Origin of the sequence: Corynebacterium sp. HMSC069E04 (genome assembly GCF_001813175.1) — a bacterium.
GTDB lineage: Bacteria > Actinomycetota > Actinomycetes > Mycobacteriales > Mycobacteriaceae > Corynebacterium > Corynebacterium aurimucosum.
In genome coordinates, this window is sequence record NZ_KV811624.1 from 55,818 (window position 1) to 112,204 (window position 56,387).

General features: G+C 59.8%; 51 protein-coding genes and 3 pseudogenes (2 of these 54 cut by a window edge). 28 read left to right on the forward strand and 26 right to left on the reverse strand.

Going from position 1 to position 56,387, the window contains the following annotated elements; all coding sequences use genetic code 11:
* The 3 genes in view from murJ to HMPREF2896_RS00310 are tightly spaced (at most 8 nt apart) and all read right to left on the reverse strand, a layout consistent with a single transcriptional unit that may run on beyond the window.
* Window positions 1-2,896, reverse strand: the 5' portion of a protein-coding gene (gene murJ / locus HMPREF2896_RS00300; RefSeq protein ID WP_070716779.1) for a murein biosynthesis integral membrane protein MurJ. It extends 347 nt beyond the left edge of the window; only the first 2,896 of its 3,243 coding nucleotides appear in the window; its start codon is at window positions 2,894-2,896; its stop codon lies off the left edge, out of view.
* A gap of 8 nt (window positions 2,897-2,904) precedes the next feature.
* The gene (locus tag HMPREF2896_RS00305; RefSeq protein ID WP_070716781.1) at window positions 2,905-5,046 is read right to left on the reverse strand and encodes a DUF6049 family protein; all 2,142 of its coding nucleotides are present in this window, start codon (window positions 5,044-5,046) and stop codon (window positions 2,905-2,907) included.
* A complete protein-coding gene (locus tag HMPREF2896_RS00310; protein ID WP_070645164.1) occupies window positions 5,043-5,645 on the reverse strand; it encodes an NUDIX hydrolase in 603 nt (200 codons plus the stop codon). Before HMPREF2896_RS00310 ends, HMPREF2896_RS00305 begins: the two co-directional genes overlap by 4 nt.
* Window positions 5,646-5,673: 28 nt before the next feature.
* Between HMPREF2896_RS00310 and HMPREF2896_RS00315 the strand changes: the two genes are divergently transcribed.
* From HMPREF2896_RS00315 to HMPREF2896_RS00330, 4 genes are read left to right on the forward strand one after another with little or no spacing between them, the layout of a single operon-like run.
* Window positions 5,674-7,107, forward strand: a complete 1,434-nt coding sequence (locus tag HMPREF2896_RS00315) for a CCA tRNA nucleotidyltransferase (protein ID WP_070716787.1) — start codon at window positions 5,674-5,676, stop codon at window positions 7,105-7,107.
* A gap of 2 nt (window positions 7,108-7,109) precedes the next feature.
* Window positions 7,110-7,709 carry a YqgE/AlgH family protein gene (locus tag HMPREF2896_RS00320; RefSeq protein ID WP_070444555.1) on the forward strand — a complete coding sequence of 200 codons (600 nt, stop codon included), beginning with the start codon at window positions 7,110-7,112 and terminating at the stop codon, window positions 7,707-7,709.
* A gap of 35 nt (window positions 7,710-7,744) precedes the next feature.
* The gene (locus HMPREF2896_RS00325) at window positions 7,745-8,461 is read left to right on the forward strand and encodes an AzlC family ABC transporter permease (protein WP_070716792.1); all 717 of its coding nucleotides are present in this window, start codon (window positions 7,745-7,747) and stop codon (window positions 8,459-8,461) included.
* Window positions 8,446-8,778 carry a branched-chain amino acid transporter permease gene (locus HMPREF2896_RS00330; RefSeq protein WP_070645173.1) on the forward strand — a complete coding sequence of 111 codons (333 nt, stop codon included), beginning with the start codon at window positions 8,446-8,448 and terminating at the stop codon, window positions 8,776-8,778. The genes HMPREF2896_RS00325 and HMPREF2896_RS00330 overlap by 16 nt, the downstream gene beginning before the upstream one ends.
* On the opposite strand, the gene HMPREF2896_RS00335 is transcribed toward HMPREF2896_RS00330, so the two are convergent.
* The 5 genes from HMPREF2896_RS00335 to HMPREF2896_RS00355 all read right to left on the reverse strand — a co-directional run bounded on the left by HMPREF2896_RS00335 (window position 8,775) and on the right by HMPREF2896_RS00355 (window position 11,461).
* Complete coding sequence (locus tag HMPREF2896_RS00335) at window positions 8,775-9,083, reverse strand: hypothetical protein (protein WP_070716794.1); 309 nt, start codon at window positions 9,081-9,083, stop codon at window positions 8,775-8,777. The two genes, HMPREF2896_RS00330 and HMPREF2896_RS00335, sit on opposite strands and share 4 nt — an antisense overlap.
* 6 nt (window positions 9,084-9,089) lie before the next feature.
* Entirely contained in the window at window positions 9,090-10,049 is a 960-nt protein-coding gene (locus tag HMPREF2896_RS00340; protein ID WP_070444563.1) for a bile acid:sodium symporter family protein, read from the reverse strand.
* Between the two features lie 75 nt (window positions 10,050-10,124).
* Window positions 10,125-10,496: a Rieske (2Fe-2S) protein gene (locus HMPREF2896_RS00345; RefSeq protein WP_070645176.1), complete on the reverse strand. Its 372-nt coding sequence runs from the start codon at window positions 10,494-10,496 to the stop codon at window positions 10,125-10,127.
* A 51-nt stretch (window positions 10,497-10,547) separates the two neighbouring features.
* Window positions 10,548-10,772 (reverse strand): hypothetical protein, encoded by a 225-nt coding sequence (locus tag HMPREF2896_RS00350; RefSeq protein WP_070711375.1) that lies wholly within the window; start codon window positions 10,770-10,772, stop codon window positions 10,548-10,550.
* Between the two features lie 224 nt (window positions 10,773-10,996).
* Window positions 10,997-11,461: an SdpI family protein gene (locus HMPREF2896_RS00355; RefSeq protein WP_070444569.1), complete on the reverse strand. Its 465-nt coding sequence runs from the start codon at window positions 11,459-11,461 to the stop codon at window positions 10,997-10,999.
* 157 nt (window positions 11,462-11,618) lie between these two features.
* On the opposite strand from HMPREF2896_RS00355, the gene HMPREF2896_RS00360 reads away from it, so the two are divergent.
* Together HMPREF2896_RS00360 and HMPREF2896_RS00365 are read left to right on the forward strand one after the other, a co-directional pair.
* Window positions 11,619-12,854, forward strand: a complete 1,236-nt coding sequence (locus HMPREF2896_RS00360) for a dicarboxylate/amino acid:cation symporter (RefSeq protein WP_070716797.1) — start codon at window positions 11,619-11,621, stop codon at window positions 12,852-12,854.
* A 347-nt stretch (window positions 12,855-13,201) separates the two neighbouring features.
* The gene (locus HMPREF2896_RS00365) at window positions 13,202-14,407 is read left to right on the forward strand and encodes an HNH endonuclease signature motif containing protein (RefSeq protein ID WP_246823940.1); all 1,206 of its coding nucleotides are present in this window, start codon (window positions 13,202-13,204) and stop codon (window positions 14,405-14,407) included.
* A gap of 291 nt (window positions 14,408-14,698) precedes the next feature.
* On the opposite strand, the gene trpA is transcribed toward HMPREF2896_RS00365, so the two are convergent.
* The 6 genes from trpA to HMPREF2896_RS00395 are packed head-to-tail and all read right to left on the reverse strand — an operon-like array spanning window position 14,699 to window position 21,326.
* Window positions 14,699-15,529 (reverse strand): tryptophan synthase subunit alpha, encoded by an 831-nt coding sequence (trpA, locus tag HMPREF2896_RS00370; RefSeq protein WP_070716803.1) that lies wholly within the window; start codon window positions 15,527-15,529, stop codon window positions 14,699-14,701.
* Entirely contained in the window at window positions 15,529-16,743 is a 1,215-nt protein-coding gene (gene trpB / locus HMPREF2896_RS00375) for a tryptophan synthase subunit beta (protein WP_070716806.1), read from the reverse strand. Before trpB ends, trpA begins: the two co-directional genes overlap by 1 nt.
* Window positions 16,744-16,788: 45 nt before the next feature.
* Window positions 16,789-18,171 carry a bifunctional indole-3-glycerol-phosphate synthase TrpC/phosphoribosylanthranilate isomerase TrpF gene (gene trpCF, locus HMPREF2896_RS00380; RefSeq protein ID WP_070716809.1) on the reverse strand — a complete coding sequence of 461 codons (1,383 nt, stop codon included), beginning with the start codon at window positions 18,169-18,171 and terminating at the stop codon, window positions 16,789-16,791.
* Window positions 18,149-19,186 (reverse strand): anthranilate phosphoribosyltransferase, encoded by a 1,038-nt coding sequence (gene trpD / locus HMPREF2896_RS00385; protein ID WP_070716811.1) that lies wholly within the window; start codon window positions 19,184-19,186, stop codon window positions 18,149-18,151. The genes trpCF and trpD overlap by 23 nt, the downstream gene beginning before the upstream one ends.
* Window positions 19,186-19,830 carry an anthranilate synthase component II gene (locus HMPREF2896_RS00390; protein ID WP_070716815.1) on the reverse strand — a complete coding sequence of 215 codons (645 nt, stop codon included), beginning with the start codon at window positions 19,828-19,830 and terminating at the stop codon, window positions 19,186-19,188. Before HMPREF2896_RS00390 ends, trpD begins: the two co-directional genes overlap by 1 nt.
* A complete protein-coding gene (locus tag HMPREF2896_RS00395) occupies window positions 19,827-21,326 on the reverse strand; it encodes an anthranilate synthase component 1 (RefSeq protein WP_070716818.1) in 1,500 nt (499 codons plus the stop codon). The genes HMPREF2896_RS00390 and HMPREF2896_RS00395 overlap by 4 nt, the downstream gene beginning before the upstream one ends.
* 432 nt (window positions 21,327-21,758) lie before the next feature.
* Between HMPREF2896_RS00395 and HMPREF2896_RS00400 the strand changes: the two genes are divergently transcribed.
* From HMPREF2896_RS00400 to HMPREF2896_RS00410, 3 genes are read left to right on the forward strand one after another with little or no spacing between them, the layout of a single operon-like run.
* Window positions 21,759-22,742, forward strand: coding sequence for an ABC transporter substrate-binding protein (locus HMPREF2896_RS00400; RefSeq protein WP_070716821.1), 984 nt, complete (start codon window positions 21,759-21,761; stop codon window positions 22,740-22,742).
* Complete coding sequence (locus HMPREF2896_RS00405) at window positions 22,739-23,596, forward strand: ABC transporter permease (RefSeq protein ID WP_070716824.1); 858 nt, start codon at window positions 22,739-22,741, stop codon at window positions 23,594-23,596. The genes HMPREF2896_RS00400 and HMPREF2896_RS00405 overlap by 4 nt, the downstream gene beginning before the upstream one ends.
* 3 nt (window positions 23,597-23,599) lie before the next feature.
* The gene (locus HMPREF2896_RS00410) at window positions 23,600-24,388 is read left to right on the forward strand and encodes an ABC transporter ATP-binding protein (RefSeq protein ID WP_070444589.1); all 789 of its coding nucleotides are present in this window, start codon (window positions 23,600-23,602) and stop codon (window positions 24,386-24,388) included.
* Between the two features lie 172 nt (window positions 24,389-24,560).
* Here HMPREF2896_RS00410 and HMPREF2896_RS00415 read toward each other — a convergent pair whose 3' ends face one another.
* Window positions 24,561-26,411 (reverse strand): FAD-binding monooxygenase, encoded by a 1,851-nt coding sequence (locus HMPREF2896_RS00415; RefSeq protein WP_070444591.1) that lies wholly within the window; start codon window positions 26,409-26,411, stop codon window positions 24,561-24,563.
* Between the two features lie 223 nt (window positions 26,412-26,634).
* Window positions 26,635-27,998 (reverse strand): annotated as a pseudogene (locus HMPREF2896_RS00420) (MFS transporter).
* Window positions 27,999-28,122: 124 nt separating this feature from the next.
* Here HMPREF2896_RS00420 and HMPREF2896_RS00425 point away from each other — a divergent pair.
* From HMPREF2896_RS00425 to HMPREF2896_RS00465, 9 genes are all read left to right on the forward strand, one after another.
* Complete coding sequence (locus tag HMPREF2896_RS00425; protein ID WP_070444595.1) at window positions 28,123-29,598, forward strand: fumarylacetoacetate hydrolase family protein; 1,476 nt, start codon at window positions 28,123-28,125, stop codon at window positions 29,596-29,598.
* Window positions 29,595-30,257, forward strand: coding sequence for a GntR family transcriptional regulator (locus HMPREF2896_RS00430; protein WP_070716827.1), 663 nt, complete (start codon window positions 29,595-29,597; stop codon window positions 30,255-30,257). The genes HMPREF2896_RS00425 and HMPREF2896_RS00430 overlap by 4 nt, the downstream gene beginning before the upstream one ends.
* Before the next feature lie 16 nt (window positions 30,258-30,273).
* Window positions 30,274-31,788 (forward strand): 5-carboxymethyl-2-hydroxymuconate semialdehyde dehydrogenase, encoded by a 1,515-nt coding sequence (gene hpaE / locus HMPREF2896_RS00435; protein WP_070444599.1) that lies wholly within the window; start codon window positions 30,274-30,276, stop codon window positions 31,786-31,788.
* 49 nt (window positions 31,789-31,837) lie between these two features.
* Complete coding sequence (gene hpaD / locus HMPREF2896_RS00440) at window positions 31,838-32,914, forward strand: 3,4-dihydroxyphenylacetate 2,3-dioxygenase (protein ID WP_070444601.1); 1,077 nt, start codon at window positions 31,838-31,840, stop codon at window positions 32,912-32,914.
* Between the two features lie 160 nt (window positions 32,915-33,074).
* The gene (gene hpaH / locus HMPREF2896_RS00445) at window positions 33,075-33,860 is read left to right on the forward strand and encodes a 2-oxo-hept-4-ene-1,7-dioate hydratase (protein WP_070444603.1); all 786 of its coding nucleotides are present in this window, start codon (window positions 33,075-33,077) and stop codon (window positions 33,858-33,860) included.
* Complete coding sequence (locus HMPREF2896_RS00450; protein WP_070645208.1) at window positions 33,845-34,630, forward strand: HpcH/HpaI aldolase family protein; 786 nt, start codon at window positions 33,845-33,847, stop codon at window positions 34,628-34,630. Before hpaH ends, HMPREF2896_RS00450 begins: the two co-directional genes overlap by 16 nt.
* 9 nt (window positions 34,631-34,639) lie before the next feature.
* Complete coding sequence (locus HMPREF2896_RS00455) at window positions 34,640-36,127, forward strand: NAD-dependent succinate-semialdehyde dehydrogenase (RefSeq protein ID WP_070444607.1); 1,488 nt, start codon at window positions 34,640-34,642, stop codon at window positions 36,125-36,127.
* A 264-nt stretch (window positions 36,128-36,391) separates the two neighbouring features.
* Window positions 36,392-37,879: an APC family permease gene (locus HMPREF2896_RS00460; protein WP_256375575.1), complete on the forward strand. Its 1,488-nt coding sequence runs from the start codon at window positions 36,392-36,394 to the stop codon at window positions 37,877-37,879.
* 18 nt (window positions 37,880-37,897) lie between these two features.
* Complete coding sequence (locus tag HMPREF2896_RS00465) at window positions 37,898-39,229, forward strand: flavin monoamine oxidase family protein (protein ID WP_070716832.1); 1,332 nt, start codon at window positions 37,898-37,900, stop codon at window positions 39,227-39,229.
* Here the strand turns inward: HMPREF2896_RS00465 and HMPREF2896_RS00470 are convergent.
* Window positions 39,226-40,146, reverse strand: coding sequence for an AraC-like ligand-binding domain-containing protein (locus HMPREF2896_RS00470; protein ID WP_070716837.1), 921 nt, complete (start codon window positions 40,144-40,146; stop codon window positions 39,226-39,228). The genes HMPREF2896_RS00465 and HMPREF2896_RS00470 overlap by 4 nt on opposite strands.
* Window positions 40,147-40,297: 151 nt before the next feature.
* On the opposite strand from HMPREF2896_RS00470, the gene HMPREF2896_RS00475 reads away from it, so the two are divergent.
* The 3 genes from HMPREF2896_RS00475 to HMPREF2896_RS00485 are packed head-to-tail and all read left to right on the forward strand — an operon-like array spanning window position 40,298 to window position 42,793.
* Window positions 40,298-41,707, forward strand: a complete 1,410-nt coding sequence (locus tag HMPREF2896_RS00475; RefSeq protein WP_070716839.1) for an aldehyde dehydrogenase family protein — start codon at window positions 40,298-40,300, stop codon at window positions 41,705-41,707.
* Window positions 41,708-41,737: 30 nt separating this feature from the next.
* Window positions 41,738-42,001: a hypothetical protein gene (locus HMPREF2896_RS00480; protein WP_070716843.1), complete on the forward strand. Its 264-nt coding sequence runs from the start codon at window positions 41,738-41,740 to the stop codon at window positions 41,999-42,001.
* Between the two features lie 3 nt (window positions 42,002-42,004).
* Window positions 42,005-42,793, forward strand: a complete 789-nt coding sequence (locus tag HMPREF2896_RS00485; protein ID WP_070716845.1) for a zeta toxin family protein — start codon at window positions 42,005-42,007, stop codon at window positions 42,791-42,793.
* Window positions 42,794-42,947: 154 nt separating this feature from the next.
* Here the strand turns inward: HMPREF2896_RS00485 and HMPREF2896_RS00490 are convergent, their stop codons facing one another.
* The gene (locus HMPREF2896_RS00490; protein WP_070716848.1) at window positions 42,948-44,840 is read right to left on the reverse strand and encodes a heavy metal translocating P-type ATPase; all 1,893 of its coding nucleotides are present in this window, start codon (window positions 44,838-44,840) and stop codon (window positions 42,948-42,950) included.
* Window positions 44,837-45,196 carry a Cd(II)/Pb(II)-sensing metalloregulatory transcriptional regulator CmtR gene (locus HMPREF2896_RS00495; protein WP_070716849.1) on the reverse strand — a complete coding sequence of 120 codons (360 nt, stop codon included), beginning with the start codon at window positions 45,194-45,196 and terminating at the stop codon, window positions 44,837-44,839. Before HMPREF2896_RS00495 ends, HMPREF2896_RS00490 begins: the two co-directional genes overlap by 4 nt.
* A 199-nt stretch (window positions 45,197-45,395) precedes the next feature.
* Between HMPREF2896_RS00495 and HMPREF2896_RS13000 the strand changes: the two are divergent.
* Both HMPREF2896_RS13000 and HMPREF2896_RS00500 read left to right on the forward strand, forming a co-directional pair.
* Window positions 45,396-45,591, forward strand: a pseudogene (locus HMPREF2896_RS13000) (type II toxin-antitoxin system RelE/ParE family toxin).
* A gap of 34 nt (window positions 45,592-45,625) precedes the next feature.
* Entirely contained in the window at window positions 45,626-45,886 is a 261-nt protein-coding gene (locus HMPREF2896_RS00500; RefSeq protein WP_070596475.1) for a HigA family addiction module antitoxin, read from the forward strand.
* 54 nt (window positions 45,887-45,940) lie between these two features.
* On the opposite strand, the gene arfB is transcribed toward HMPREF2896_RS00500, so the two are convergent.
* The 6 genes from arfB to HMPREF2896_RS00525 all read right to left on the reverse strand — a co-directional run bounded on the left by arfB (window position 45,941) and on the right by HMPREF2896_RS00525 (window position 51,488).
* A complete protein-coding gene (gene arfB, locus HMPREF2896_RS00505; RefSeq protein ID WP_070716852.1) occupies window positions 45,941-46,384 on the reverse strand; it encodes an alternative ribosome rescue aminoacyl-tRNA hydrolase ArfB in 444 nt (147 codons plus the stop codon).
* A 31-nt stretch (window positions 46,385-46,415) separates the two neighbouring features.
* The gene (locus tag HMPREF2896_RS00510) at window positions 46,416-47,006 is read right to left on the reverse strand and encodes a putative glycolipid-binding domain-containing protein (protein WP_210388725.1); all 591 of its coding nucleotides are present in this window, start codon (window positions 47,004-47,006) and stop codon (window positions 46,416-46,418) included.
* Window positions 46,934-47,218, reverse strand: coding sequence for a Fic family protein (locus tag HMPREF2896_RS13160; protein ID WP_308607912.1), 285 nt, complete (start codon window positions 47,216-47,218; stop codon window positions 46,934-46,936). The genes HMPREF2896_RS00510 and HMPREF2896_RS13160 overlap by 73 nt, the downstream gene beginning before the upstream one ends.
* A gap of 259 nt (window positions 47,219-47,477) precedes the next feature.
* On the reverse strand, window positions 47,478-47,669 hold the full coding sequence (locus HMPREF2896_RS13010; RefSeq protein ID WP_246821810.1) for a hypothetical protein: 192 nt from the start codon (window positions 47,667-47,669) through the stop codon (window positions 47,478-47,480).
* 610 nt (window positions 47,670-48,279) lie between these two features.
* On the reverse strand, window positions 48,280-48,930 hold the full coding sequence (locus tag HMPREF2896_RS00520; RefSeq protein WP_070644803.1) for an MOSC domain-containing protein: 651 nt from the start codon (window positions 48,928-48,930) through the stop codon (window positions 48,280-48,282).
* A 29-nt stretch (window positions 48,931-48,959) separates the two neighbouring features.
* Window positions 48,960-51,488, reverse strand: coding sequence for a hypothetical protein (locus HMPREF2896_RS00525; protein WP_246821794.1), 2,529 nt, complete (start codon window positions 51,486-51,488; stop codon window positions 48,960-48,962).
* A 115-nt stretch (window positions 51,489-51,603) separates the two neighbouring features.
* On the opposite strand from HMPREF2896_RS00525, the gene HMPREF2896_RS00530 reads away from it, so the two are divergent.
* Together HMPREF2896_RS00530 and HMPREF2896_RS00535 are read left to right on the forward strand one after the other, a co-directional pair.
* On the forward strand, window positions 51,604-52,320 hold the full coding sequence (locus tag HMPREF2896_RS00530) for a helix-turn-helix domain-containing protein (protein ID WP_070644799.1): 717 nt from the start codon (window positions 51,604-51,606) through the stop codon (window positions 52,318-52,320).
* A 24-nt stretch (window positions 52,321-52,344) separates the two neighbouring features.
* Window positions 52,345-52,851: a Fic family protein gene (locus HMPREF2896_RS00535; RefSeq protein ID WP_246823944.1), complete on the forward strand. Its 507-nt coding sequence runs from the start codon at window positions 52,345-52,347 to the stop codon at window positions 52,849-52,851.
* 458 nt (window positions 52,852-53,309) lie between these two features.
* Here HMPREF2896_RS00535 and HMPREF2896_RS00540 read toward each other — a convergent pair whose 3' ends face one another.
* Window positions 53,310-53,918, reverse strand: a complete 609-nt coding sequence (locus HMPREF2896_RS00540) for a CueP family metal-binding protein (RefSeq protein WP_070716854.1) — start codon at window positions 53,916-53,918, stop codon at window positions 53,310-53,312.
* A 153-nt stretch (window positions 53,919-54,071) separates the two neighbouring features.
* Between HMPREF2896_RS00540 and HMPREF2896_RS00545 the strand changes: the two are divergent.
* The 3 genes and pseudogenes from HMPREF2896_RS00545 to HMPREF2896_RS00555 all read left to right on the forward strand — a co-directional run.
* A pseudogene (locus HMPREF2896_RS00545) lies at window positions 54,072-54,296 on the forward strand (alkylphosphonate utilization protein); the annotation flags it as partial.
* A gap of 93 nt (window positions 54,297-54,389) precedes the next feature.
* On the forward strand, window positions 54,390-55,961 hold the full coding sequence (locus HMPREF2896_RS00550) for a type I restriction-modification system subunit M (RefSeq protein ID WP_070716859.1): 1,572 nt from the start codon (window positions 54,390-54,392) through the stop codon (window positions 55,959-55,961).
* A gap of 1 nt (window position 55,962) precedes the next feature.
* Window positions 55,963-56,387: the 5' end (the start) of a restriction endonuclease subunit S gene (locus HMPREF2896_RS00555; protein ID WP_070716861.1), read on the forward strand. The gene runs 679 nt beyond the window's last position; only the first 425 of its 1,104 coding nucleotides appear in the window; its start codon is at window positions 55,963-55,965; the stop codon falls past the right edge of the window.

Here is a 56,387-nt window from a genome sequence, read left to right on the forward strand (position 1 = left end):
CCTCCGGAACGGAGGTGGTCTTTACGTCTTTCAGGATCACCGGCGGCACGTTGGGGAAGGTCGTTTCCGTCGTGGATTCGCTCTTCGTCACCACGGGGGAAGTTTTCTCATTACCTACCTGGGAGAGAATCCACACGCTGAGTGCGGCCATCGCCACGACGAAGAGGGTAGCCAGCACACCGAGCACGATGATCCCGGAGCCAGAATAACCGCGGCCGCCGAAGCCCGGTGCAGGGCTCGGGTCCTCCTTGCGCGGGGTCTCCTCCACCGGTACCTGGAGGGTTTCCTCGCCGTCCTCGCCGTCGCCGGCGAAGGCCGCCAAGCGGTGGGCGATGTCCTCGAGATCGGAGTCCTGGCCCTCTTCGGCGTCGGCAGCGATCTCCTGTAGCACCTCCGGTGTTGGGCTAGTGGAGTCCACCAGGAGAGAGATTGCGGAGGCCAACGCCGAGCGGTCAGTTTCCTCATCGTTGCTGTGCAGCACCGCGGGGAAGGCCAGCGTGGCAATACCTTCGGTAGAGATGCGGATGCGGTTGCGGTTTTCAATGCCCAGCACGAGGTCCGCCGCATGGGCCGCGGCTGTGGTGCGCACCAGCGGTACCAAGGCGTGGGCCACGGCGCGCGGATCGAGGTCCTCATCCTCCGACACTGTCTTCAACGAGGTGCCCTCTACCCAGTCCGCCACGACGAGGCAGCCCTGGCGGTAGGACAGGATATCGATGTTCTCCGCCACGGCATCCAGTTCCATCTCCGCTAGGCGGCGCGTGGCGCGGGAGACCTCGGCGGAGCGGCGGGCGGCCACGGCCGGGGTCGCCGGCGCCATCGGGGCTTCGCCTGTGGTGTCCACGAAGGTCAGCGACACCACGCGGCCGGTGGCCTGCTCGCGCGCCTTCCAGAAGCGGGTACCCGCGGCAGAGCCATAGTCTTTGAGGAGGCGGAAGCGGCCATCGGAGACCGGCGCACCCGGCACCAGGCGCGGACCACGGACGATACCGGCAGACATCGGCGGCGGCACCGGCGAAGAGTTGAAGGCGTCCACGCTGAAGATGGGCTGGAACTCCAGCTGCTCCGGGGCTTCGACCTCGATAGCCTCTGCATGCTCGATCTTGATGAAGCGGGACATGCCCGGAATGCGCTGCAGCTGGCGGCCCAGGTTGATGACTTCCGGCAGGCCCGAACGCGAGAGCACGATGCCGGTCACGATCACGAAGACCAGGCCCACGACGGCGAGCTTGAGCAGGTACACAAACGGCGGAACCTCGGCCGGGAGCACGAAGTTGATGCCGTAGTTGAAGGCGTAAGCAACGACTAGGCCAACGATGGAGGCCAGCACCGACCACACGGTGGTCGCGATAACCGCGCGGCCGCCCAGGCTACCCAGCTTGCGCTTGAGCAGGAAGCCGCCGATCACCGCGCCGGCCACGAAGCCGAAGCCGTTGGCAGTACCCAGCAGGATGACCACGCGCTCCGGGGAGTCCGCAACGTGTGGGGCCAACAGGGAGAGCACCACCTTGGTCAGCGTGATGCCGGCGATGATGAAGGTGGGTGTCCACGCTTCCTCGCGGGCGTAGAACACGCGCAGGTGCAGCAACACGAGGGCGTAGGGGATGAGGGTAAAGGCGGAGAAGCTCAGTGTGAGGCCGAGCAGCTCGGCCGCGTCGGCGTCGAAGGCTCCGTACTGGAAGAGGCCGCGGGCAATCGGGATACCGAAGCCCGTCATGAAGATGACGATCGGAATCAGGGCGATAAACGTTAGCTTCGTGCCGAGCGTGAGATCCCGAACCACGGCCTTGACGTCACCGTCCGCGGCGTTGCGGGACAGACGCGGCATAATTGCGGTGAGTAGCGTGACGCCGATGACGCCATAGGGCACCTGTAGAAGCAGCCAGGCCTGCTGGTAGGTAAAGGGCGCGCCTTCATCCGCATGCGCAGCCACGCGGGAGGTGATGACGTAACCCAACTGGGAAATCGCCACATAGGCCACAATTGCCATGGCCATCCCACCGAATTGCTTGAGGCGGTCATCCAGGCCCCACAGCGGCTTGAGGTTAATGCCTGCCTTCTTGAGATAAGGGAAGAGGATGAGGCATTGCACGACCACGCCCGCCGTGGTGCCTAGGGCTAGGAGCAGCACGTGCCTGTCCGTGATCGGCGAGGGTGCATCGGGATGCAGACTGCCCGGCACCAGCTGGTAGGCCACGAGCACCGAAATCGAGATGATGTTATTGACCACCGGTGCCCACGCGCCCGGCCCAAAAATATTCTTGGTGTTGAGCACCGCTTGGAAGAGCGCGAAGAGTCCGTAGAAGAAGATCTGTGGCAGCAGCAAGTAGGCAAAGGAGGTCGCCTGCACGGCATTGACCTCGCCGTCTTCCGGCAGCATCATGCGCGTTAACTGCGGGGCAAAAATACAGGAAAGCACCGTGATCGTGGCCAACAGGGAGAAGGCCAGTGTGAAGAGGCGCCGGACAAAGTCCTCGCCGCGGTCGGCATCTTCCTTTTCCGCGCGCACCAGCACCGGAACCACGAGTGAGGTCAGCACCGCACCCAGCACAATCTCCGTGATGAGGTTGGGCAGCTGGTTCGCCGTGGTAAAGGCGGAGGAAATCGCCGGGCCAAGCGACGAGCCGATGAGCACGTTGCGAATGAATCCCGTGATGCGGGAAATCAACGTGGCGATAGCCATGGAACCGGTGGCGCGGACGACGGCGCCGTCGGAGTTCTTTTCGCCGCCGGACTCACTCGGGGCCGAGGCAGACTTGCCCTTCAGTCCCGAACGGTCCTCGAGTTCGTCGTCGACAGCAACGACGCCGCTCGGCGCGCGCTTTTCCGGGACCGGTGCCGGCGGCGAGGGCGTGACAATGCGGCGACGGGCACCAGACATAGGTTCATGTGTCATAGAGAAAACTATCCGTGAGACTTCTTTTTCTTCCGCTTACCCAGACGGAACAGGGCAGCTAGGACGAGGGCGAGCGCGGCGATCGCGCCGACTCCATAGACGCTAACGATACCGGCACGCGTCTGCACCGTGATGTCGATGGGATCCGAAATGAGGTGCTCAGATGGTGTTGCAAGCCACAGGCGCAGCGACGTCTGGTCAGCGTTGCTAGGCAGGTCAGCGGTCATGGACACGGTAATGGATCCCTTGGCCGGGATGTGAATCATGTTCTGCGTGTTCAACGTGGCGCCGTCGGGGGCGTCATAAGCCAGGTGTGCGTCGACAGGCAGTGGCAGGCCGTTTTCCGCCACGATGAGCAGCGGCGATGACTCTGAGACGCGGGTATACACGTTGCCCGGTGGGATGAGGGATACGGAGGCGCGCAGCTCGCGAAGCATATCCGCGTTCTTCTCTAGGCGGGAGCGGCTTTGCTTCACCGAAGTCGGAAAGCCGTGCAGGCTGGAGCGGCCGGTCGCGCTGAGCGCCGTGAGCAGATCGTGGCGCAGAGGTGCCGTGAAGTCGTAGCGCGTCATGGCAATACCGGGGTCGTTGACCATGATGGACATCAACTCGTCGGTATAGCGCGCCTGCTGTGTTACCTGTGTGATCTCGGCGTCGTGAAAGGCTGAAGGGTCCGGGTAGGGGCTGCCGGGACTCCCACCGCCCTCCTCCACCTCTAGCGCGGTAACGGGGCGGGGTTCGAGGCGCCCAGAATCGAGGAGCCGCTGCGCTGCTTCCATCACCGCACGTGCGGCGGCAGGGTCCTGGTAATTCGGCAGCTTGGCCACGGTCTCCTCTTGCGCAGACGCCACGCTTATCGACGCCCCCGCCGTCAGTGCCCTCGCCTGTTCCGAATCGATCGAAAAGTCGTAGCGCAGCTCCGGGTTGGAGTACCCGGTGGTCTGCGGCTTCGATCCGGTTTGGGCCAAGAGTGCGCCGAGGGAGGCATCAAAAGTGGCGGCCTTGCCTACCCACTCGGAATTATCCGCCACCAACAGCGGAACGGACATCGCATGCTCGCTCGTCCCAGAGGCCGGCGCGGTGAGCTGCGTGCTGAGCGGGACGCCGAGGATGCGCTCGATGGTGTCTGCGCCCTGCTCTACGGCCTCGTGGGTGAGCCACTCATTGCCCACTTTGGCCACCGCATCGGTGTCTGCGTTGGCCCACGGCATGAGCATGCGGCAGTCGACCTGTTTGAGTTTCTCCAGCCATGCGGCGGCGTCCCGGGAACCCGCGCCGGGCGTGCCGCGATCGGAATCGGCGCTGTTAAACCAGGAATCACGCAGGCGAGTGGGGTGTTTGGCGGTAGAGGGGCGCGTCTCGTTGACGGTGTAGCCGGCGGACATGCGGTTGGCGGCGTCGACAAGCGCGGGGTCCAAAGCCATGCAGCCGGAACCGTGCAGATCATGCTGCAGGTAGGCGTCGAGCAGTTGATCGAGCCGCCCGCCCGGGGAGAGCTGTCCAGCTAGCTGCTCGCTTTCTAAGATGAGCTCCTCGCCACCGGTATCCCCCGGCACCACGTCTACCTCGGCGGTGACAGGATAGACCAGCGAAAAGGAATGCTCGCTCTCGTCTTCGGGAGCCGATTCTTCTCCTTGGAAATCCAGGATTGTCCGCTCCTCCGCGAAACTGGCCGCCTGGCCGTCGCGGGTGCCGGTGAGCGTGAACAGGAGCGGGTAGGCGCCAGGTTCCGTGATGGCCAGCGTGGAGTCTTTGCCCAATGCGGTGGGAACCTCCACGGTCAGCTCGCGGCTCTCCCCCGGTTCAAGCTTTCCCGCGCCGAGTGTCGCCCCATAATAAGGAAAGGATCCCGCAGCGAGCTCTTGGCGTGCCTGGGTGGTGGAGTTCACGGCAGTGCTGCGCCGGGAGGTTATCTGCAAATCATCAACGGCGCTCTCGGTTGGGTTATGGACGCGCAATTGTAGCTCGAGCGTCTCCCCTACCCGCGCCTCCGTTGCGCTAAGTAGGCTGAGCTCCAGCTCGTCGGGACCGCGGGAGCCGAGCCAATAGTGGGAGTCAGTAATCCCAGTGTCGGGAGTTTGTGCCTGGGCCACGGGGACGGCGCAGCCCACCGCCAGCGCCGCGATGGCCGCCGCTGCGCGCCACCTCACCGTGGGGTCGCCTTTCCTGCGGCAGCTTCCTTTCGCGCGAGATCCGGGAGGAGGTCGTGGGCAATGCGAGCCAGCTTGCGCTCGTCCGCATAGGCCAAGTGCTCGATGAGCTCGGAGACCGGGATCCAGGACACTTCCGTGACCTCCGGGTCTTCGTCATTCATGATGCCGTCCACAAAACGCAAAAGGTGGTGGTGCACTGTTTTGTGAATGCGCACCCCATCGGAGACGAACCAATAATCAATCATGCCGAGGTCCGCGAAGACCTTACCGTGGATTCCCGTTTCTTCCCAGACCTCGCGCTCGGCGGTGAGCTCCTTGGCTTCGCCATTTTCCACATGCCCCTTCGGCATGGACCACAGCAGGCGCCCGCGGCGGTCCAACCTGCCGATGAGCGCCACATAGATCTGGGACAGGTCCACGTTGCCGTTTTCGTCGACGGCTTCCGCCAATCCGGACACGACAAGTCCGCCGGCGGAGGTCTCATCCCGCGTGGTCATGCGGTTGGTGGACGTGCGCTGGGGGCGTCCCGTGCGGTGGTTCCGGTGGCCCGCGCCCCGCCGGCGGCGGCGTTTGGACCCTGGCGTGTTCTTAGTCATCCCTGCTAATCGTAGTAGACTTCGATCCGTGAATTTTCAGGACACTCAGCTAATCGGCGTTCTTGCCCGCGCTGACGCTACCGTCAGCCGGCTCAGTGGCCTCTTAAGCGGTCTGGTGGAGCGCTTTGCGCTTCACGACGCCCCCCTCTATCTCGTCGGCGGCTCCGTCCGCGATGCCTTACTTGGCCGTTTGGGCAACGATCTCGACTTCACCACTCCGGCTCGGCCCGACGTGGTCTATTCCATTCTTGAAGAGTGGGCGGAGACCGTGTGGGATACCGGCATTGACTTCGGTACGGTCTCGGCGGCTTATAAGGGCCAGCAGATTGAGATTACGACTTTCCGTTCCGATAGCTATGACGGGCAGTCCCGCAACCCCGAGGTCATGTACGGCGATACCCTCGAGGGCGATCTCGTGCGCCGCGATTTCAAGGTCAACGCCATGGCCATCGAGCTGCGCCCGGACGGCACCCGTGAATTCCACGATCCGATGGGCGGACTCGCGGACCTAGCGAACCGCATCCTCGATACCCCGGATGCGCCGGAGATTTCTTTCCACGATGATCCCCTGCGCATGCTTCGTGCTGCGCGGTTTGCGGCGCAGTTGGAGTTTGACGTCGCCCAGCGCGTGCGCGATGCCATGATCGACATGGCCTCTGAAATCCAGCGCATCACCGTAGAGCGCGTGCAGGTGGAGCTCAATAAGCTCATCTGCGGTGTCGCGCCGTGGAAGGGCATTGACTTGCTCGTTGACTCCGGTATTGCGGATTATGTTTTTCCGGAGATCCCGGCGTTGCGCATGGCCCCCGACGAGCACGCGCAGCACAAGGACGTGTACGCGCACTCGCTGACAGTACTGCGCCAGGCCATGGAGCAGGAAGAGGACGGTCCCGACCTGATTCTGCGGTGGGCGGCGCTGCTCCATGACATTGGCAAGCCGGATACCCGCGACACCACCGACGGCAAGGTCACCTTCCACCATCACGAGGTAGTAGGCGCGAAGCTCACCCGCAAGCGCCTGCGCAAGCTGAAGTTCCCCAAGGCTACGACCGAGGACATCGGCCAGCTGGTCTACCTGCACATGCGCTTCCACGGTTTCGGCGATGGCCAGTGGACCGATTCTGCTGTGCGCCGCTACGTCACCGATGCCGGTGATCTACTCCCGCGTCTGCACAAGCTTGTGCGCGCAGACTGCACTACCCGCAATGAGCGCAAGGCCCGCCGCCTCCAACGCACATATGACCAGCTGGAGGAACGCATCGCGGATATCGCGGCCAAGGAAGACTTGGCGCGCGTGCGCCCAGATCTCGATGGCAACGAGATCATGGAGATCCTCGGCCTTGAACCTGGTCCCGAGGTAGGCAAGGCCTGGTCTTATCTCAAGGAGCTGCGCCTCGAGGAAGGCCCGCTGGAGCGCGAGGTTGCTATTGCGAAGCTGCGCGAGTGGTGGAATTCTAGATAGGGATGTACGCAGACAGACTTTTCAACGCCCTCGAGCGCAACGATCCCGCCCCTGGCCAGCTCCTTGTGGCAGCTCCCGACGTCCTCGCGCCCCATTACAATCGCTCCGTCATCCTTATCACCGAGCAGCATGCCGGGCGTACCTATGGTGTGGACCTGACTAAGCGCTCCGAAGTCGCTGTTTTCAATGTCATGCCGGAGTGGCTACCAGTGGTGGCTAAGCCGCAGGCCCTCTACATCGGCGGTCCGCACAATCAGCAGGCGGCCATTGGTGTGGCGCTGACGAAACAGGGCGTGACCATTGAGGAGCAGCCGGCGCTGAGCCGCCTCGCCCCGCGCGTGGCTCTCGTAGATTTGCGGGTCGGTCCGGATGCCGTCACCGAATTAGTAGAGGGTATGCGTCTTTTCGCCGGTCACTTCGAGTGGGGTCCTGGCGAATTGGATGAGGAAATTGACCGCGGTGAGTGGTACGTGGCCCCTGCCCTGCCCCAGGACGTGGTCTCCTCGGGGTCAACGGATACGTGGTCGGATGTCATGCGCAGGCAGGCCATGCCCCTTCCGTTGTTCGCCACTTTCCCGCGCTATATCGATGAAGATAATTAGCGCTCGTCCTTTTCTTCTGCGCTAACATCTCTGCCATGCGTGCGGAGATCATCAAGGCAATACGGACCTGCATGCCCATCGCCGTCGGGGTGGTGCCGTTGGGCCTCGCCTTCGGCGTGCTCATGGTCCAGACCGGTTTTGACTGGTGGTGGACCCCTATCTTTTCCATCATTATTTACGCTGGCTCGATGGAATTCCTCGCCATTTCCATGGTTACCGGCGGCGTGACGCCCGCCGTAGCCGCGCTGACGGGTTTCATGGTCAACTTCCGGCACATCTTCTACGGGCTGACCTTTCCGCGCGATGAGATTTCGAGCCGCCTCGGCCGCGCTTATTCGACGTACGCGCTTACCGACGAATCCTATGCCGTGCTCTCGGCCCTCCCCCGTAACTCGCGTCCAAGTGGCGTGTTTGTTTTTAGCGTGCAGCTGTACTGCCAAGTCCTATGGGTCGGTTCCGGGATCATTGGTGCGGTGGCAGGCCAGGCCATTCCTCCTTCGGTGAAGGGGTTGGCGTTTGCCCTAGTTGCCCTGTTTATTGTGCTCGCGATTGATTCTTTTCAGAACAACAAGGATTACTCCCTTCCCCTGTCAGCGGCGGCCCTGGGAATCCTCGCCAGCTTTCTATTTCCCGGTCAGCTGCTCATGGTGGCGCTGAGTGCCTACTTTGTGGTCTTGGTGGTGCGCTACTTCTCTCCGCGTATCGACAATGCGCTGATTCTGCGGAGGGAGCCGACATGCCAGACGGAGTAACCCTCGGTAGCATTTTCGCCGTTTTGATCCCCGTCGGGATAGTCACCGTCCTCTTGCGTTGGCTGCCCTTCGGGTTCGTCAAAGCGCTTAAAGGAAGCCAGTTCATCAGCATGTTGGGATTCACCATGCCCGTGGGTGTGATGACGGTGCTTGTGGTCTATACCTTGTTTGGTCAGATCCAGGACACGGGGAGCCTTATCGCTCCCCTCGTCGGCGCAGTGGTTACCGCCGTATTGCACCTGTGGCGCCGGAACTCAGGCTTGTCCATCTTCGGGGGCACGGCCGTGTACATGGTGTTAGTGAACCTGGTGCTCTAAAAGTCCCCGTACAGGGCGATGGCCTCGGTCCACAGGGAGTGGAACTGGAAGGCGTCGATAAGCTCGGCGTCGATGTCGGGGTACTTGTCGTAGGTATCGGGGTGTGGGACCACGCTCTGTGGGATGTTGGCGTCACCCACTGAGGCGGTTGGTGTGGCGGCACCGACGATGGCGTCATTCGGTGCGAGGGCAATCATGCGCAGCATGGTGCAGGCCTCGCCGTTAATTTCCTCCAGCTCCGCGATGTGAATGGCAGTGCCGACCTCAGGAACAGTCATGGTGGTGCGAACATAATGCTTTTTCATGTGCTCTCACTCTACCCGCGCATAGCGAGCCGCCATAGACGCGCAGATCATCAACTGCACCTGGTGGTAGATCATGAGCGGGAGGATGAGCAGTCCCAAGGAGGTACCACCGGAGGCAAAAATAACCGAGGCCATGGGAAGGCCTGTGGCCAGGGATTTCTTCGAACCACAGAATTGGATAGTGATGATGTCTTCCCTGCTGAATCCCAACTTTTTACTCACGACCTTGGTCAACCACAGCATGAAGAAAACGAATGCGGTGGAGAACACAATCTGAAAAAGAATTTGCCATATGCTAATCGTCGCCCAGATCCCGTCGATCATTCCTTTCGAAAAGGCCGCATACACCACCATGGCAATGGAGCCACGGTCCACCACTTTCGTGGCCTTGCTCGCTGCGAGTTGTCCTACCCATTTTCTGGTGAGCTGGCCGAGCACGAAAGGTAGGAGCAAAAGGACAGAAATCTCAAGGAAAACTGAGCTATCGATATGGATGCCGTCTCCCGCGCCCATGAGTGCCATGACCAGCAATGGCGTAAGCAGAACTCCAGCGAGGTTTGATGCAGACGCAGAGACGATTGCTCCAGGAACATTTCCTCGGGCGATTGAGGTAAAGGCTACCGATGATTGCACCGTGGACGGTACGAGCGTGAGGTAGAGGATTCCCAAGTAAAGATCGTTTGGAATGAACGCGGTGAGTGGGCGGAGTGCGAGGCCGATGATTGGGTAGACCACGAAGGTAAACACCAGGATGGTGAGATGGAGCTTCCAGTGTTTGATACCGTTGATGGCTTCTCGCGTTGAGAGCCGCGCGCCGTAAAGAAAGAAGAGAAGGGCGATCGCGATATTCGTGAGGACATCGAAGCCGTCTGCAAAGCTTCCGCGTGCGGGAAAAACGATAGCGATTGCGACGGCGAAGAGGATGAGGATGATGAGGGGGTCGAGTCTTTTAAGGCGCTCAATCATAGAAGAGAGTCTAGACGCCCCTCACGGTTTCACGTGAAACATCTTTTCAAGCCCCTGCGTCCCCGGGGATAGCCTCTAGGCGGAGACGTTTTTGATTGTTCCACCGTTGTTTTCTACGCCGTACTCTGTAAGCGGTTTGGGGCTGGGTCCGCCGGTAACTTCACCACTGCTGAGGTCAAAGCTGGAGTAGTGGCTAGTGCAGGTGGCAGTCATGCCTTCAATCTTCGTAATGAGGGAGCCCTGGTGTGGGCAGGTCTGCGAGTATGCCTTGAACTCCCCTTCAGTGGGTTGAGCGAAAATCACTTTGTCCACAATGATGGCTGAGCCGACGGGGATTTCTGTCGCAGCGATCTCTGCGGAAGGCTCCTTGCCGCAAGCGGCGAGGTAAGCCCCGGCAAAAGTGGTGGCGGTACCAAGCAGGAAGAGACGGCGTGAACATGTTGTCATGCTGATTACTCTATCTGATTGATGGAGTGTGTTCTGGAGGATGGTGGGCAGCTAGCTGAGTTTGCCATCCCACACGGGGAGCTCGTCTTCCCTACTGCCGCTGAAATCATAGGCACCGTAGTTTGTGCCGACATCGCTATAGATTGTTCCGGCTATGGTGTGCCCGGTGCGGTTATCGCTAGAAAGCGCATAAGTAGCCCCTGCCCCTAGAATGCTGAGGCTGAGCGCGGCGGCAGCGATGATTCGAAACGTGCGGATGTTTGTAACTTTGTTCATGGGATCCATGGTGCGCCGAAGATCGTGTCTTGTCACGGCACCGCCTCGCTCTCCCATGGTGTTGGTGCACACTTCTCAGTGTTGGCACAGGATAAAGAAAAGGGCTCCGCCAATGGTGGTGGGATTCCATGGATGGCGGAGCAACGTATTTATTTGAATGTGACGAAAATAGTGTGGTGGTTATTTGTACCGATTGATTACGTCACTGTGCTTTAAAGTAGGTGTTAATTCTTGTCCACGTTATCGGCGCGTGCCGCAGCTGCGCGGGCCGCGGAGACGTCGACAGTCGGCGCTTCTCCCCCGCACCCGCCATCGCCGCAATTGCAGGAATCACCGCAGCCTTCGTCCCCTTTGTGCGCCTGGTTCCACAGGTACGAGGCACGGGCACCCATGTTTGAACCGATGGATAGCGCGAGGATTGCCACGACGAAGGTGAGCGCGGGGATAAGCCACATCCATCCCTCCGCGCGCAATGCGATGATGCCACCGAATACTAAAGCGACGCCGCCCAAGAACCAGAACGGGCCCGCGACAGCATGGGCATTATCCCAGGCTTCTCTAGATGTGCGGATTTCCGCGAGACGTAAGCCAACGACGCTATTTCCAGGAAGCTTGCGGAGCGTGGCAAGGCCACCGACGACAATAAGTACCGCGGCCAAGATGAGGAAAATGATTCCGACTACGAGCATGCCTCTTAGTCTATCCGGCTTCCTAGCTGGCGAGAAAGCCGGTTCAAATTATTCGCATCCTGCTGTAATATACATTTCGTGTCGCTTGGTAGATATTAATGTACTTATCATCGAGCGAGAAAACCGACATGGTAGCAACCATAGAAAAGACTCAATCATGACATTCAAGAGTGTTCTCAACTCTCTGTTGTTCAAGATTATCGTCGCGATAGTTTTGGGCATCATCGTTAGCCAGTTTGCTCCGGAGTGGTTCGGAAGGGCCTTCGCCACATACAACGGCCTGTTTTCAAACTTCCTTGGCTTCTTCATCCCCGTTCTTATTCTCGCCCTTGTTGCCCCTGCAATTGCAGGCCTTGGACGGGGCGCCGGTAAGTGGCTGGGTATTACTGCAGGCATCGCTTATGGCTCAACTATTGTGGCGGGCCTTGTCGCTTATGGCCTGACCCAGGCCCTCTACCCCACTTTGCTGGGTGGACAAACGCTTAATACGGACGTCGCCGACATTGATGCCGGTGCTCTCGAACCCTATTTCACCGTCGAAATGCCTGCACCTTTTGAGGTGATGACAGCTCTATTGCTGTCCTTCTGTATCGGCGTGGCCATGACCACCGTGAAATCTGACAACCTCTACGCGCTTGCCAAAGAATTCGAGCACGTTGTCATCAAGGTGATCTGGGGCTTCGTTATCCCACTTCTGCCGTTCTACATCTTTGGCATGTTCCTTTCCCTAGGTATGAACGGGAATATCGGAACGGTGTTGGTCGCCTTCACGAAGGTTCTTCTGCTTGCAGTCGTTATGACCTTGGTTTACCTTGTGCTCCAGTACGTCATTGCAGGTGCCATTGCAGGTAAGAATCCATTCAGCGCATTGAAGAACATGGCACCGGCCTACTTTACCGCGCTGGGTACTTCTTCTTCTGCGGCTTCGATTCCGGTCACTTTGGACGCCACTTTGAAGAATGGTATTTCCAAGCCCGTTGCCGGCTTTGTCATCCCTCTCTGTGCGACCATTCATCTTTCCGGTTCGATGATAAAGCTGACGCTATACGCTTTCGCGATCGTGTTTATGGCAGATGGTATGGAAGCTGACCTGGGTAAGGCCTTGGGATTCATTCTGTTGCTTGGCATCATGATGATCGCCGCCCCCGGCGTTCCGGGTGGTGCTGTTATGGTCGCGGTCGGCTTGTTGCAGGCCAATATGGGCTTTGATGATTCGATGGTGGCATTGATGATTGCCGCCTATATTGCAATTGACTCCGTTGGTACTGCAGCAAACGTTACTGGTGATGGCGCCATTGCGATGATCGTCGATCGTTTCGCGCGGGACAAGATTGACGGCCTAGAGGCTGAGTCAGACGCTGCGGCTGCCGACGAGGAGCCCGCAACGGCATAAGTTTCACGTGAAACGCTGGATGTTTCCCCCTCCCTAGCCTGCTTTCCATCCCTGGTCTATACGTCTAGATCGCTAACTCAGACTCTGGCTCTGGGAGGGGGATTTTGTTTATTTTGGCGAAAACTTCGTGGTCTACTGATTGCGCACTTTGCCATCAAAGGCCTCGGTGAAAAAATAAAGCAACTCTTGCGGGAAACCTATAGAACATGTATTCTATAGGTGGGAGTGGGGAACGTAATTGTTCGGCTAGTTTAGGGGTGCAGCTACCCGTGGGAACCACAACAAACTCTTCAACGTCAGTACCTACTGCGTACTTTTCTCACTCAAACCCGCACGATCCAGAATGCATGGCGGGCCAACTCATGCGGAGAATAGAGTACGAGTTTTGGTCTAGTGTCCAACCGCCGCTCGATGCCGATTCAGATACTGCCTTTTTGCGTATAGGGCAAAAGACAGGAAAGTCTCCTGCGCATGTGGCGCGGAATGTCATGGGATTAATCCGTCTCAGTGAGTTGCCGAAAGTAAAGGTTCTGCAAGATGCTGAGTTCTTGCTCGATATGCAAGCCCTGGTCGCTATCGATCAGGTAATGGCAAAACTCGGGAACCCTCTCTCATCGGTGGTCGCCGAAATTGACAGTCAACTTTCGGCGTGGCTAACGCCGACTAAACCGAACCAGATCTTCCCCAGTGCTGAAAAGATTCGGCGAAAAGTGCGAGACATCGCCAAAGTCTTGGATGATTCAATCGAGTTCCGGGACAAGCGGAAAAAGAATCGCTACTCGCTTCTTACTCGGGGAGAGCGTGCGTCGATTGAGCTTGAGGTGGACAGCAAGGTCGGCGTCGTAATCCACGAGACTATTAAGCTTGCCGCCAAAGAGCATGACGTTTCAATGGCGGATGCCTTGATTCTACTCATTACGGGCAAAATTCAGCCTGAGGCGGGAAAGGTCGTCGTACATGAATACAAAGCTACTGACGTGGAGGGGGCTCCAGTCTACGTGCAGGGACATGGGTGGACCGGCGAGGGGGTTCCAGCGTCGAAAACAGTGACGCGGGACTTTAGTGAAGCTCCAGGACCGTGCGATGGCTATCAGCCTTCTGAATTTACCCGAAAGTATGTCGAGGGGCGCGATGGTACCTGTCGTGCGCCCGGATGTAATCGTCCGGCATGGACATGTCAGCTGGACCACCGGATTAACTATTCCGATGGCGGCCCAACGCATGCATCAAACTTGGTTGCTCTTTGCCAGCATCACCACAACATGAAAACAGATGGACGGGCGTTCTACATCCTGGACCCGGTTACTGGTGACGTTGTGTGGTTGTACGAGGACGGAACTTGGGCCGTAACTGAGGCAACCGGCCCGTTGGCACCAGCCTCGAAGGTGTGGGCCCGGACCATTGCGGAAGATGTGGTTGCGCACCGTCGCAAGATGCACGAAGAGGCGCAAGCTTTGAAAGTTGAGATGGACGGCGGAGAGATGGTCGAAATATTCGACAAGACGGACCCTGCGGAACGCTACTCGAATGGGTACGACGATATCCCCTTCTAAGCACTTAGCCTGCGAAAGCATCGAGAAGCTCACAGAGAATTAAGGAGTCATATGGGGAAAGTGGACTGAGGTTTATTGGCCGTCGCTTATTTCGGCACCGATAGGCTCACTGCCTGTGCACTCGGTTAGGGCACGGTTTCACGTGAAACGGCCCCTTCCATCGGGGTGCGCGGTGGCGCGCAGCGTGATGAAAGAGGCCGTCGAGAGGCGGACTGCTCTAGGTCGCTAGACATCTCACTTTTAGCTATCGTTGCCCGAAACGCTACCCGGCAAAGTGCAGATGAGGCCTGACTAGGGCTCGGTGGGCTTAGTGGCAGCTTTCATCTTCGAGACAAAGTCGGTAACTGCAGCAGCGAGCATCTCGGTGGGTCGATTATCTTCGTCAAGGTGTGCGTCAACGATCTTTGTTAACGCGGATCCTGTAATCGCGCCGGCTGCACCGGCGTCGATAGCGTCCGCGACGTGTTGGGGAGTCGAAATTCCGAAGCCGAGGAGAATCGGTGCCCCACCAAAACGCTTCACGTTGCTCACTACTTCATCGAGCCCGCGCGTCTCCGATTCCTTCTCGGTGCCGGTGACGCCGTCGCGCGAGATCGCGTAGATGTAGCCTTTGGAGTACTTCGCTACGCCCTCGAGGGTCTTCCCGGAGGCTTGTGCGGGTGCGATGAAGATGGGATCGATTCCTGCTCGGTCGGCTGCGTCGACGAAGGGGGCGCCTTCGCGAACGGGAACGTCGGGAAGCAAGATGCTATCGGCGCCGGCCTCTTGGAACTCGGCATAGAAGGTTTCTAGCCCCCGAGTGAAGGGGACGTTGCCGTAGATGAGCATGCCGATGGGCAGGTCTGGGAACTCGCTTCGAATTGTGCGGATTTGCTCGATCGCAGAATCTACCGTCGCGCCGCCTGCGAGGGCGCGGATGTGTGAGGCCTGGATCGTGGGACCGTCGGCGACCGGATCTGAGAAGGGAACGCCGAGTTCGAGCGCGTCAGCGCCACCGGCGACGGCCGCGCGAACGATGGTGAGGGCGGTTTCTGGGTCGGGATCGCTCAGCATGATGAAAGGGACAAAAGCCCCTTCATTGCGGGCAGTGAGACTGGAGAAGAGTTTCTCGTAGCGGCTCATTACTTGTCCTCCGTGATCTTGAATTCGGGGTGCGCGTCGAGGGTGCGGCGGACGTGATCGATGTCCTTGTCACCGCGCCCGGAAAGAGAAACGAGAATGGTGATGTCTTCATCTTTGCGTTTCAACGCATAGGCCAGGGCGTGCGAGGATTCGAGGGCGGGGATAATGCCCTCGCGGCGGCTGAGGAGCTGGAAGGCCTCGAGAGCTTCGGCGTCGGTGATGCCGACATATGTGGCTCGGCCGGTCTGTGCGAGGTGGGCGTGCTGTGGGCCCACGCCCGGGTAGTCGAGTCCGGCCGAAATGGAATAGGATTCCTCTACCTGTCCGTCGGCATTGCGCATGAGGTAGGAGCGGGCGCCATGGAGAATTCCGATGGTTCCGCTATTGATAGTGGCGCCATGGTGCCCGGAATCGAGTCCTTCTCCCCCAGGCTCAGCGCCGACGAGTTCGACAGATTCTTCGTCGATAAAGTCCGCGAACATGCCAATGGCGTTAGAGCCGCCACCGACACAGGCGACGACGAGATCTGGCAGCCCGCCGGTGCGCTCGATCATCTGGGCCTTGGCTTCCTCGGAAATCACTTTGTGGAACTCGCGGACGATCGTTGGGAAGGGATGCGGTCCCGCTGCGGTGCCGAGGAGGTAATGGGATTCGTGGAAGGTGGCGGTCCAGTCGCGGAGAGCTTCGTTGACTGCATCCTTGAGGGTTCCGGAGCCGGAATCCACGGGAATCACCTTGGCGCCCATGAGTTCCATGCGGTAGACGTTGGGTTGCTGCCGCTCGACGTCCTTGGCACCCATGTAGATCACACAGTCGAGGTCGAGCAGAGCGCAGGCGAGAGCGGTCGCGGTGCCATGCTGGCCCGCGCCGGTTTCGGCAATGATGCGCGTCTTGCCCATGCGCTTAGCCAAGAGTGCTTGGCCGATGACCTGGTTAGTCTTGTGAGCGCCACCGTGCACGAGGTCCTCACGCTTGAGGAAGATGCGTGCCTTTCCGCCAAGTTTGGTCGCTTCGGTGAGCGGCGTGGGGCGGCCCAGGTAGTCCCGTAGGTAGCCGGCAAGTTCCTTGCGGAAGGCCGGGTCATTCTGGGCGTCGACGAAGGCGTGCTCGAGCTGGTCGAGTGCTGGGATGAGTGATTCGGGAACAAATTGTCCGCCAAACTCACCGAAGTAGGCGGGAAGAATGGTCTCCCTGGTGTCCTGATCGTTGGTCATGATAGTCCTTTTGTCTCGGGCTGTTGCTAGGGCTCGGGTTGGGGATTAATACGTAAAGTGACGAATTATATGGAAGGCCTGAGCGATGAGTGCACTGTCTTTTCGACCGTTCACTTCGACCCCTGAATTGATGTCCAATCCGGCGGTGCCGACGCGAAGCGCCTGGGTGAGGTTCTCTGGATTCAGGCCCCCAGCAAGAAGTGACTTTGCTTTGACCTCGTCCGGGACAGTTGTCCAGTCGAAGGGGGTACCGGTTCCGCCGGTGCCGGAGTCGAGAATGAGGAGGTCGACGGCGTCGGCAAGCGCAGCGGCGAGGGCCGAGCCGTGGGGTGCGGTCATGTCGATGGCGCGCCACACCTGGCGCTCCCCTGTTACTGCGCGGACGGACTCAATGAGTTCGATCTCGGCCTCTGTGCTCCCCTGGTAAGGCGCGTGGATCTGCAAGGCGGAGATGCCATCGATGGCCAACTCCTCCCAACCGGCAGTGCGGCGTGAGACCGCGACATAGCTTAGGTCGGGTTCGTGGGCGATGATGTCGAGCGCGGTTTCACGTGAAACATTGCGCGGGGAGGCCTCCTCGAAGACGAATCCCCCGTAGACGGCACCGGCGGCACGGGCGGCCTGAGCCGCTGACCATGTCGTGAGGCCGCAGACCTTGTTCTGGCCATAGACCAGCTCACGGGCGGCCCGGTCGATATCGGGCGTGCCGGTGAGCTGGGAGCCAACGAGGAAGGCATTGGCGTGAGAACCCAGGCGGCGAACGGTCTGGTTATCGCGAATACCGGACTCCGACACGATGACCTTGCCAGACGGGACGTGGTGCGAAAGGCGCTCGGAGCGTGTGAGATCGATGCTGAGGTCGTGGAGGTTGCGGTTGTTAATTCCGATCACGTCGATGCCAAAGGCAGTGGCGCGAGCGACCTCCTCTTCGGTGATCGCCTCGGTGAGGACATCGAGCCCAAGGGAATCTGCCAGCTGCTTGAGTTCCGCGTAGGTGTCGTCATCGACGATCGACATCATGAGCAAAATGGCGTCGGCGCCAAAATAGCGCGCAGCGTAGACCTGAATGGGGTCAACGATGAAGTCCTTGCACAAGACAGGCAGGTGCGTGGATAGCGCCACAGTCTGCAGATGGTCGTAGTCGCCACCAAAACGATCCGGTTCGCACAGCGCCGAAATGGCTGAGGCGTAGCGCGAATACACGCGAGCGATGGCCCCAGGTTCATAGTGTTCCCGAATGAGCCCCAGTGATGGCGAGGCGGACTTGCACTCCATGATGAAACGGTTAGTGCCGTTGAGTGCATCGTAGAAGGAACGTTCTGAGCGCGGGAGAGCAGCTAAATCAACGTGTGCCAGGCGCTCACGGATTGCGGGCAGATGCGTGCGGCGCTTGGCGACGATCCCTTCAAGCACGGTCGGCAGAGCCATAGTTCGCCTCCTCGTGCTTCTTCAGCCATGCGGCGACGGTTCCATCCTTAATGAGTTGGTCGGCATGCGCGACGCCCTCGTGGATGGAATCGGTAGTGCCATTGAGATAGAACATTGCGCCGGCGGTGGCGGCGATCGCGTCGTGGTGGGCGGGCTTGCCGGTACCGGCGAAGACCGCCCGGAGGGCCCTTGCGTTTTCTTCACCGTTGCCGCCGGCGAGGTCGGAGAGCTCGTGGCGGGAGATGCCGAGGTCCTCCGGGGTGAGCTCGTAGTGGCTAATGGAGCCGTCGCGAAGCTCCCAGACCTGGGTGGTGCCGTGGACGGCAATCTCATCGGTACCTGCGCCGTGGACGACGAGCGCGCGCGTGCGGCCAAGATCCTTGAATACTTCAGCGATGAGCTGGCCCTGCTCGGGATTGGCGATGCCCATGATCTGGAACTCTGGGCGGCCCGGGCTGAGCAGCGGACCCATGGTGTTGAAGAGGGTTGAAATTCCGAGTCCCTTGCGTACCGGTTGCACGTGAGCAACTGCCGGGTTATACGCAGGAGCGAAGAGGAACGTGAAATTCGAGGCTTCGAGTTGGCGGACCGCGCGGTCCGGATCGAGGTCGAGCGGGATGCCGAGAGCCTCAAGGACGTCGGCGGAACCCGACTTGGAAGATACGGAACGGTTGCCGTGCTTGACCATCTTGACCCCGCCGGCGGAGGCGACGAGAGATGCGCCGGTGGTGACGTTGATGGTGTTAGTGCCATCGCCACCGGTCCCTGCGGTGTCCATGAGCCCCTTTCCGGTGACTGGGAAGGGACGCCCGGCATTGAGGAAGGCGCGCGCCGCGCCGGCGACATCGGCGAAGGTTTCGCCGCGAGTACGGATGTGGGTAAGGAGAGCGGCGATATGAATGTCGTCGTACTCCCCTACTGTCAGTGGGGTAAAGACCTCGATAGCTTGCTCGAGCGTTGGATGTGAAATGTCGAGGAATTCCTGCAGTGTCTTGAGGGCGTGGTTATTAGTCATTACTTGGCTCCTTCCATAGTGGGGAGAGAAGAAAGTTGTTTGATACAGCGTTCGATGACGATGGGTCCCGTCGGCGTGAGGACAGACTCTGGGTGGAACTGCAGGCCGAGGGCCATACCGTCGAGAGTTTCCGCCGCCATGGTGACAGGGCCGATATTGGTTTCGGTCTCCGCGAGGCTGCGCATCTGGGCGGGAATGTTCGCACAGCCTAAGGAGTGGTAGCGCGCAACGGGGACCAGGCGGCCCACGTAGTTCGGGTTATCTGGCTCGGAATCAGTAGTGAGCCCTTGGAAGAGCGGGTGCTTCGCGCCAGCGTCGGTCAGCGTCATGGGAACAGAGGAACCGTGCACCGGACCGCAGGCTTCAACCCTGCCGCCGCAATGCTCGAGCAGCGCCTGGAAGCCCAGGCAGATGCCAAGGATGGGGATGCGGCCGAGGGAGGCGTCGACAAGCTGCATCATCGATCCGGCGTCGCGGGGATGACCGGGGCCGGGCGAAAGGATGATGATGTCGGGCTGGGCGGCAAGGACCTCCTCCACCGGTACGGTGTTGCGGAAAACGGTGGTGTTGTAGCCGGCGAGCGCGTCGACGAGGTTGTAGACGAAGGAATCGTGGTTATCAATGAGGACGACGTGTGGGTTCATCGGATGACCTCCAGGGAAGCGTTGTGTGCCTGGGCGATGGCACTGAGCACCGCGTAGGCCTTGTGGACCGTTTCGTCGGCCTCGGATTGCGGGATGGAATCGCGCACGACTCCGGCGCCGGCCTGGACAACGGCCGTGCCGTCTTTGACGTAGGCGGAACGGATGACAATGCAGTTGTCCATGGATCCATCGCCGCGCAGGTATCCGATAGCACCCCCGAAGGATCCGCGGCGAGTGCCTTCGGTCTCACGGATGAGTTCCATGGCACGCAGCTTCGGTGCGCCGGTCAGCGTTCCCATGTTCATGCAGGCTCGGTAGGCGTCGAGGGCGTCGAAATCCTCGTGCAGCGTCGCGACGACGCGGGAGACCAAGTGCATCACGCGGGAATAGCGGTCCACCTGGAGCAGATCAGCGACCTGTCGGGTGCCGGGAACAGCGACGCGGGCGAGATCATTGCGGGCTAAGTCAACCAGCATGATGTGCTCCGAGACCTCTTTGGAGTCGGTGCGCATCTCGAGTTCGTTGCGGATGTCCAGCTCGTGGGTCGCACCGCGCGGGCGGGTGCCGGCGACCGGGTAGAGCTGCACCTGCCGGTCAGCGGCCGTGTACTTCAGGTTGGATTCGGGGGAAGCGCCGAAGAGCTCGTGCTCGGTGCCGCGCAGGTAGAACATATACGGCGAGGGGTTGGTCTCTCGCAGCGTGCGGTAGGCGGCAAAGGCATCCGGGCAGTCGAGGCTGAACGCGCGGGAGGGCACGACCTGATAGATATCGCCTGCATGTACGTTGTCTTGGAGGCGCTCGACGTGGCGGCGGAAAGCGGCGTCATCAATGGAAGCGCGTGCGCTGATGCTCTCACGCGGCGCGGGGGCTTCTGGAGTAATAGGTACGGTGACAACGGCCCGGTCCAGCTCTTCTTCGAGCGCGTGCTTGTCGACGCCCCATCCCTCAATCCTTGCCTTCTGCGTCAGGTGGTCCACCGTGAGGACGTGCTCGGCTACCAGAAATTCATAGTCGGGGTATTCGTTAGGGCCATCAGGAACCGGCGGCAGTGCCTCGAAGGTATCGACATAGTCGAAGGCGAATCCCCCACCAAGGAAAGGCAGCGACTCGCCGGAATAGAGCTGGCTAAACTGCAGTGTGCGCAGGATATCTGCAGTTGAGGTGGCGCGGAGGCGGGCGCGCTCATCGTGCTCGGTTGAGAGCTCGAAGCTAAAGGTGGCGCTGCCCTCACCGTTCTGGCTCATCCTGGAGCGGAAGTCCTGACGAAGTTCATCTAAGAGTAGGTGCCCGGACGGAGTTAAGGCCGTTGCGGTGACTTCCTGGCCGCGGCATACGACCTTGAGCGCTGCCTTGGTGATCGCAATGCACGTGAGGTTCTTCTTGGATTCAATGTCCGCGGATTCTAAGAGCAGGGAATCCTGCGGCGTGGCGAGGGCATAAAAGAGCGCGCTGGCGTCCGGTATGTACCTGACCTCGCGTTGGGCTGTATACGGCATCCTGTGTCTTTCTTTAACGATAGTGAGTGCTGCCGCGAGCTTCGCAAGAGAGCAAAACGCCGAAAAGCCCGCAGCTGCGGGCCTTAAATATGGGAGAAGAACGAGGCCCGCGGGTTACGCGCGCCACCACCAAAGGTTAAATGTGTTCTTCACATCATTGACTCTAACACCGATACCTTCTGCCGTACAGATAAAGGTCATTCGGGTACCCCCGTGGCCTCATGGTGGTACGGGGCCAAGGAACTGCAAGTGATATAGGAAACATGCAGCTAGAGAGTGTGATGTAACACTCTAAAACTGTAGGCCTATAGCTTTTGTAGGACTAATAGTACCCCCGCGCGGGAAAAATATTCATAAAACTGCTGCTTAAAAGGGTGAAAAGAGGATTAAATAACGGTCACTACTGTCACTCTTGAGTAGAAAAGGACCACTATGTTCTCTAAAACTGCTGCTGCTCTCTCAGCTATCGCTCTGAGCACTGTTGCCCTCGTGGGCTGCTCCTCGTCGTCGGAAAGCGCCAGCGGGGATTCCGGAGGCGGAGATTCCTACACCATCGGAATTAATCAGCTGGTTCAGCACCCCTCCCTCGACGCCGCCGCAGAAGGCTTCCAAGAAGCCTTCGAGGAGGCGGGCGTGGACGTGGATTGGGATGTTCAGAACGCCAATGGCGAGCAAGGCACCGCGGTGTCCATCTCCCAGCAGATGGCGAACGCCAACCACGATCTCTACCTAGCCATCGCTACCCCAGCCGGTCAGGCAATGAGCAAGTCCATCAAGGACAAGCCGCTTCTGTTCACCGCGGTGACGGACCCCGTCGAGGCGGAGCTCGTGGAGGCGCTGGATAAGCCGGGCAAGAACGTCACGGGTACTTCTGATGCCGCCCCTATCGAGGAGCAGGTAGAGCTCATTAGCCAGCTGGTGCCGGACGCCACATCTGTGGGCGTCGTCTACTCTTCCGCTGAGGTGAATTCCAAGGTGCAGGTAGAGCAGCTGACGGAAGCAGCCAAGCCGAAGGGTATTGAAGTGAAGTCGCAGACGGTGACCTCCGTGACGGAAATCCCCCAGGCCGTGGAGGCACTGGGTGATGTCGATGCCATCTACATTCCGACCGACAACATGGTCGTCTCTGGTATCTCTTCGCTCATCAAGGTAGCGAATGACAAGACCATCCCGGTCATCGCTGCGGACTCCGGTGCCGTCGAAGGTGGTGCTGCAGCCACCATTGGTATCGACTACAAGGAGCTGGGCCGCCAGACCGGTGAGATGGCGCTGCGGATCCTGCAGGATGACGCTGACCCGGCCGAAACTCCGGTGGAAACCGCTTCTGAATACACCTACGTGATCAACGAAGACGCAGTGAAGGCACAGGGCATTGAGGTGCCGCAGGAGATCCTAGACAAGGCTGAGACGCTGTGATTGGAGCACTCGAGCTAGGTCTCATCTATGCGGTCATGGCCGTAGGCGTCTACCTGACGTTCCGCGTCCTTGACTTCCCAGACCTGACTGTCGATGGCTCCTTCACCACCGGGGCTGCGACGGCCGGCGTGCTCATTACGAATGGGGTCAACCCCTTCGCGGCCTCGTTGGCTGGTTTCGGCACCGGATTTGTGGCCGGCTGCATCACCGGACTCCTCCATACGAAGGGCCGCATCGATGGGCTGCTTGCTGGCATCCTCACGATGATCGGTCTGTGGTCCATCAACCTGCGCATCATGGGCAGCGCTAACGTGCCGTTGCTGACGCAGGATTCGGTTTTCACTCCGCTGGATGCGGTCATGGGAACCTGGGCCGGGGTGGGGCTGCTTGCTGTGGGCGCGGTGGTGCTCTGCCTACTGATTGTGTGGTTCCTGTCTACGGACTTGGGCCTCTCGTTGCGCGCCACTGGCGACAACCAACAGATGATCACCTCCTTTGGCGTGTCGACGGATTTCACCAAGATTCTGACCTTGGCTTTGTCCAACGGCCTGGTGGGTCTGTGCGGTGCGCTCATCGCGCAATATCAAGGCTTTGCCGATATCTCGATGGGTATTGGTCTCATTCTGGTGGGTCTTGCCTCCGTCATCCTGGGGCAGGCGGTACTCCCCCAGTCGCGCCTGTGGATGGCTGTCGTGGCGGTGGCACTGGGTTCCGTGATCTACCGACTCATCATCTTCGCCGCTTTGCAGGTGGGCCTCAACCCGAATGACATGAAGCTCATCACGGCGCTGCTGGTTATTGTTGCTCTCCTGGTGCCTCGCATGACGCGGGTACGCGGCAAAAGGAAGGCCTAAATCATGCTCAACATAGACAAGATCTCAAAGACCTTCTTTCCGGGGACAGTCAACGAACGCCGTGCGCTTCGCGACGTCTCCCTGGCGCTTGCCTCCGGTGACTTCGTCACGGTTATCGGTTCAAACGGTGCGGGAAAGTCAACTCTTCTGAACTCGATTGCGGGCCGGCTCACCCCGGATTCTGGGAAAATCTCGATCGACAACAAGGATGTGACCAGCCAGCCGGAGCACAAGCGTGCGCAGAAAGTCGGACGCGTGTTCCAGGACCCCATGGCGGGTACAGCACCGAACCTGACGATTGAGGAGAACCTCTCGCTCGCTTATTTGCGCGGCAAGAAGCGCGGACTCGGTCTGGGGCTCAATTCCGCGCGCCGGGCTGTCTTTGTGGATCAGCTAGAGTCGCTCGAGCTGGGCTTGGAGGAGCGCCTTGGGACGAAGGTGGGCTTGCTCTCCGGCGGTCAACGCCAGGCGCTGTCATTGCTCATGGCCGGCTTTACTAACCCGAAGGTGATGCTTCTTGATGAGCACACGGCTGCTCTCGACCCGCAACGCGCGGAGCTGGTGACCACTTTGACGCAGCGCATCGTGGAACAAGGTCAGCTCACCACGCTGATGGTGACGCACAATATGGCACAGGCGCTGCAGGTGGGAAACCGCCTCATCATGATGCATGAGGGAGAGATCATTTACTCCGCCGACGCTGAGCAGAAGGCGAAGCTCACGGTGGAGGATCTCATGGCGGAGTTTGCGAAGATTAAGGGCGCTACGTCCGATAGGACCCTTTTGCAGTAGCGATCCTCCGTGGTTGTTTCACGTGAAACCTAGGTGTTGTGTTTGGCAGCACCTAGGTTCCTTTCTGTTCGTGGGTCTAGCACCTTTGTGAAGGTTTGACGGTGACATAAAAAGAGGGCCCAGCACAACGCTGGGCCCTCTAAGCGTAAAGCTAGTTGAACTTGAGTGGAGCTTACTTGAGCTTGATGAGCGCGGAAGAGAAGTAGTCCTCGACTGCTGATGGGTCATCGAGAGGGAGAACAGCGCCTACGTACTGGTCCGGGCGAACGATGACCACCGCTCCGTCGCGGGAAATTCCGCGGGCATCGAAGATGTCCTTGTCGCCAGGGAGAGCGTTGAAGACATTCTCCCAATTCGGAATGTTGAACTTGCCGTTGCGCGGGCGGAACAACAGTGGGGCGTCAAGAATCTCATAGTCGTGATGGTTGGTCTGCTGGTAGATAGCCTTCACGTCGAAGTAGGTATTTTCATCAGCTCCCTCCGGGGTGAACGCGGCCAGGATGGGACCGAGCTTCTCGGCCCACTCGCTCAGAGTGGAGCTCTCGCCGGCCTTGGGGGCATCGGCAAAGGCGTAGATGCGGTAGCGGCCATCGGCGGTGTGCTGGTGGCCCAGGTGCTGAGGGTAAGCATCGCAGCGGCGGAGGACCTCAAAGGACTTGAAGCGCTTGCCTACCGGGAAGCCGGTAGCAAGGTCCTGGTGCTGTGTTGTACCGACAATCAGGTTGTCTTCGTACTGCGTCATCATGCCAGCGGCGAACTCCTCTGCGGCGACGTAGTACTTCTCCACTGCCTCCGGATCATCGAGCTCTTCGGTAGGTGTGGCCATGAGGGTGGACCACTCGCGGTCGAAGTTGATGAGGTTCTGAGCAGCTGGCTGACGCTCGCCGTGGTAGGTGGTCAAGAGTTCCTTCGGGGCGCGGCCGTCGAGGACGTGGCCGAGCTTCCACCCGATATTGAAGCCATCCTGCATGGAAACGTTCATTCCCTGACCGGCCTTTGCTGAGTGGGTGTGGCAGGCGTCGCCGGTAAGGAAGACGCGCGGGTCCTCGTCGTTATCGTCGAAGGCATCGACGAGTCGGTGGCCTACCTCGTAGACGGAGTGCCAAGCAACCATCTTGACGTCGATGAAGTAGGGCGAGTAGATCTCGTTGGCCTTCTCGATGATCTTCTCAATCGGGGTGGAGCGGACCTTGTGATTGTCATCCTCGGGCACGACGCCGAGGTCGACGTAGATGCGGCAGAGGTAGCCGCCCTCACGCGGGATGTGCAGGATTGAGCCGGCCTGGGAGTGAATGGCACACTTGGTGCGCCAATCCGGGAAGTCGGTGTCAACCACGACATCCATGACACCCCATGCGTGATTGGCCTGGTCGCCCTTGAGCGAGCGGCCGATGGACTTGCGAACGCGGGACTTAGCACCATCACAGCCGACGACGTACTTGGCGCGTACGTCGCGCGGGTTGCCGTCGACATCCTCGAGGTGGACCGTTACCGGGTATTCGCCCTCCCCTACCTCAAGGGAGACGAAGTTCCAGCCGTAGTCCGGAGTGATGCGGCCCGGGGCGCGGTGCGCATAGCGAGCGAAGTAGTCCAGCACGCGGGCCTGGTTGACAATGAGGTGGGGGAATTCAGAGATGCCCTGCTCGTCGTCGATGGGGCGAGCGCCGCGGATGATCTTGGACCGATCCTGCGGATCCGGGTTCCAGAAAGACATCTCCGTGATCTCGTAGGCCTCTTCTGTAATTTCCTTGGCAAAGCCGAAGGCCTGGAAGGTCTCCACGGAACGGGACTGGATTCCATCGGCTTGGCCTAGCTCGAGGCGGTGTGGGCGGCGCTCGATGATCCGCGTATTGACGTCCGGGAACATGGCCAGCTGCGCTGCGGCGATCATGCCGGCTGGCCCGGAGCCCACAATGAGAACGTCCATTTCATCCGGAAGTTCAGCGACGCGATCGATGCCGTATCCGGCAGGCTCGTGCACGCGGGGATCTTCCGAAACGTAGCCGTTGTGGTGGAACTGCACTGTGGACTCCTTAGTTAGCGGTTGTAGTTGACGAGAACAAAGAGAGTGATGGGGGTAGCGGCTGCTCCCCCACTTCTATGTGAGCTTCGCTCGTTGAGTTGGTGACTCAGTTCAAGGCGTCAAGAGGATGTGAGCTGGGTCGTATATGAGAATCATATATGATGCGTTCCCCGCGCACAATGGCTTGTGCAGAAAGGGGAGCGCATGGGTGGAGGGGCGTCGTCTAGCGCGGGCTGAAGATGAAGTGACCCTGGGATTGCTCGGCCTCGTGCTCTGCTCCGAGGGCTATCCCCTTGCGTTCGCGCAGGATGAAGGTGCAGATGAAGCCGACGATCGAAGCGGATACGAGGTAGCCTGACACCGCAAAAGTGGTACCCGTTGCCTCGACGAGCGCGGCGGCGATCATGGGGGCGAAGGCGCCGCCCAGGACCGAGCCGAGGGCATAGGTAATGGAGACGCCGGTGGCGCGAATAGAGGCGGGGAAAGCTCGGCGTACATCGCGGACTGCGCACCGTAGGTCAGGCCCAGGCCCACGGTGAGGAAGAGGAGTGCGCCGTAGAGGAGACCGAGGCTTCCGGTATTGACCAGCGGGAAGAGGGCGGCAGCGCCGATGCCCTGCAAGATGAATCCCAGGAGGTAGGTATTTCGGCGGCCGATGTAGTCCGAGATGAAGCCGGCGAACAAGGTGGTCAAGGCCCACGAGAAGGCAGACACGGTCACGGCGTTGAGGACATCACCGCGGTCGAGTGCGACGGGGCCCTCCGGGTCGGTGGCGTAGCGCTGGATGTAGCCGCCCGTAGTCATGTATCCGACGGTGCCGTTACCCGCGAAGACGAGGGCGGCGACGAGGACGAGCGGGGTGAACTTCTTAAACAGCGTGCCAATGGGGTTGGTGGCTTCTTCCTCTTCGCGTTCCGCAATCTCCGCGAATACTGGGGACTCGTCGACGCCCATGCGGATGAGGTAGCCCACCAAGACGAGGGCAAAGGAGAGGAGGAAGGGAACGCGCCAGCCCCAGTCCATGAAGGCGTCGCCAGGCGCGATGGTGTTCATGATGGACAGCACGCCGGAGGAGAGCAGCAGGCCGGCGGGCACGCCGATCTGGGGGCCTGCGCCGTAAAGGCCGCGCTTGTCAGTCGGGGCGTGTTCCACCGCCATGAGCACCGCGGAACCCCATTCGCCACCAGCAGAGATGCCTTGGATGATGCGCAAGGTGATGAGGAGAATCGGCGCCCAGATGCCGGCGGTTTCATAGGTTGGCAGAACACCAATCAGGGTGGTCGCACCGCCCATGGCGATGAGCGTGACCATGAGGACCACGCGGCGTCCGAAGCGGTCGGCGAAGTGCCCTGCTAGGAACGCGCCAACTGGGCGGAATAGGAAGGACAAGCCAACGGTCAGGAAGGAGATGATGGTGGCCAGGCCACCTTCGAGCGGGCCGAACATGAGGTGGTTGAACACGAGTCCGGCCACCGCTGCATAGAGGAAGTAGTCGTACCACTCGATAGCGGTACCGATGGTCGTCGCGGCGACGACACGGCGGCGTTCGGCCGTCGAAATTGTCGGCGTGACAGCTGTGTGCGACATGATGTGATTCCTTTCGGCATGGGGTGTGCCATATACGGAAAAGCGTGTGAGTTGAACCACTTGCGGTGGTGCTAGGGATAATATACGATCTGGGCAAGGATTTGTTCACAATTAAGGATTCTTCATGGCTGTACCTGAGTTCTTGCCGGTAAAACCGGGCAAAATGATCGCCGTCCATGTGGCCTTTGAGTCCCGCGCGGCACAGCGCGGCCGCTGGCCCAAAACCCCGAGTTACTTCCTCAAGGCGACAAGCACGCTGGCTGAGTCGGACGGGATTGTCGAGCGTCCCGAAGGAACTGAACTGCTGGCCTTCGAAGGCGAAATCGCACTCATCATCGGCACTCCGGCCCGCAATGTCTCCCTTGAGGATGCGTGGAAGCACGTTGCCTACGTGACCGCGTCGAACGACATTGGGCTGTATGACTACAAGGTGCAGGACAAAGGTTCCAACACCCGTTCCAAGTCCCGCGATGGATACACCCCCATTGGGCCGGAGCTTATCGACGCCCAGGGGATCGACCCCAAGGGCCTACGCCTGCGTACGTGGGTCAACGGAGAAGTTGTCCAAGAGGGTACGTCCTCCGACGAAGACCTCATCTTCCCCCTCGCCCAGTTTGTGGCCGACCTTTCCCAGCACATGACACTGGAGACCGGTGACATCATCCTCACCGGCACTCCTGCTGGCTCTTCCGTCATCGAGCCTGGTGACGTCGTTGAGGTCGAAGTTGATGTGCCAGGAGGCGTGAGCTCCGGCAAGCTGAAGACCACCGTGAAGGAGGTCCCCGCCTCTTTCGATCCGCAGCTGGGCAACCTGCCCTACGTGGACGATAAGCAGCGCGAAGATGCCTACGGTGACCGCGAATCCGCCGGCCTTCCTCCTAAGGGTGAGGTCGGCCTCGATCCAGAGCTCAAGGCGGCCCTGGAGAAGGCCCCGACCGCCGGCTTGTCCGCTCAGCTGCGCAAGCGCGGCATCAACCAGTCCGTGATCGAAGGCGTGTACCCGCAGGCGAAGGGAACCAAGATGGTGGGCGTTGCCCGCACCCTGCGCTTCGTGGCCGGCCGCGAGGACCTGTTCAAGTCCCACGGTGGTGGTCTCAACGAGCAGAAGAAGGTCTTCGACACCGTCAAGGAGGGTGAGGTCATCGTCATCGAGGCCCGCCAGGAATCCGGTTCCGGAACACTCGGTGACATTTTGGCGCTGCGCGCGAAGGTCCGCGGTGCTGCCGGCGTTGTCACCGATGGCGGCGTGCGTGACTACGAGGCCGTCAAGGAGATTGGCCTGCCCGTCTTCACCCAGGGCGCGCACCCCTGCGTGCTCGGCCGCAAGCATGTCCCGTGGGACAGCGATATCGCTGTTTCTTGTGGCAACGCCACCGTGCTTCCGGGTGACATCATCGTTGGTGACGACGATGGCGTCGTGGTTATTCCTCGCGACATCGCCGCGGAAGTCGCCGAAGCTGCGCTGGCCAAGGAGCACGAGGACGAATGGGTCGCTTCCCGAGTGGAGGAAGGCGCCAGCTTGGATGGGCTCTTCCCGCCGACCGGAGCGAATAAGGAAGCCTATATCGCGTTCCGTGATGGAAAGGCGGGTGGTCAATGACGGAACCTGCACTATCAGCTGGGGAAAGCAAGTCCCAACAGGCCTATAACTGGATAAGTCACAAGATTCGTACTCGCGAGTATGAGCCCGGGTATCGCCTCGTGTTAGCAACAATCGCGGAGGAACTGGGTATCAGCGTGGTTCCCGTCCGCGAAGCCATTCGGCAATTGGAAGCGGAAGGGATGGTCACCTACGAGCGCAACGTCGGTGCCAGTGTGACCACCTACAATCGCGAGGCCTATTACGAATCCATGGACATCGTGGCCACGCTAGAAGCAAATGCCACGGCCCAATCCGCACGGTATCTCGATGCGGAGGATATTGCCCGGGCGCAGGAGATCAACCAGCGCATGCAGGAGCTCGATATCCACCACGATCCAGAAGAATTTACCCAGCTCAACAAAGAATTTCATAGCGTTCTCTTCTCCAAGTGCCCGAACGAGAGGCTAAAGAACTTGGTGGTGGACCAGTGGAAGCAATTGGAATACCACCGCGTCTCTACCTTTCGGTATGTGCCCGAAAGAGCTCAAGAGTCAACGCGCGAGCACGAGCAATTGCTCAGTCTCATCGAGGCTGGCGCGGAACCCGCCTACATAGAAAAAGTGGCCAGGCAACACCGACTGACCACTCTCAGAACCTATCGCAAGAAAAACGACTAAGGAGTCGAAATCACCCATGGCTATCAACAACGATGCTGCTAAGCCCACCGATCTCCCCGAGAAGATCCTTCACTACATCAACGGCGAGTTCGTCCCGTCGATCGACGGTGATGAATTCGAGGTCTTGGATCCGGTAACCAATAAAACCTACATCAAGGCCGCCTCCGGCAAGCCGGAAGACATTGACAAGGCTGTCGCTGCTGCGAAGGAGGCCTTCGAGAACGGCCCGTGGTCCAAGGCACTGCCGCGTGAGCGCGCCCGTGTGCTCAACAAGATTGCGGATATCGTCGAGAGCCGCGCGGACAAGCTTGCCGCGTGGGAATCCTTCGACTCCGGCCTACCCATCACTCAGGCCAACGGTCAGGCTAAGCGTGCAGCGGAGAACTTCCGCTTCTTTGCTGACCTAATCGTCGCCCAGGCTGACGACGCCTACAAGGTACCGGGCCGCCAGATCAACTACGTCAACCGCAAGCCGATTGGCGTGGCGGGCCTGATTACCCCGTGGAACACTCCGTTCATGCTGGAGTCCTGGAAGCTCGCCCCGGCCATCGCCACCGGTAACTCCGTCGTCCTGAAGCCTGCTGAGTTCACTCCCCTCTCTGCACAGCTGTGGGCGGGCATCTTCGAGGAGGCCGGCCTGCCGAAGGGTGTCTTCAACCTGGTCAACGGCTTCGGTGAGGAAGGCTATGCAGGCGACCCGCTGGTTAAGCACCCGGATGTTCCTCTGATTTCCTTTACCGGCGAGTCTCGCACCGGCCAGATCATTTTCGGCAACGCAGCTCCTCACCTCAAGGGCCTGTCGATGGAGCTGGGCGGCAAGTCCCCCGCCATCGTCTTCAGTGATGCCGATCTGGAAACCGCGATCGATGCTTGCATCTTCGGCGTCTTTTCCCTCAACGGTGAGCGTTGCACCGCTGGCTCCCGCATCCTGGTTCAGCGCGATATCTACGATGAGTTCGTGGAGCGCTACGCCGCCCAGGCTAAGCGCGTGAAGGTGGGCCTGCCCTCCGATCCGACCACCGAGGTCGGTGCCCTGGTACACCCGGAGCACTACGAGAAGGTCACCTCCTACATCGAGATCGGCAAGCAGGAGGCCACCCTGGCCGCCGGCGGTGAGCGCCCGGAAGGCTTCGAGGAAGGCAACTTTGTCCAGCCGACCGTCTTCGTTGACGTCAAGCCGGATGCACGAATCTTCCAGGAAGAGATTTTCGGCCCCGTCGTTGCTATCACCCCGTTCGATACCGACGAAGAAGCACTCGAGCTGGCAAATAACACGAAGTACGGCCTTGCCGCCTATGTCTGGACCTCGGATCTGAAGCGCGCCCACAACTTTGCCCAGAACGTTGAGGCCGGCATGGTGTGGCTCAACTCGAACAACGTCCGTGACCTGCGCACCCCGTTCGGTGGTGTCAAGGCCTCCGGCCTGGGCCACGAGGGCGGCTACCGTTCGATCGACTTCTACACCGATCAGCAGGCCGTCCACATCAACCTGGACAAGGTACACAACCCGGTCTTTGGCAAGCAGGACTAAGACGTCCACTCTCTTCTCCCCCACCACTACTTCTATCTAAGGAGCCATCATGGCTGACATTCAGGCCCCCGATATTCTGCGTTGCGCCTACATGGAGATCGTCGTTACCGATCTCGCTGCATCTCGAAAGTTCTACGTTGACACCCTCGGCCTCGTCGTGACCGAGGAAAACGAGAACGAAATCTACCTGCGCACCTACGAGGAGTTCATCCACCACAACCTCGTGCTACGCCAAGGCCCCGTCGCTGCCGTTGCTGCATTCTCCTTCCGTGTTCGTTCGCCGGAGGATCTGGACCTCGCCGAGGAGTTCTACAAGGCACGTGGTTGCGAGGTTCGCCGTAACAAGGATGGCTTCGTCAAGGGCATCGGTGACTCCGTGCGTGTGCAGGATCCGCTGGGATTCCCGTACGAGTTCTTCTACGAGGTTGAGCACGTCGAGCGTCTGGCTTGGGCATACGATGCCCACATCCCTGGCGCGCTTGTTCGCCTCGACCACTTCAACCAGATCACCCCGGACGTTCCTGCCGCCGTGAAGTACATGGAGGAGCTCGGCTTCCGCACCACCGAGGACATTCGCGATGAGGAGGGAACTGTCTACGCTGCATGGATGCGCCGCAAGCCGACGGTGCACGACACCGCCATGACCGGTGGCGATGGTCCGCGCATGCACCACATCGCTTTTGCTACCCACGAGAAGCACAACATCATCGCGATTTGTGACAAGTTGGGTGCACTGCGCGAATCCGACCGCATTGAGCGCGGCCCGGGCCGCCACGGTGTCTCCAACGCTTACTACCTCTACCTGCGTGATCCGGATGGCCACCGCGTGGAGATCTACACCCAGGATTACTACACCGGCGACCCGGATAACCCGGTCGTGACCTGGGATGTCCACGATAACCAGCGCCGTGACTGGTGGGGAACCCCGGTTGTCCCTTCCTGGTACCGCGATGGCTCCACCGTCCTCGACCTCGATGGCAACCCAGTGCCGCTGGTGGCTCGCGAGGACGAGTCCGAGCTGGAGGCAACCATTGGCGCAGACGGCTTCTCCTACACCCGTAAGGAAGATGCAGAAGAAATGCCGGAGTGGAAGCAGGGCGAGTACAAGCTGGGACACCAGCTCTAAACAGGCCTCAGCACTCAGGTTGATGAACGTGGTCCCGCGGCGTCGAGAAGAAAGCGCACATATCGCGGGACCGCGTTGTCGTTTCACGTGAAACCATCAGGTTTAACGAACCTGTTAAACAGAACAGATACGTTCTACAACACCTTAAGGAGCGAAGTACATGCTGGATGAGAAACAGCACATCGCTATTGCAGATGAACTGGCGCAAGCCGAAAAAGATCGCACCATGGTTCCGCTGCTGACCGCCCGTTTCCCGGAGATGAGCATCGAGGATTCCTACGCGGTGCAGCGCGAGTGGGTGCGCCGCGGCATTGAAGACGGGCGTCGTCTCGTCGGCCGTAAGATTGGCCTGACCTCCAAGGTTATGCAGGAAGCCACGGGAATCACCGAGCCAGATTACGGCGCCATCTTTGAAGACCAGGTCTATGAGAACGGCTCCACCATCGAGCACGCGCAGTTCTCCAATGTTCGCATTGAGGTCGAGCTGGCCTTCGTGCTCAAGGAAGAGCTGAAGGGCCCAAATTGCAGCATCTTCGACGTGCTGCGTGCAACAGAGTACGTCGTCCCTGCTCTGGAGATCCTCTCCTCCCGCATAGAGATGGAAGGCCGCACTATCGTCGACACCATTTCGGATAACGCAGCCCTCGGCGCCATGGTCTACGGCGGCAACCCGGTGGATCCCGCGGACGTCGATCTGCGCTGGGTGTCCGCACTGCTCTACCGCAACGAGTCCATCGAAGATACGGGTGTGGCGGCGGCTGTGCTGAACCACCCGGCAATGGGCGTGGCTTGGCTTGCCAACAAGCTTCACGCGCACGGCGATAACCTTGCCGCCGGCGACATTATTCTGGCCGGTTCCTTCACCAAGCCCATGTGGGTTGAACCGGGCGATACCGTCCATGCAGACTATGGAAAGTTGGGGTCCATCACATGCCGATTCCAGTAAAGTTGCCGCCTACCTTTGCAGACGTCCTAGAAAAGGCCGAGCAACCGCTCGTTGGTGCCTGGATCTGTTCCGGCTCGGAGGCCGCGGCGGAGATCATCGCCTCGGCTGGTTTTAGCTGGACGCTTATCGACGGCGAGCATTCGCCTTATGGCCTGGAGACCATTCTTTCCTTGCTCCGCGCCACAGATGCCTATGGCCTTACGCGTGTGGTTCGCGTGCCTGTGAATAACACGGCGCTGATCAAACAGTACCTTGACCTGGGTGTACAGAATCTTATGGTGCCCATGATTGATAACGCCGAGGAAGCGGAAGCGGCCGTTGCAGCCATGCACTACCCGCCCCGCGGTGTGCGCGGCGTCGGCTCGGCACTGGCCCGCTCTTCGCGCTGGAATGGCGTGGAGAACTACCTCGCCAACGCGTCGGACACGGTGAGCCTCACGGTGCAGATTGAGTCTGCGACCGCGGTGGAGAACGTGGAAGAGATCGTGGCTGTTGAAGGTGTGGACAACATCTTCGTCGGCCCCTCGGACCTGGCGGCCTCGATGGGGCTGTTGGGCCAGCAGACCCATCCGGATGTGCTCGAGGCGGTCAATCACACATTTGAAGCAGTTCGTGCTTCCGGAAAGAAGGTAGGCGTCAACGCCTTCAACCTCGAACAGGCCCAGAAATACATGGCTTCTGGCGCATCATTTGCCCTGGTTGGGGCGGATGTTCAACTTCTTTCGGGTGCGGCACGCCAACTGGCAGACAAATTCCATTTGGGAGGGTAAAAAAGAACCATGAGTGAAAACAACAAGGTCAATATTGACGAGCTGCTGGCCAAGGTTCCAACTGGCTTGCTGATTAATGGTGAGTGGGTAGACGCCTCCGATGGCTCCACTTTCGACGTGGACAACCCGGCAACCGGTGAGGTTATCGCTACCCTTGCTTCCGCTACTTCTGAGGATGCGAAGAAGGCTTTGGATGCAGCCTGCGCCGTGCAGGATGAGTGGGCACGCACGTCCACCCGCGAGCGCTCCAACCTGCTGCGCCGTGCTTTTGACCTGGTGCAGGAGCGCAAGGACGAGTTCGCTGCGCTGATGACCCTGGAGATGGGCAAGCCGCTGGCAGAGTCCTATGGTGAGGTTACTTACGGCGCTGAGTACCTACGCTGGTTCAGCGAGGAGGCCGTTCGTGACTACGGCCGTACCCTGCCGGCGCCGGAGGGCACCCTGCGCATGGTGACCCGTCGCAAGCCGGTGGGCCCGTGCTTGCTCATCACCCCGTGGAACTTCCCGCTGGCTATGGCTACCCGCAAGATTGCCCCGGCCATTGCCGCTGGTTGCACCATGGTGGTCAAGCCCGCCAAGCTCACGCCGCTGACTACTCAGTACTTCGCACAGACCATGATTGATGCCGGCGTTCCTGCCGGTGTGGTCAACGTGGTCTCCGGTAAGTCTGCTTCGGCCATCTCCGAGCCGATCATGGCGGATTCCCGCCTGCGCAAGGTTTCCTTCACCGGCTCTACCCCGGTGGGCAAGACCCTGCTCAAGGCCGCTGCCGACAACGTCCTGCGCACCTCGATGGAGCTGGGCGGCAACGCTCCGTTCATCGTCTTTGAGGACGCTGACATCGACCAGGCCGTCGAGGGCGCAATGGGCGCCAAGATGCGCAACATCGGTGAGGCCTGCACCGCGGCTAACCGCTTCATCGTCCACGAGTCCGTCGCCGATGAGTTCGCGGAGAAGTTCGCTAAGCGCATCGGTGAGCTCAAGGTGGGCAACGGCCTCGATGAGGGTGTCACTTGTGGTCCGCTCGTGGAGCAGAAGGCACTGGATAACATCACCGCGCTTGTCGACGACGCCGTGGAGAAGGGTGCCAAGGCCATCGTCGGCGGCAAGCCGGGTGAGGGCAAGGGCTACTTCTACGCCCCGACCGTTCTGACCAACGTTCCTCGTGATGCCCGCGTGGCACAGGAAGAGATCTTCGGCCCGATCGCTCCGATCCTGACCTTCTCCGATGAGAAGGAAGCGATTGAGATTGCTAATGACACCGAGTACGGCCTGGCCTCCTACGTGTTCACCGAGGACTCCGACCGTATGTGGCGCATCGGTGACGGCCTCGAGTTCGGCCTCATGGGCTTCAACGCTGGTGTCATCTCCAACGCCGCTGCCCCATTCGGTGGCGTGAAGCAGTCCGGCATGGGCCGCGAGGGCGGCGCCGAGGGCTTGGACGAGTACACCTCGCTGCAGTACATCGCTATGCGCGACCCGTACGCGAATGCATAACTAGTGCATTAATTTCGCCGCTGACAATGCTGGCATCTCCTAGGTGGGAGGTGTCAGCATTATTGTTTTCTGCATAGTATTCGTAACCCTGTTGTGTGACAGCACTCATAGTCAAATCGTGATCACGCACAAACAACTTTTTCAGTGTGCACTGGGACACAATTACTGGCTATACACCGAAAGACACCGGGTTCGTCCGGTGGATTCTCGGGCCGACATAGCTAGTAAGGAGGAGTTGGCGTGGACACATCGACACAGGCACCAGTGCTACCCGCTCGAAATGTACAGCCCGGGCACCGGGCTCCCACCGAACTTAAGGGCGGCCTGGGCGCCGGGCGCCTAGGGACAACGTCGCTAGTCTTTATGATTATCGCGGCGTCGGCACCTCTTACTGTGCTTGCGGGAGGAGTGCCGACCAACTTCGCAGTATCTGGATTGTTGGGTGTTCCCTGGGGATACCTCGTCCTTGGAATTATTCTTGTCTTTTTCGCCGTTGGTTACGGGATTATGAGTTCAAAGATTCAGAACTCTGGAGCGTTCTATGCCTACGTGTCAGAAGGACTAGGAAACCGCCAAGGAATCGCGGCCGCGATTCTGGCTTTGGTTTCTTACAATATGATGCAGGTTGGGCTGTATGGCATTTTCGGGTTCTCTCTGGCCAATCTGATCAACGGGTGGTTTGGAACAAGTATCTCGTGGTGGGTTGCCGCCTTGGCTGGTTGGCTCTTGGTGGCTGTCATGGGTGTCAGCAATGTTGATTTTTCTGCCAAAGTCCTAGGTATATTGGTAGCCCTCGAGTTCGTTGTTGTTGCTGCAGTCTCAGTTCTTTCTCTTGGCGTTGCCCCAGAGGGTATTACTGCGGAGACGGTACGCCCGAGCCAATTCTTTACCGATGGTATAGGCGTTCTCCTTGCCTTTGGAATTGCAGCCTTTATGGGGTTTGAGTCGGGTGCAATTTACTCGGAAGAAGCGCGTGATCCAGAGCGGACTGTCCCGAAAGCTACCTATATCGCCGTGGGAACGATTGCCCTTTTTTACGCCTTTTCGGCGTGGGCATTTGCTCAAGGAGTGGGGCCGTCCGTCGTCATCGATAAGGCAACTGAGCTTGGTCCCGATCTGGTCTTCGTGTGGTTGGGCGACTATTCAGCGCTTGCTGCCAACATAGCGAACTGCTTGTTTGTAACTTCGCTTATTGCTGCCCTCGTCGCATTCCATAATGCCGCAGCGCGGTACTTCTTCTCCCTTGGGCGCTCACGCGTCCTTCCCGAGAAGTTCGCGGTGTCATCGTCCAAAGGAGCACCTATAGCTGGGTCGCTCACTCAGACTTCCATTGCTTTCCTAGTTGTAGGCGGCTTTGCAATTGCCGGAAATGGCAGCGACATGGGCGAACTATTCCCAGTCCTCACGCTCTTTACGTGGTTGACCAACGCCGCGGCGTTTGGCCTAGTCTTCCTGCTCGCAGTGGTGAGTGTGTCCATCATGGTATGGCTCAACAAGCAGGAAAAAGGCTACAACCTCTTCACGCGGATCATTGCACCGCTTGTATCAGCTTGCGGACTCGTGGCTGTCTTCGCATTGGTGCTGATGAATTTCCCGCTCATGATTGGCGACACCGGTTCGGATGCCCTCGTGTGGGTGATGCCCGGAATCATTATCGCCTCCGGAATTCTGGGCCTGATTTGGGGCGAATGTCTCAAACGCAGGAAGCCGAATATCTACGCAAGTCTTCAAGACAATCTTGATCGAATCTAAATCTTCAGAAAGGTAATCATGGAAAAGAAGCATGTAATCGTCGTTGGTGCGGGATTCGCAGGTCTAACGGCAGCGCGCGAGTTGCAAACCGCGGGAATTGAGTATCACATCGTAGAGGCTCGTGACCGCATTGGTGGCCGTGCTTGGACTGACGATAGGCTCGGACGCCCGCTGGAGATTGGCGCAACCTGGGTGCACTGGCATCAGCCGCATGTCTGGTCCGAAATCACTCGTTATGGTCAGGATATTATCGCTTCGCCCGTTGTAGATACCGCATATTGGTATGCCGGTGGTGAGCTGAAGTCCGGAACGGAAGCAGAAATGGATGCCAAACTGGCGCGGCCGATGGAGAAGATCTTCGAGAAATCTCGCGAATTCTTCCCAGAACCGCACAAGCCGCTGCTTGTGCTGGATGAGAAATTCGGTGCATCTCAAGAATTGAAGGATGCTTTCCTGGCTGCAGATCAGGCTGGAGTTCTCGATGCGTTGGAGGACGGTGACTTTACCCAGGAAGAAAAGGATCTGTGCAATGCGTATTGGTCGGCTGGATACATCGGGTACCCAGAGCAGGGGTCCTCTTTGATGGCCAAGCAGTGGGCAGCCTTGTGTGATCACCGTCTTTCATTGGTGGATGAGCAAACGCTGCGATTTAAACTTGTCAATGGCATGCGGGGTATCTACGGCAACATCGCAAAGGATCTAACCGGAGAAATCCGTTTGAATACTGCGGTGACTGCGATTGAGCACGGAGAAGATTCGGCCACCGTTACGTATGCGGACGGTACCTCCGAGACGGCGGATGCTGTGATTGTTACGGTTCCGGTTGGTGCTTTGGGGAACATTAAATTCACCCCGGGTCTGCCTGAAGGCTCGCAGAAGACTATCGAGCAGAAGTGGAATTCGACTGGTTTCAAGGCTTGGATCAAGATCAAGGGTCATCACAACATCTTCGGTTACGCGCCCCAGCCTGCAGTCGTATCCGTGCTTCGTTCTGAATACTTCGAAGACGATGACACGACTATCTGTGTTGCCTTTGGCTCCGATCACGAGAAGATCGATTTGGAGAGCATTGAGGATGCTCAAAAGGTTGTCGACCAGTGGCGCCCAGATCTCGAGGTTGTTGGTGTCACCGGTCATGACTGGGTAGCAGATGAGTACTCAGGCCAGGCCTGGGCTACGTTGCGTCGAGGTCAGTTCACCGAGGGCTGGCACCACTTCCGCAGCTCGACTTCCTCGTTGCACTTCGCTGGAGCAGATTGGGCTTCCGGTTGGCGTGGAGTGGTTGTCGATGGAGCCATCGAAACCGGAATCTCTACCGCTCGCGAGGTTATCAACAAGTTGCGTGGTTAACCGCTAGCCGCCGCGCGGTACGCACTCGGTGACTTGTGGTACTCCGCTTTAAAGATGCGCGAGAGGTGCGAGGGATCGTGCAGGCCATAGCGGGCGCTGATGTGGCTGATTGATTCCTCGGAGTGCCGCGGGTCCACGAGGTCTCTGCGGATATGTTCTAGACGCCTGGTTCTGATATAGCTGCCTACGGAGAGGCCTTGTTCGGAGAACTTGGCGTGGAGGTGGCGCACGGACACAAAGAGTGCTTGGGCGATGGTGCTGGGGCCTAAGTCGGGGTCGCCCAAGTTCTTCTCGATGTAGGCGGTGGCCTGGTTGAACAGGAGCGTGCCCGCGGAAGGTTCCTCGGCCACGTCGGAGGAGAGGACCGACACCAACATAGTGAGCGCGGAGCGGACCAAGGCCGTGGCGTGCGGGCCCTTGAGCAGATCGAGGTTCTTCGCGAGCTGCTCAAAGAGGGGAACCGCCACCGCGCCCAAGCCGTGTGAGCGTGAGATGGGGTTCGCGGTGAGGCGTTGGATCTGCGCGGGTGAAATATCGAGGAAGCTCTGCGGGAAATGCACAATGAGTGTGTTTTGCTCCTCCGGATAGCGCAGAGTGTAAGGCCGTTGGGTGACATACAGCGCTAGGTCGCCAGGGTGTAGCTCACAGGTTCGCCCGTCCTGGCTCATGGTTGAGGATCCAGTGATTTGCAGGCTGAGCTTGCAAAAGGGGGCCTCGCTGGCGGCTATCTTGAAGCGATTCACGGTGTGCGGGGAGGTGCACATATCGAAGAGGGATATGTCCCCCACTTTCGTTGACCGCAGCGTGGCGTGAAAGGAAGAGGGGTTCTCAGTGTCCACGTCGAGTTGTCCAAAAGACTCGGATGACGCGGTGCGCCATGACGCGATATCGAAGTACTCAACGGCGGAAGTAGACATAAGTGGCATCATATCGTGAGAACTGGCACATTTTTGGACAAATTGTGTGCACTCAGAGTCAATAGAGTAGGTGTGGTGCAGGTAACATCCTAGGTAAAAGTTTCTTTGGGCTTTGTTCGCGGGGCCCTCGACTGCTTCACAAGGAGATCTCATGACTCAGTTCCCCACCTACGCTGATCTGCTCGACGCCATCACGGATGAAAACGGCCGTGAAATCCTCAATCCCGCCACCGGTGAGGTTGTTGGCCGCGCCCCAGAGAACACCGTCGAGGACCTCAACGCTGCAGTTGAGACCGCACGCGCAGCGCAGAAGGACTTTGCCAAGCTCAGCGACGAAGAACGTTGCGAGCTGCTCACCAAGGCAGCCGCCGCCATCGACGCTAATGCAGAGGCACTCGTTGAGCTGCTCTCCCGTGAGCAGGGCAAGCCGCTCAACGGCCCGAATGCCCGCTTCGAGGTTGGTGCTTGCTCTGGTTGGCTGAATGCTACCGCCTCCTTCGAGCACCCCAACTACACCGCCGTCGATGATGACATCACCGCCACCGTCAACTACCGCCCACTCGGCGTCGTCGGTGCTATTGGCCCGTGGAACTGGCCGATGATGATCACCATCTGGCAGATTGCACCGGCGCTGCGTATGGGCAACGCGGTCGTCGTCAAGCCCTCTGAGTACACCCCGCTCTCCGTACTGGGCCTGCTTAAGGTCGTGAACTCCGTGCTGCCGGAGGGTGTTCTCCAGGTCGTCAGCGGTGCCGGTGAGGTTGGCGCGGCGCTGACCACCCACGAGGGCGTCGACAAGATCATGTTCACCGGGTCCACCGCCACCGGCAAGAAGATCGTGGAGGCCAGCGCCGACAACCTCACCCGCCTCACGCTGGAGCTCGGCGGCAATGACGCGGGCATTGTGCTGGATGATGCCGACCCGAAGGAGATCGCCGGCGACCTCTTCTGGGGCGCGTTCATCAACACCGGCCAGACCTGTGCGGCGATGAAGCGTGTGTACGTGCCGGAGTCGCTGTACGACGCCGTCTGCGAGGCCCTCGTCGAGGTGGCCAAGGCCTCCCCGATGGGCGTGGGCTTGGAAGAGGAGAACGTGCTCGGCCCGCTGCAGAACAAGCAGCAGTTCGACATCGTGGACAAGCTCGTCAACGCCGCCAAGGACTCCGGCGCCCGCGTGCTGCTGGGCGGTGACCCGGACTATGACGCGCCGGGCTACTTCTACCCCACCACCCTGGTGGCGGACATCGACCCGGATAACGCGCTGGTCGTCGAGGAGCAGTTCGGCCCGGCACTGCCGATTGTGAAGTACACAGACCTGGATTGGGCCATCGAGCAGGCCAACAAGCTTGACGTGGGCTTGGGCTCCTCCGTATGGTCCTCCAACCGCGAGCGCGCTCTGGACGTCGCCGCGCAGCTGGAGGCGGGTACTACCTGGATCAACGCCCACGGTGCCGTAGATCCGCGCGTACCTTTCGGCGGTATCAAGTCCTCCGGCTACGGCGTGGAGTTCGGCACCGAGGGCCTCAAGGGCCTGGCGTACCCGCAGATCATCAACGGCTAAAACCGCCGTGGCGCTGCTATTCTTAGCGCCATGAGCACCGCCAAAGTCCCGGAGATCGAGTACGCAGCCTTCGACGCCATGAAGGAGGTTGCGTCCTCGCTGAAAGCTGCCTACCTCACTAGGGCCGCTGAAGCAGGCAACGACGTTGAATCGCAATGGTGGATTCGCCAGAACTGGCTGGTAGAGGACATGGTTGGCGAGGTTGATGCAACTGACATCGAAGCCATCCGATCCGCTGCGGCTCTCTTTGCGCAGCGGCTTGAAGCCCTCTCCTCCGAGCGCAAAGCGGCATAGCCTATGCTTTCTGCCGCTGACTTCCCCGTTGATCCGCAGGTTATGGAGCAACGGCTAAAGACTCTGCAAGCCAGCTATTTCGGCCGATCGAATGCTCATGGTCCGGCTGTTCCAGAGGTCATTTATGTGGCGGGGCAGCCAGCGTCAGGCAAATCAACGGCCATTGAATCGGTAAAGAACGGTCACGCGGTCCTTGATTCCGATGAGATTCGGAAGCTGCACCCCGCCCTCGACGAGATTGTGGAGCGCGATCCCTTACGCATGGACGTACTCACCAATGGGCCGGTGCCCTATTGGATGTCCTCGCTGATTGAGTATGGCCGTCAGCACGGGCACTCCCTCATTATTGAGAACACGCTGTCCAACCCGGAGTTCATCGCGGGTGAGATAGCCAAGTTTCGGTCTGCGGGTTTTCGCGTGAAGGTCGTGGGCCTGGCGGTTGCTCAGGAGGTTTCTCGACTGGGTGTGGTCCAGCGCTACCTGGAGGCGCAGCGCGTGAGCCGCTACCCGCGCTGGACCAATGAGGTTTCCCACACGTCGGGCTTTAAAGCCATCGTCCCAGGACTGCAAGCGATTGCCCCGCTTGTCGACGACCTCGAGATCCGCACCCGCGATGGCCGCACCTTGAGCGGCATCGAGGATATTGAGGCTGAGCGCGCAACCTGGTTCGACTCCCCCGCTGTTCAGGCCGACTGGCTGGCCCGTTTTGACAGCTGTGACTTGAGTGGGCTTGAAGCTGAGAAGCTCACGCACAACCTCGTGGCTGATGCAGAGCGTATCCGCGGGCTTTAAGACTGTGCCCGTTGAACTATTAGGTTCACCCACAGTTCCCGTGCCTGCACGCATCGAGAAGGACCAGGTGGTGAACTCGAATGACTCGCCTGGTCCAACGTGTGTGTGCGCTCGGCGCGTGGTTTAACCCTTATAAGACTTGCCGGTCACAGCCTCAGCGTTTCGCTCGTGCAGCCCGCAGGCCGTTCAAGATCACGATTACTTCGGCGACTTCGTGTACCAACACGACGGCGGCCAGGCCCAGTACACCGCTGATCGCCAGTGGCATCAACACGATGATGATGGCCAGAGACAGCACGATGTTTTGGTTGATGATCCTGCTGCCTCGGCGGGCGTGCTGCAGCGCCTGCGGGATCAGCCGGAGGTCGTGCCCAGTGAAGGCGACGTCAGCGGACTCGATCGCGGCGTCAGAGCCGGTTGCTCCCATCGCAATGCCCACCGTTGCGCCCGCCAGTGCCGGCGCGTCGTTGATGCCGTCGCCGATCATCGCCGTCGGCGTCTTGGAGGAGAGTTCGGCGACGATGCTTGCCTTGTCCTCCGGTCGCAGCTCGGCGCGCACGTCGTCGATTCCGGCGATTTCAGCCAGCGCCCGGGCGGTGCGAGTGTTATCGCCGGTGAGCATGCTCACTTCCACGTCGTTGTCGTGCAGGGACTGCACGGCATCGGGCACCTCGGGCCGCAACTCGTCGCGCACCCCGATCGCCCCGGCGAGAGCGTCATCGACGGTGACTAGGACGCAGGTCTGGCCTTCGGACTCCATGCGCTCAACGTCCGATTTCAGTGGCCCGGCGTCGATCCATCGGGGGCTGCCGACCAGCACCCGTCGGCCTTCGACGGTGCCGCCGATGCCATGACCGGCTTCCTCGCTGATGCCCAAGGCGGTGGGCGCTTCGGGCTCCGCTGCCACGATCGCCGCGGCGAGGGGGTGCGTCGATTGCTGCTCAACCGCCGCCGCGAAGGAAAGCACCTGCGCCCGATCGAATCCGTCTGCCGGGACCACTCCGGTAACCTCGGGCTGGTTGCGGGTAAGGGTTCCGGTCTTGTCCACCGCCAGGTGACGGATGCCGCCGAGCCGCTCGAACGCCGCGCCGGACTTGATGACCACGCCGAACTGGCTGGCCGCGCCGATCGCGGCCACGACCGTCAGCGGCACGGAGATTGCCAACGCGCACGGCGACGCTGCGACCAGAACCACCAGGGCACGGGTGATCCACGTCTCGGGGTCGCTCAGCAGCGAGCCAATCACACCGACCAGCACCGCAAGGATCATCACCCCGGGCACTAGGGGTCGGGCAATCCGGTCGGCGATCCGGGCGCGGTCGCCCTTTTCCGCCTGCGCCTGCTCGACCAGGTCGACGAGGGTGGTCAGCGAGTTGTCCGTTCCAGCTGCGGTCGTCTCGACCTCCAGCACACCGGCGGAGTTGATCGCTCCCGCGGGTACCTCGTCGCCGGGCGCAACCTCCTCCGGAATGGATTCTCCGGTGATCGCTGAGGTGTCAAGGCTGGAGCGTCCGGACCGAATGATGCCGTCCGTGGCGATCCGCTCCCCGGGGCGTACGACCATTAGCTCGCCAACCTCAAGGTCCTTCGCAGCGACCTCGGCCGTCGTACCGTCGCGCAGCACGGTCGCGGTTTGCGGTACCAGCTTCAACAGTGCCCGCAGTCCGCCTTGGGCCCGGTCCATCGCCTTGTCTTCCAATGCCTCGGCGATCGAGTACAGGAACGCCAGCGCCGCGGCCTCTCCGACGAAACCAAGGATCACCGCGCCGACCGCGCTGATCGTCATCAGCAAGCCAATGCCGAGCTTGCGCTTCGTGACAAGGTTCCGGATCGCCCCAGGTGCGAACGTGTAAGCACCCAACAGCAGGCCAAGCCAATACAGTACCGTTGCGGGCGTCTCCAAGTCGGACCAGTCCAGCGCCAGTCCTGTAATGAGGGCTACGCCGGAGAAGATCGGTAGCAGTAGCTCGGGGTCCTTCCACCATGGCCGATCGAGCTCTTCGATTTCTGTGGTGGGTTCGTGTTCGCATCCACATGCTGAACTCATGCGTCCGTTCCTTTCTCGCCGCAGCCGGGCACCGAGCACTCAGTGTCGATGCAGGGGGCATTCTCGTCGACGGCCAGCGTCGCGTTGACCAGCGCGTTGAGCGCCGCCGCGAGGTGCGGATCGGCAATTTCGTAGCGGGTCTTACGGCCCTCCGGCTCAGCGACGACGATGCCGCAATCGCGTAGGCAGGACAGGTGGTTCGAGACGTTCGAGCGGGTCAGATCCAAGCTTTGCGAAATCTCGGCCGGGTAGCCCGGACCGTCGAGTAGGGTCATCAGGATTCGGGAACGCGTCGGATCAGCCATGGCCCGGCCGAGCCGGTTCATGACGTCGAGGCGTGAAGCAATAGTCAGCATGTGCTGAACAATACAACGTGTGCTGAACTATTCAAAATGCACTGAACTGACGGTTACGCGAAGGTCCTGCGACCTGCAGGAATTAGTGGATGGGATAGCAGATGACTGATCCTTTGTGGTTCGGCTGCCACCCAACGCGGGAGCGACGTGGGCGGCGAGGTTCTCCAGAATCTTCGCGTTATGGGGGGAAGGGTCAAGCATGATCCAGTCGTTCGCTGACAAGGACACTGAGCGTCTGTGGAATCGAGAGCGGATTCCCCCGGGGAAACCGGCTCGAGGCGTTGAAAGGTGATCAGCGGGGTCAGTTCAGCATTTGAATCAACGACCAGTGGCGGATCTGTTTTCGGTGGTCCGCCGCGGGGCCAGAGGAGGTTGAAATCGTTGACTACCACTGACAAGCTCCCTCCGGTTCACCCCGGTGAGATCCTCATGGAGGACTTTCTCAAGGAAATGGGGATCACCCAGCACAAGCTCGCCGTCTCCATCGGCGTTCTGCCCCGCCGGATCAACGAAATTGTTCACGGTAAGCGCGCTGTAACCGCTGACACGGCCCTTCGTCCAGCGAAGTTTTTCGAGATGAGCCCCCAGTTCTGGCTCGGGTTACAGGCTCAATATGACTTGGACGTGGCGGAAGACAAGATCCTCTCGGAAATCGAGCGGATTCAACCGGTCCAAGCTGTCTCAGCGTAGCGGTTACCCGAACCAGGTCCGTCTGCGTGAGGATATGCACGCGGATGGTTCGAACTAGGGAATTTGGGGCCGCCGTCGCGTGGACTTGAGTTCCGAGCGCCGCTTTTTCGCTTCGAGACGGCGTCGCACCGAGCTCTGCGTCGGCTTGGTCCTGCGCCGCGGGGGAGGAGGCGGAGCGAGCGCCTCGCGCAAGAGGGCGGCCATGCGTTCGCGTGCCTCGGCGCGGTTGCGTACCTGCAATCGCTGGGTCGATGCGGTAACGGTAAGGACGGTGCCGTCTAGGCGGTGCTCGAGGTTGTGAAGGACGCGGTGACGCAGGGCGTCGGAAAGCGATGAGCACGTAGCGATATCGACGGAAAGCTGCACTTTGCTGTCCGTAGTATTGACGCCTTGGCCGCCTGGTCCCGACGACTTCGCGAACCGCTCCGTCAGGTCGGCGGCGACGATGACCAGACCCCCGGGGATCCCTGGGCCAGGCGCGATGGTCAGGTCGTTCATACCGCCCAGCGTAGTTAGAGTTGTTTCCGGATCAGACCCGCCGTGCGAGATCAGGGTAGTGTACGACCACTCCGTCACCGTCGACCTCCAACTCGACGTCGACTCCCCGTGTTCCGCTTTTGTATCGGACAGTTTCAGCATCGACGGAGCTGTAGTACTGGTCTGATGCGATCACCTGGAGGGACGGCATATCAATCCAAGCCATGATCAGCTGCGTTTTCGGAACCTGAGTCTCAAGCAGCGTCAAGCGACGAATAGGCATTGTGTTGGTGAGAGGGCACAGGCCGAGATCGCAATCGAGTGCGGCTTTCAGGTCGGCTGACTGGACGATACCGGGGGAGGCCAGATCTTCAGGCTGGGCGCCCTCTTCATTGGTTTCCGCCGACCACACGCCTTGTTCGGACCTAAACAGCTCGAGGCTTCGCCCCCATCCGTCGCCTTCAACGTTCACCGACACACGTTCGGTCACCCAGTTCTCCGCGGCGTGCAGCTCCCACGTGGCCTCGTATCCATCGCCGTATTGCACTCCGGAAGCGGTCAAACCGGCTCCTAAAAAATGAACTGCGGCCTCGTTCCGGATGAGGGGAGTCTCGACATGCTCCCACTTATACGTGCGCTCCATGGTGAGGATTTTACAACGCTCGATGGTGCGAAAAGGCAGGTAGCTTTCGATTTGGACCGCGTACCGAGGACGAGGCTTACCGGCAGAATGGTGTATTCAGTAAGTCCGCGACGCAGAAGAATCCCATGAATGAGAGCACGGCCCACACGGCCGTTGCCATCTGAAAATGGGTGAATCGTTTCGAATTGAGCGTGAGCAATCGCGGCTTGGATGAGAGCACCGTGCTAAGCGCCATCTAGGTAAAGGCACAGGTCTTCAACGAGGTCACGGACTAGGCGTGGGGGCGCTGGGATGAACTCGGCCCCAATGGGTGTGTGGTTACTTCCACCGGTCCAGTTTTGAATAGTGCGAAGTCCAGTGGGAATGGAGCCCTTCTCCCCCATCAACTCTCTTTGAAGCTTTTCAAGAAGCTCGATGGAGATTGTCGGTTCGGTGGCAAAGCTTTTCTCAATGGAACGCAGAACGGTAAGGTTACGGGTAACCTCTTCCGCGCTTTTCCTTAAAGCCGCGGACTTCTTCTACTTGGGCGAGTTCCGCGAGGACAACCTTATCGACGTTGGGTGCAATACCTTCAATGCGTGAGGAAGAAATAGCTTCAGAACGCATGAGCAGGCGGGCCACAGACTCCAACTGGCCTGAAGCCGCATGGCGGTTGAGCCCCAAAATATCTCGCTTGATACGCGCTGCCCGGCTGGTGCGCTTTGGGGAAAGTCCATGCCGTACTTACAAGATGGTCAGGGACATAGGCCTGAAAAGGACCTTCAGCCTTATCACGCCGGGGAATGCCGGAGCCTGATTCGGGGATCCAGCTCTCGGTAACGTAGTGGGGCATGTAGAGGCTATCCATTCGTCAAACCCCAATGAGTGGTTGGATAACTCTTATCCAACCACTCATTGGGGTTTAGGTGCTAGATAACTCTTAAACATTCGGGCTTTAAGGCTGAAATGTAGCCTCAATGAGAATGCCAATGACAATCCCATCTGACCGGCCGCGCTGACCTCGGCCAAATCCCCAGACCTCGATCCCGAAACCTCCTGGTGGGTGGTGGGGCGTCGCCAAGCGCTTGGCGACGCCGACCTGCAGGTTGCGGGTTTCAGGTCTGGGGAAATGCAGTGGAGGCTGGAAACGCCGAAGCCCGTCGCCTAAGTCAACTGCGCAATGAGAACATCAATGACAACCTCAATGAGAATTTTGTCATTGAAGCGCTCAATGTTAGCTATGGCGGCTATAGCTGCACCGCGCAGTGTTGGAGGTGGAGGAGAAGGAATGCAGTTAGTCGCGGGGCTGCAGGCGCTTGACCAGCTGGTCGTGGTGGACTGGGGCGAGGCAGCCGGCGTCCACGACGCGTCGGGCTAGCTCCTTGTCCCCCATCTTGGCCGCGAAGGCCATGCCCATGGTGATGTCGTGGTCGGGGCGGCCGATAAGTGTAATCTCATCGCCAGGTTTGATGCGGCCAGGCTCGATGATGCGCAGGTAGGAGCCACAATCGCCGCGCTCCGTGAAGGATTTGAGCCAGCCCGGCTCATCCATCCAGCCGGAGAAAGTGGCACAAGGCGTGCGCGGGATAGACACTTCAAGCACGCACTCCCCCACCTGAATTCGCTGGTTAATCAGCATGTTCGGCCAGGAAATCCCCTCGGTGGTGAGGTTTTCCCCAAAGTAGCCATCACGCAGCACGCGGTTGAGCGTGCCCTCCCAGTAATCGAGCTCCTCACGGGCGACGGCATACACGGCCTTCTCAGCGCCGCCGTGGTGGGCGTGGTCACCGATGGAATCCCCCACCACGCCGGAGCCGTCACCGTAGTTGGGCCCAGGTATCTCCAGGTCCAGGAAGGGGCGTGGCTGCTTATCGATGCCCGTGTACTCGTGTCGCCCATGCGGCTCGGGGCGGCGGACAGCGACGTTCGTGGAGATAACCTTCATGCTCACCTATTGTGGCACACCTCACGCGCTCACATGTCGCGATCGTGGAAGAGCGCCTCCGCGGTCACGAGGTCGTAGAAGAAGAGGCGGGGGGCGAGGGGGAGGACGTCAGCAAGCATGGGCATGTCCTCCTTGAGCAAGGGACTTTCCATGATGATGTCATTCGCCGCAGCGCGGGAGGCCAGGGCGAAGGCATAGGAAATATAGGGCATCCAGGCAGCGGCATTGAGCTCGTCGGCAGTGTTACCGCTGGCAAAGGCGCCCAACGCGATGAGGGTGTGGCTGACGGACATGTCAACGCCCGCGTTTTGCACCAGCGAGGCCAGTGCCGTGGCGTCCTTGCGCAGGTGCTCGATGGTGCCCAGCGCATCGAGGGCGCCGTTGTTGGCAAAGCACTCGCGCAGCGCGGCGATGCGGCCGGCCTCCCCCATCAGATCATGGACGGGCGGTGTGGGACTGTGAATGGTCGCGGCATTGAGCAGCATCGGGCGGGTCAGACCATCTGCGCCGGACTCGCGCAAGGCGGTGAGCTCGGGGTTCTCGCTGGCGGAGGGATCGAGGAGGAGATCCAGGTAGCTATCGACGCCGGACTCGGCGGCGGCCTCCAGTGGCGAGTGGAACAAGCGCGTGCGCGCAAGCGAGCGGGCTTGTTGGTTCACGCTGACGCCGGTGCGCGCCAGGGCGTGGACCGCGGCTTCCGGTTGGGCGCGCAGGCGGTCGATGGTGCTGTCGAACATCGCCTGCAGTTTCGGGTTGGGGCTGCGCTGGGAGAGCACGTGGAGCGCGCGGAAGGTGTCCCAGAGCTGCTCCGGGGTCCAGTCCTTCGAGGCGAGCGCCGCCGGTGAGCCTTCCGGTGTGATCACAATGGAGGCGCTGGAGGGGCGTGCAGGGGCGGCGAGGTTGGAGGAGGCGCGAAGCTCGCGGACGTCGACAAGCAGCGAGCCATGCTCAGCAAGCTCCGCGGGCAGTTCAAACCCCTCTTCAGTGGGAGTGAGTTGGGTAGGTGCCACGGTGGGCTCGGCCAATGGCCAGGCCCAGCCCACTAAATCTGCCTGCGGTTCTGCGTTCTGTTCAATGATGATTTCATCGCCATTGAGCAGACCACGGCTGACGAAGGGGGACTTGCGGATGGTTGCCAGCGCCGCGTAAATCAGGCTGGTGGATGCGGATGCTTCGTACTCGACAATGCGCCGCTCCAAGCTGCGGGCCTGGTGAGCCTCGCGCTCCTGAGCCGGGAGGGAGTCCAGGTAATCCTCGTAGGACAGTGTGGACCACATGAGGAAGAGCTCTGCCGTTGGCTGTTTGCGCACGGCGTTGGCCAGCGCGGCGTTGGGGACGGCGAGGCTGGTGACCGCCTGCGTGGTCTTCGAGGTGCGCGCCAGCTCCTTGATTTTCTGGCGGCCGTCGATGGTGACGAACTTCGCCAGCGGCAGCGGGCGCGGCGAGTGGACGGTGAACATATCGTCCTGATCGAGCTGGCCAGCGAAAATTACTGGCTTATCGGAGTGCTCAGTGGGTTCCAAGCCGATGCGCTTGACGCGGCTAAACAAGGCCTCGGGCCAAACATCGAATTCCAGCTCATAGCCGGCCTCACTGGCTACGACCTCGCGGCGAGAGACCTCGGTGTCCTCGAAGGTGCGCAGGCCTTTTTCCAGTGCGATGGGCTTCTTTGGCGGGGAGGCCAGCGTGTAGCTGAAGGCTGAGTGCGCGCCGAGGGCATCGATGATGCGGAAATCCATGCCGCGCGGACCGTCGTTGGTGGCGCGCATGTGGAGGCCCTCGGCGAGGGAGATGAAGCGGACGTCGACAAGCTGCTCGTCGTGCCACAGCGACACCTTGTAGCGCCCCACCCACGGGTCTTCGTAGAGGTCACCCGGGAAAGGCTCAGCGATGCCTGCGTCGAAAGTCTGCTCCGAAATCTCCTCCTGCTCGCCGCCGAGAGGCGCGTAAGTGAGATCGATGCGCCACTCCCCTTCCGCAATGAGGTGCACGCGCGGCGACTTGGTGAACACGGGCTCGTTGTCGAGGCCTCGGGCGTTGGGCAGGGTGGCGACGTCGAAGTCCCACTCGAAATCGCCGTGCTTGGCGACGTCCACCGGTTCCCTCTGCGGTACCCTCACCTGATCCGGTAGCGGTCCCACTTCCCAGCCGGCCCAGATGCCGAGTGGCTCAGCGTTCTCGAGCGTGCCCTGCGGCGCGATGAGGGTGGTGCGGTCATAGACGATGAACGGCGCCTCATCGGTGATGCCGGTGAAGGTGACGGTCTCGATGAGGTCCTCATCGCCATCGCGCAGGGTTACCTCGATGCGGGTAAAAGGCCCAGGGATGCCGACTTCCAGCGGTTCTTCGGTGGCGAATTCGCGCACCGAATGGGGGCGATCGATGAAGTGAGACTTGACCACCCACCGAGGATCAGACAGATCTGCCTCAGGATAGGTAGCCGGCAGCTCCAGCATGAGAATGTTGCTCCCCCGGCGCAGTGAAATCCGGGGACCCTGTTCGGTGAGGTCAGTGGTGACCAACGGCGTTGTGGGAAGTGAATAAATCTCCGCGCTCATTTGCTTCATCATAGGACACGGCGGGGTGGTGTTGCCATGTCGCTGGTAGGCGGCCTGACTGTCCTATCCGTAGGACAGGTGTCCTATTGATAGGACAGTTGGCTATAGTAGGGCCATGGACCCAGTACAACTCCTCAAGAAAAGCCCGCTGAGCCTGAGCGAAATCTCGCGGCGCTCGGGAGTGTCGCGAAATACGCTCAATCTGTGGTTGCGTGGGGCAGCTCAACCAAGCTTGGCCGGGTTGGAGAAGGTAATGCGCGTGCTCGGATACGAGGTTTCCGTACAGGTACACCACATGAGCGACGCCGCCGCCGCGACAGCCGCCCGAGTTCTCCTGGGGGAGCTCAGCAGCGAAGAACCAGACGTTAAAGCCTGGATTGACCGCTTTATGCAGTGGGGTGACGCTGCGGCCGTCGGTGGCAGCTACCAGGCTCTCATGGAACGGGCCGCGTGGGCCTCCAACCCCTACGGCCGCAAGGACGCTCTCCATTTTTTACCAGCGAATCCCATAACGCTTGCCTCAGCGGTTGATGCGAGCGGGCAACCATGGGCGATGTCGGGTGCCTTTGCAGCTCAACAAGTCTCGGGGCATATCGCTGGTGAAGGAGAACCTCGATCAACATTGATTTGGTGCACAAATCCAGCAGACATCGTGCCTTCATTACCCACGCGGATTCGTGCCAGTGCTGAGCCAGTATCCGGAGGGATCACCCTCGTGCCCGTCGCCGGTGAAGAGTTAACGGGCGCAAGAAAAGAGTTAGGAATACACTACGTGTCACCGCATCAGCTTGCTATTGATGTGTGCGCTGAAAACCATGCGGGAGGGGCATAGGGGATGAGAAGAGCTACGAGCCGAGTGAGCTGGGAACACCATGAGCGGCCGCACGTTTCGGAGTTGGGGACCAAGCGCGGGTTATTTCGACTCACCAAGCAACTTCCTGACTTGGTGTGGAATGCTGCCGCGCTGGAAGGAAACACGTTTACCCTCCCGGAAGTCCGCACGTTGCTCGATGCCGGACTTTTCCGTGGTGAAGGCGACGCGCAGGGGGACGGCGGTGGAGTGCGGCTCATGGATGGCGGGTTCATCCCTTTCGACCCTGCTGATGAATTGGGTGAAGCCCATGCCGATTTGCTGGTTTCCCTCCAAGGGCTTGACAACCCAGTCGAGCAAGCGTTGGCCTATTTCTGCTCAGCCACGCGTAGCCAGTTCTATTTCGATGGGAATAAGCGGACCGCCAGGCTAGTGGCGTCCGGTCTCTTGCTGAGTCATGGATACAGCGCATTGAATATTCCCTACGCGCGGCGACTGGAGTTCAACCTTGCCTCGATGAGCTCTTCCGCGCGGACGACGCCACAACGCTGATGGATTTTCTGTACGACTGCCTAGCGGAGTCCTCCCAGTAAGCGCAGTAGGCCCTCCGCTTCCGAAGCGGAGGGCCTACGTGGGGGCTGAATGCTCAGCGCATCCTTTAGTGCATAGTGCTGTAGTGCTTAGCGGAACATCTTCTGCAGAGCGGAGAAGTCAGCCTTTACCACGCCGACAGACTGCAGGAATGCGGCGATGGCGCCGAGCAGGGCAGCCACAACGCCTGCGCCCAAGAAGCCGGCGCCGACGGGGTGGCGTGGCTAAAAGGAACAGAGTTGACGACACCAGCGGACTTGTTGTGGTCAATTGCCTGCTCGGAGATTTCTTCAGGGAGTGGCCGTATGGGGACTTGCCCAGAACACTGTTGACGTCGGCAAGCACTGCGTGGACACCATAAAACGACAAACGGTGAACCCCCAGGACGTGGGATTCACCGTGGTGAATGAATGAGCGGATTAGGCCATCTGCAGGGTGGTGATGCAGGTTGCGCCCTCCTCGGAGGTGTCCAGTGGGACCTCGCCGGTCTTGCCGTCCTGCTCGATGGTGATGGTGCCCTTCTTGTCGGCCGGCAGCCAGTAGCCAATGAAGCCGTTGTCGAACGTCGTCGTGTCCTCGTTGACCAGCTCGTTTCCTTCATCATCCGTGATGGTGACGTGGATGTCTTCCTGGCTAAGCTCACCAGTGCAGGTGGTCAGGGAGTGGTTGAAGCAGTCGTGCGTACGGGAGAGGTACGGCGCAATAGAGAGGTAGAACTTGTCCTCCGGCAGCGGCAGGGAGGCCTGACCCTGTTCAGTAGCGAGGATGAGCTCGTTCGGGCGCACGGATGCGAGGAGATCGCTATTGCGCTCGTCCTTGGACTGGCGGTCCAGCTTGTCCACGATTTCCTGGCCATCCAACCCTTCGAGATCGAACTCGGCGAGGATCTCCTCGGCAGGCACCTGTTGGATGTCGGTGCTGGAAGCGGCGCTTTTCGAGGCTTCACTCGGTACGGGGCTGTCAGTAGAGCAAGAGGACAGGGTGATGGCTGCGGCGCAGGCGGCAGCAAGAGAAATGAGGCGTTTCATAAGTCTTCCGAATGGGTCCGATTGTGTTGACCCAAGCCTATACCCCACCGGGGTATCAATCAAAGAAATGAGAGAAGGATCATCTTTTTGCGGCACGCGGGATAGACTGTTCCTTATGACTGATACTGCAGGCACAACGCTGCTGCCCTGACCATCGTCGACTCCGTGGGCAACGCGCTTGCTGACGGCGACACGGTCACCATCACCAAAACCCTTAAGGTCAAGGGCGCTCAGCAGCCACTCAAGGCCGGCACCAAGGTGCGCGGCATCCGCCTCAACGTCGATGCCGGAACGGGCCAGGAAGACCACAACATTGATTGCCGGATTGATGGTTTTGGCGCGATGAAGCTCAAGCCTGCTGTGGTGAAGAAGGTTTAGTATTAGATCCCTGCGTAGGGCAGATTCGGAGGCAGTCCCCCTACCGCGAGCTAATAGCCAGCATGGCTCCGCACGACAGCTACCCTGAGTTACATGATTACCGGCGCGCTCAAAAACAACGTCGACCGCATCTGGGACACCTTCTGGTCCGGCGGCATTTCCAACCCCGTTTCCGTCATCGAGCAGTTCACCTACCTGCTCTTCATCAAGGACTTGGACGAGCGTCAGGTCCAGATTGATAAGCGCCGAGCGCTGGGAGATCCCACCGCGACGGACGACATCTTTGATGCGAGCCAGCAGGATCTGCGGTGGCGCAACCTCATCGAGGACCGTGACATCGCCCGCCGCAAGGCCATCATCATCACCAAGGTCTTCCCCTTCATTAAAGAGATGGGCGGCATAGGCTTCCAGGGACACATGGTTAACGCCTCCTTTGAGATTGAATCTGAGGCCACGCTCTCGCGCGTCATGGAGCTCATTGACCAGTTGCACTTTCCGAACAAAGACATGAAGGGCGACTTGTACGAGTACATGCTGGACAAGCTGTCTACCTCGGGCACGAATGGTCAGTTCCGTACACCCAGCCACATCATTGAGCTCCTCGTTGCGCTCATGGAGCCGAAGCCATCGCAGCGGATCATCGACCCGGCGTGTGGCACCGCAGGTTTTCTGGTTGCTGCCAATGATTGGGTTGTCCAGCATCATCGCGAGGACCTTTACAACAAGGACACGCGAACTAAGTTCATCACAAAGGGCCTGACGGGCTTCGACTTTGACAAAACCATGGTGCGCATCGCCGCAATGAACATGTTCATGCACGGTTTTGAAGAGCCCAACATCTCGCACCACGACTCCCTGCAGAAGCTACCCACAACATTTGAGGATTTCGACCTTGTCTTGGCCAACCCGCCTTTCGCGGGCAGCCTGGATAAGGACTCCATTGATCCCAAGCTCAAATCTGCGACGTTGGCCAAGAAGACGGAGATCCTCTTTGTTCACCGCTTCCTGCAGTTGCTAAAGCCTGGCGGACGCGCCGCAGTGATTGTTCCTGAAGGTGTCCTCTTCGGCTCCACCAAGGCGCACAAGGCTCTTCGTAAAATCTTGGTTGAAGATCAGCGCCTGGACGCCGTCATCAAACTTCCCTCCGGAGTGTTCAAGCCTTACTCGGGCGTCTCCACCGCTGTCTTGTGCTTTACCCGCACGGACTCCGGCGGTACTGATGAGGTGTGGTTCTATGAAGTCACTGCGGATGGCTACTCTCTGGATGACAAGCGCACTCCGCTTCTCGACGCTCCATTGCTTGGCCCCTCCCCTGCTTCCCATATCCAGGACCTTAACGATCCCGCATTCGCCGGCGCTCCCACTCCCGTCATCCTCACCGACGAGCAGCTGAAGCTCAACAACCTTCCGGACGTGGTTGCGCGCTGGCACTCCCGCACCACCGACGAGCGCGAGCGCGCCCGCACCGACTACTCCTTCACCGTGCCTAAGGAGGAGATCGCCCAAGCCGACTACGACCTCTCCATGAATCGCTACAAGGAGATCGTCCTCGAAGCACAAGAAACCCGCGACCCCATGGACATTATCGCCGAAATCGAAGAACTCGACCGCGACATCACTCAAGGCCTTGCGAACCTCAAAGCCATGCTCAGCGAGGGGAAATAACATGGCGAGCACTGCAAAGCATGACTGGCTGATGGTGCCGTTCTCGGAATCGTTTGACGATGTGACAAGGGGGCTTAAAAAGGTCCCGAAGTCTGCCTATGAAGAGGTAGGGTCAACACCCATTGTTGATCAATCGATGAACTTCATTTGTGGATATACCGATGAAATCCCGACCTTGGTATCTCCGCCCTATATCGTATTCGGTGACCATACGCGGGAATTGAAGTATATAGATTTCGCGTTTGTTCCAGGGGCCGATGGTGTTAAAGTCCTGAAGCCCGCTGAGGGAATCGACCCGAAGTTCCTTTACTACTATTTGAAGGCCCACCCTGTTCAAGATCTTGGATATTCACGGCACTTCAAGTTGCTGAAAGAGTTGACCATCCCTCTCCCTCCCCTCGACGAGCAGCGCCGCATCGCGACGAT

Coding starts and splice junctions, on each gene's coding strand:
- HMPREF2896_RS00345 (WP_070645176.1), bottom strand. CDS start 10,496: ATGACAACATGTTCACGCCGTCTCTTCCTGCTTGGTACCGCCACCACT.
- HMPREF2896_RS00400 (WP_070716821.1), top strand. CDS start 21,759: ATGTTCTCTAAAACTGCTGCTGCTCTCTCAGCTATCGCTCTGAGCACT.
- HMPREF2896_RS00480 (WP_070716843.1), top strand. CDS start 41,738: ATGAGCACCGCCAAAGTCCCGGAGATCGAGTACGCAGCCTTCGACGCC.
- hpaE (WP_070444599.1), top strand. CDS start 30,274: ATGGCTATCAACAACGATGCTGCTAAGCCCACCGATCTCCCCGAGAAG.
- HMPREF2896_RS00355 (WP_070444569.1), bottom strand. CDS start 11,461: ATGCTCGTAGTCGGAATCATTTTCCTCATCTTGGCCGCGGTACTTATT.
- HMPREF2896_RS00540 (WP_070716854.1), bottom strand. CDS start 53,918: ATGAAACGCCTCATTTCTCTTGCTGCCGCCTGCGCCGCAGCCATCACC.
- HMPREF2896_RS00470 (WP_070716837.1), bottom strand. CDS start 40,146: ATGTCTACTTCCGCCGTTGAGTACTTCGATATCGCGTCATGGCGCACC.
- HMPREF2896_RS00330 (WP_070645173.1), top strand. CDS start 8,446: ATGCCAGACGGAGTAACCCTCGGTAGCATTTTCGCCGTTTTGATCCCC.
- HMPREF2896_RS00495 (WP_070716849.1), bottom strand. CDS start 45,196: ATGCTGACTATTGCTTCACGCCTCGACGTCATGAACCGGCTCGGCCGG.
- HMPREF2896_RS00390 (WP_070716815.1), bottom strand. CDS start 19,830: ATGAACCCACACGTCGTCCTCATTGATAACCACGATTCCTTCGTCTAC.
- hpaD (WP_070444601.1), top strand. CDS start 31,838: ATGGCTGACATTCAGGCCCCCGATATTCTGCGTTGCGCCTACATGGAG.
- HMPREF2896_RS00425 (WP_070444595.1), top strand. CDS start 28,123: ATGGCTGTACCTGAGTTCTTGCCGGTAAAACCGGGCAAAATGATCGCC.
- HMPREF2896_RS00450 (WP_070645208.1), top strand. CDS start 33,845: ATGCCGATTCCAGTAAAGTTGCCGCCTACCTTTGCAGACGTCCTAGAA.
- HMPREF2896_RS00365 (WP_246823940.1), top strand. CDS start 13,202: ATGGCGGGCCAACTCATGCGGAGAATAGAGTACGAGTTTTGGTCTAGT.
- HMPREF2896_RS00320 (WP_070444555.1), top strand. CDS start 7,110: ATGTACGCAGACAGACTTTTCAACGCCCTCGAGCGCAACGATCCCGCC.
- HMPREF2896_RS00490 (WP_070716848.1), bottom strand. CDS start 44,840: ATGAGTTCAGCATGTGGATGCGAACACGAACCCACCACAGAAATCGAA.
- HMPREF2896_RS00550 (WP_070716859.1), top strand. CDS start 54,390: ATGATTACCGGCGCGCTCAAAAACAACGTCGACCGCATCTGGGACACC.
- trpA (WP_070716803.1), bottom strand. CDS start 15,529: ATGAGCCGCTACGAGAAACTCTTCTCCAGTCTCACTGCCCGCAATGAA.
- trpCF (WP_070716809.1), bottom strand. CDS start 18,171: ATGGCTCTGCCGACCGTGCTTGAAGGGATCGTCGCCAAGCGCCGCACG.
- trpB (WP_070716806.1), bottom strand. CDS start 16,743: ATGACCAACGATCAGGACACCAGGGAGACCATTCTTCCCGCCTACTTC.
- HMPREF2896_RS00475 (WP_070716839.1), top strand. CDS start 40,298: ATGACTCAGTTCCCCACCTACGCTGATCTGCTCGACGCCATCACGGAT.
- HMPREF2896_RS00360 (WP_070716797.1), top strand. CDS start 11,619: ATGACATTCAAGAGTGTTCTCAACTCTCTGTTGTTCAAGATTATCGTC.
- HMPREF2896_RS00530 (WP_070644799.1), top strand. CDS start 51,604: ATGGACCCAGTACAACTCCTCAAGAAAAGCCCGCTGAGCCTGAGCGAA.
- HMPREF2896_RS00525 (WP_246821794.1), bottom strand. CDS start 51,488: ATGAGCGCGGAGATTTATTCACTTCCCACAACGCCGTTGGTCACCACT.
- HMPREF2896_RS00395 (WP_070716818.1), bottom strand. CDS start 21,326: ATGCCGTATACAGCCCAACGCGAGGTCAGGTACATACCGGACGCCAGC.
- HMPREF2896_RS00520 (WP_070644803.1), bottom strand. CDS start 48,930: ATGAAGGTTATCTCCACGAACGTCGCTGTCCGCCGCCCCGAGCCGCAT.
- HMPREF2896_RS00510 (WP_210388725.1), bottom strand. CDS start 47,006: ATGGAGCGCACGTATAAGTGGGAGCATGTCGAGACTCCCCTCATCCGG.
- HMPREF2896_RS00410 (WP_070444589.1), top strand. CDS start 23,600: ATGCTCAACATAGACAAGATCTCAAAGACCTTCTTTCCGGGGACAGTC.
- HMPREF2896_RS00430 (WP_070716827.1), top strand. CDS start 29,595: ATGACGGAACCTGCACTATCAGCTGGGGAAAGCAAGTCCCAACAGGCC.
- HMPREF2896_RS00335 (WP_070716794.1), bottom strand. CDS start 9,083: ATGAAAAAGCATTATGTTCGCACCACCATGACTGTTCCTGAGGTCGGC.
- HMPREF2896_RS00340 (WP_070444563.1), bottom strand. CDS start 10,049: ATGATTGAGCGCCTTAAAAGACTCGACCCCCTCATCATCCTCATCCTC.
- HMPREF2896_RS00310 (WP_070645164.1), bottom strand. CDS start 5,645: ATGACTAAGAACACGCCAGGGTCCAAACGCCGCCGCCGGCGGGGCGCG.
- HMPREF2896_RS00325 (WP_070716792.1), top strand. CDS start 7,745: ATGCGTGCGGAGATCATCAAGGCAATACGGACCTGCATGCCCATCGCC.
- HMPREF2896_RS00350 (WP_070711375.1), bottom strand. CDS start 10,772: ATGAACAAAGTTACAAACATCCGCACGTTTCGAATCATCGCTGCCGCC.
- trpD (WP_070716811.1), bottom strand. CDS start 19,186: ATGACTAATAACCACGCCCTCAAGACACTGCAGGAATTCCTCGACATT.
- HMPREF2896_RS00485 (WP_070716845.1), top strand. CDS start 42,005: ATGCTTTCTGCCGCTGACTTCCCCGTTGATCCGCAGGTTATGGAGCAA.
- HMPREF2896_RS00455 (WP_070444607.1), top strand. CDS start 34,640: ATGAGTGAAAACAACAAGGTCAATATTGACGAGCTGCTGGCCAAGGTT.
- HMPREF2896_RS00500 (WP_070596475.1), top strand. CDS start 45,626: ATGGAGGACTTTCTCAAGGAAATGGGGATCACCCAGCACAAGCTCGCC.
- hpaH (WP_070444603.1), top strand. CDS start 33,075: ATGCTGGATGAGAAACAGCACATCGCTATTGCAGATGAACTGGCGCAA.
- arfB (WP_070716852.1), bottom strand. CDS start 46,384: ATGAACGACCTGACCATCGCGCCTGGCCCAGGGATCCCCGGGGGTCTG.
- HMPREF2896_RS00465 (WP_070716832.1), top strand. CDS start 37,898: ATGGAAAAGAAGCATGTAATCGTCGTTGGTGCGGGATTCGCAGGTCTA.